Source organism: Streptomyces sp. 891-h, from assembly GCF_022760275.1.
GTDB lineage: Bacteria > Actinomycetota > Actinomycetes > Streptomycetales > Streptomycetaceae > Streptomyces > Streptomyces spirodelae.
In genome coordinates this window covers 3147501-3204640 of record NZ_CP050693.1, presented here as the reverse complement: position 1 = coordinate 3204640, position 57140 = coordinate 3147501, and the positions used below count along the sequence as shown (strand labels likewise).

The 57140-nt window shown below is 72.1% G+C and carries 51 protein-coding genes (2 of these 51 cut by a window edge); 32 read left to right on the top strand and 19 right to left on the bottom strand.

Annotated elements, in window-relative coordinates; translation table 11 throughout:
• The 3 genes from folP to HC362_RS13850 all read right to left on the bottom strand — a co-directional run.
• A protein-coding gene (folP, locus tag HC362_RS13860) for a dihydropteroate synthase (protein ID WP_243088569.1) crosses the window boundary here: on the bottom strand, positions 1–447 show its 5' portion. The gene continues 519 nt to the left of window position 1, outside the view; only the first 447 of its 966 coding nucleotides appear in the window; it begins with the start codon at positions 445–447; its stop codon lies off the left edge, out of view.
• A 117-nt stretch (positions 448–564) separates the two neighbouring features.
• Positions 565–1911, bottom strand: coding sequence for a PH domain-containing protein (locus HC362_RS13855; protein ID WP_243088568.1), 1347 nt, complete (start codon positions 1909–1911; stop codon positions 565–567).
• A gap of 71 nt (positions 1912–1982) precedes the next feature.
• The gene (locus tag HC362_RS13850) at positions 1983–2477 is read right to left on the bottom strand and encodes a PH domain-containing protein (RefSeq protein ID WP_243084219.1); all 495 of its coding nucleotides are present in this window, start codon (positions 2475–2477) and stop codon (positions 1983–1985) included.
• A 93-nt stretch (positions 2478–2570) separates the two neighbouring features.
• On the opposite strand from HC362_RS13850, the gene HC362_RS13845 reads away from it, so the two are divergent.
• Positions 2571–3719 (top strand): NADH-quinone oxidoreductase subunit D, encoded by a 1149-nt coding sequence (locus HC362_RS13845; protein WP_243084218.1) that lies wholly within the window; start codon positions 2571–2573, stop codon positions 3717–3719.
• A gap of 51 nt (positions 3720–3770) precedes the next feature.
• Here HC362_RS13845 and HC362_RS13840 read toward each other — a convergent pair whose 3' ends face one another.
• The 4 genes from HC362_RS13840 to HC362_RS13825 are packed head-to-tail and all read right to left on the bottom strand — an operon-like array spanning position 3771 to position 7235.
• Positions 3771–4643 (bottom strand): hypothetical protein, encoded by an 873-nt coding sequence (locus HC362_RS13840; RefSeq protein WP_243084217.1) that lies wholly within the window; start codon positions 4641–4643, stop codon positions 3771–3773.
• A gap of 51 nt (positions 4644–4694) precedes the next feature.
• Complete coding sequence (locus HC362_RS13835; protein ID WP_243084216.1) at positions 4695–5741, bottom strand: ABC transporter substrate-binding protein; 1047 nt, start codon at positions 5739–5741, stop codon at positions 4695–4697.
• A gap of 34 nt (positions 5742–5775) precedes the next feature.
• The gene (locus tag HC362_RS13830; protein ID WP_209268340.1) at positions 5776–6468 is read right to left on the bottom strand and encodes an ABC transporter permease subunit; all 693 of its coding nucleotides are present in this window, start codon (positions 6466–6468) and stop codon (positions 5776–5778) included.
• A 5-nt stretch (positions 6469–6473) separates the two neighbouring features.
• A complete protein-coding gene (locus tag HC362_RS13825) occupies positions 6474–7235 on the bottom strand; it encodes an ABC transporter permease (protein ID WP_243084215.1) in 762 nt (253 codons plus the stop codon).
• A gap of 281 nt (positions 7236–7516) precedes the next feature.
• Between HC362_RS13825 and HC362_RS13820 the strand changes: the two genes are divergently transcribed.
• Positions 7517–8695: a betaine/proline/choline family ABC transporter ATP-binding protein gene (locus HC362_RS13820; RefSeq protein ID WP_243084214.1), complete on the top strand. Its 1179-nt coding sequence runs from the start codon at positions 7517–7519 to the stop codon at positions 8693–8695.
• Between the two features lie 51 nt (positions 8696–8746).
• On the opposite strand, the gene HC362_RS13815 is transcribed toward HC362_RS13820, so the two are convergent.
• Positions 8747–9757: an SAM-dependent methyltransferase gene (locus HC362_RS13815; protein ID WP_243084213.1), complete on the bottom strand. Its 1011-nt coding sequence runs from the start codon at positions 9755–9757 to the stop codon at positions 8747–8749.
• Between the two features lie 145 nt (positions 9758–9902).
• Here HC362_RS13815 and HC362_RS13810 point away from each other — a divergent pair, with 145 nt between their 5' ends.
• Positions 9903–11144 carry a sensor histidine kinase gene (locus HC362_RS13810; protein ID WP_243084212.1) on the top strand — a complete coding sequence of 414 codons (1242 nt, stop codon included), beginning with the start codon at positions 9903–9905 and terminating at the stop codon, positions 11142–11144.
• Positions 11145–11200: 56 nt separating this feature from the next.
• On the top strand, positions 11201–11878 hold the full coding sequence (locus HC362_RS13805; RefSeq protein ID WP_209268335.1) for a response regulator transcription factor: 678 nt from the start codon (positions 11201–11203) through the stop codon (positions 11876–11878).
• Positions 11879–11881: 3 nt separating this feature from the next.
• Here HC362_RS13805 and HC362_RS13800 read toward each other — a convergent pair whose 3' ends face one another.
• Positions 11882–13006, bottom strand: coding sequence for a DUF5937 family protein (locus tag HC362_RS13800; protein WP_243084211.1), 1125 nt, complete (start codon positions 13004–13006; stop codon positions 11882–11884).
• Between the two features lie 480 nt (positions 13007–13486).
• Here HC362_RS13800 and HC362_RS13795 point away from each other — a divergent pair, with 480 nt between their 5' ends.
• From HC362_RS13795 to HC362_RS13745, 11 genes are all read left to right on the top strand, one after another.
• On the top strand, positions 13487–14497 hold the full coding sequence (locus HC362_RS13795) for a DUF2520 domain-containing protein (RefSeq protein ID WP_279240098.1): 1011 nt from the start codon (positions 13487–13489) through the stop codon (positions 14495–14497).
• Positions 14494–15384: a pantoate--beta-alanine ligase gene (panC, locus tag HC362_RS13790; protein WP_243084210.1), complete on the top strand. Its 891-nt coding sequence runs from the start codon at positions 14494–14496 to the stop codon at positions 15382–15384. The genes HC362_RS13795 and panC overlap by 4 nt, the downstream gene beginning before the upstream one ends.
• Positions 15381–17117: an L-aspartate oxidase gene (locus HC362_RS13785; protein ID WP_243084209.1), complete on the top strand. Its 1737-nt coding sequence runs from the start codon at positions 15381–15383 to the stop codon at positions 17115–17117. Before panC ends, HC362_RS13785 begins: the two co-directional genes overlap by 4 nt.
• Positions 17114–18142, top strand: a complete 1029-nt coding sequence (gene nadC, locus HC362_RS13780; protein ID WP_243084208.1) for a carboxylating nicotinate-nucleotide diphosphorylase — start codon at positions 17114–17116, stop codon at positions 18140–18142. Before HC362_RS13785 ends, nadC begins: the two co-directional genes overlap by 4 nt.
• Positions 18142–18939: a type III pantothenate kinase gene (locus HC362_RS13775; protein WP_209268329.1), complete on the top strand. Its 798-nt coding sequence runs from the start codon at positions 18142–18144 to the stop codon at positions 18937–18939. Before nadC ends, HC362_RS13775 begins: the two co-directional genes overlap by 1 nt.
• A 129-nt stretch (positions 18940–19068) precedes the next feature.
• On the top strand, positions 19069–20172 hold the full coding sequence (locus HC362_RS35045; protein WP_347568435.1) for a hypothetical protein: 1104 nt from the start codon (positions 19069–19071) through the stop codon (positions 20170–20172).
• A 128-nt stretch (positions 20173–20300) separates the two neighbouring features.
• The gene (locus HC362_RS13765; RefSeq protein ID WP_243084207.1) at positions 20301–20471 is read left to right on the top strand and encodes a hypothetical protein; all 171 of its coding nucleotides are present in this window, start codon (positions 20301–20303) and stop codon (positions 20469–20471) included.
• 127 nt (positions 20472–20598) lie between these two features.
• Positions 20599–21009, top strand: a complete 411-nt coding sequence (locus HC362_RS13760; RefSeq protein ID WP_243088563.1) for a BlaI/MecI/CopY family transcriptional regulator — start codon at positions 20599–20601, stop codon at positions 21007–21009.
• Positions 21010–21018: 9 nt separating this feature from the next.
• Positions 21019–21543 carry an amino-acid N-acetyltransferase gene (locus HC362_RS13755; protein WP_209268325.1) on the top strand — a complete coding sequence of 175 codons (525 nt, stop codon included), beginning with the start codon at positions 21019–21021 and terminating at the stop codon, positions 21541–21543.
• A 160-nt stretch (positions 21544–21703) separates the two neighbouring features.
• Positions 21704–22042, top strand: coding sequence for an Lsr2 family protein (locus HC362_RS13750; protein ID WP_243084206.1), 339 nt, complete (start codon positions 21704–21706; stop codon positions 22040–22042).
• A gap of 579 nt (positions 22043–22621) precedes the next feature.
• Complete coding sequence (locus tag HC362_RS13745; protein WP_243084205.1) at positions 22622–25147, top strand: ATP-dependent Clp protease ATP-binding subunit; 2526 nt, start codon at positions 22622–22624, stop codon at positions 25145–25147.
• A gap of 87 nt (positions 25148–25234) precedes the next feature.
• On the opposite strand, the gene HC362_RS13740 is transcribed toward HC362_RS13745, so the two are convergent.
• Positions 25235–27817, bottom strand: a complete 2583-nt coding sequence (locus HC362_RS13740; RefSeq protein ID WP_243084204.1) for an NACHT domain-containing protein — start codon at positions 27815–27817, stop codon at positions 25235–25237.
• Positions 27818–27912: 95 nt separating this feature from the next.
• Positions 27913–31107, bottom strand: coding sequence for an NACHT domain-containing protein (locus HC362_RS13735; RefSeq protein WP_243084203.1), 3195 nt, complete (start codon positions 31105–31107; stop codon positions 27913–27915).
• 408 nt (positions 31108–31515) lie between these two features.
• Here HC362_RS13735 and HC362_RS13730 point away from each other — a divergent pair, with 408 nt between their 5' ends.
• Positions 31516–32250: a M23 family metallopeptidase gene (locus tag HC362_RS13730; RefSeq protein ID WP_243084202.1), complete on the top strand. Its 735-nt coding sequence runs from the start codon at positions 31516–31518 to the stop codon at positions 32248–32250.
• 128 nt (positions 32251–32378) lie between these two features.
• Here the strand turns inward: HC362_RS13730 and HC362_RS13725 are convergent, their stop codons facing one another.
• The gene (locus tag HC362_RS13725) at positions 32379–32966 is read right to left on the bottom strand and encodes a TetR/AcrR family transcriptional regulator (protein ID WP_243084201.1); all 588 of its coding nucleotides are present in this window, start codon (positions 32964–32966) and stop codon (positions 32379–32381) included.
• Positions 32967–33282: 316 nt separating this feature from the next.
• Here HC362_RS13725 and HC362_RS13720 point away from each other — a divergent pair, with 316 nt between their 5' ends.
• A complete protein-coding gene (locus tag HC362_RS13720) occupies positions 33283–34884 on the top strand; it encodes an MDR family MFS transporter (RefSeq protein WP_243088561.1) in 1602 nt (533 codons plus the stop codon).
• A gap of 236 nt (positions 34885–35120) precedes the next feature.
• On the opposite strand, the gene HC362_RS13715 is transcribed toward HC362_RS13720, so the two are convergent.
• Positions 35121–36092, bottom strand: coding sequence for an A/G-specific adenine glycosylase (locus tag HC362_RS13715; protein ID WP_209268318.1), 972 nt, complete (start codon positions 36090–36092; stop codon positions 35121–35123).
• A gap of 301 nt (positions 36093–36393) precedes the next feature.
• On the opposite strand from HC362_RS13715, the gene HC362_RS13710 reads away from it, so the two are divergent.
• Positions 36394–37233, top strand: coding sequence for a hypothetical protein (locus tag HC362_RS13710; RefSeq protein WP_243084200.1), 840 nt, complete (start codon positions 36394–36396; stop codon positions 37231–37233).
• A gap of 22 nt (positions 37234–37255) precedes the next feature.
• Here HC362_RS13710 and disA read toward each other — a convergent pair whose 3' ends face one another.
• Positions 37256–38377 (bottom strand): DNA integrity scanning diadenylate cyclase DisA, encoded by a 1122-nt coding sequence (gene disA / locus HC362_RS13705; RefSeq protein WP_243084199.1) that lies wholly within the window; start codon positions 38375–38377, stop codon positions 37256–37258.
• 251 nt (positions 38378–38628) lie between these two features.
• Complete coding sequence (gene radA / locus HC362_RS13700; protein ID WP_243084198.1) at positions 38629–40026, bottom strand: DNA repair protein RadA; 1398 nt, start codon at positions 40024–40026, stop codon at positions 38629–38631.
• A 266-nt stretch (positions 40027–40292) separates the two neighbouring features.
• Here radA and HC362_RS13695 point away from each other — a divergent pair, with 266 nt between their 5' ends.
• The gene (locus HC362_RS13695; protein WP_243088559.1) at positions 40293–41963 is read left to right on the top strand and encodes a hypothetical protein; all 1671 of its coding nucleotides are present in this window, start codon (positions 40293–40295) and stop codon (positions 41961–41963) included.
• An 18-nt stretch (positions 41964–41981) separates the two neighbouring features.
• On the opposite strand, the gene HC362_RS13690 is transcribed toward HC362_RS13695, so the two are convergent.
• Positions 41982–42803 (bottom strand): hypothetical protein, encoded by an 822-nt coding sequence (locus tag HC362_RS13690; protein ID WP_243088558.1) that lies wholly within the window; start codon positions 42801–42803, stop codon positions 41982–41984.
• 252 nt (positions 42804–43055) lie between these two features.
• On the opposite strand from HC362_RS13690, the gene HC362_RS13685 reads away from it, so the two are divergent.
• From HC362_RS13685 to HC362_RS13650, 8 genes are all read left to right on the top strand, one after another.
• Entirely contained in the window at positions 43056–43988 is a 933-nt protein-coding gene (locus HC362_RS13685; protein ID WP_243088553.1) for a Ppx/GppA phosphatase family protein, read from the top strand.
• An 82-nt stretch (positions 43989–44070) separates the two neighbouring features.
• The gene (locus HC362_RS13680; protein ID WP_243084197.1) at positions 44071–44952 is read left to right on the top strand and encodes a sugar phosphate isomerase/epimerase; all 882 of its coding nucleotides are present in this window, start codon (positions 44071–44073) and stop codon (positions 44950–44952) included.
• On the top strand, positions 44949–45683 hold the full coding sequence (locus HC362_RS13675; RefSeq protein ID WP_243084196.1) for a TetR family transcriptional regulator: 735 nt from the start codon (positions 44949–44951) through the stop codon (positions 45681–45683). Before HC362_RS13680 ends, HC362_RS13675 begins: the two co-directional genes overlap by 4 nt.
• Positions 45684–45818: 135 nt before the next feature.
• Positions 45819–47672, top strand: a complete 1854-nt coding sequence (ilvD, locus tag HC362_RS13670) for a dihydroxy-acid dehydratase (RefSeq protein ID WP_243084195.1) — start codon at positions 45819–45821, stop codon at positions 47670–47672.
• A gap of 133 nt (positions 47673–47805) precedes the next feature.
• The gene (locus HC362_RS13665) at positions 47806–48306 is read left to right on the top strand and encodes a hypothetical protein (RefSeq protein WP_243084194.1); all 501 of its coding nucleotides are present in this window, start codon (positions 47806–47808) and stop codon (positions 48304–48306) included.
• A gap of 159 nt (positions 48307–48465) precedes the next feature.
• Positions 48466–48846 (top strand): winged helix-turn-helix domain-containing protein, encoded by a 381-nt coding sequence (locus HC362_RS13660; protein WP_243084193.1) that lies wholly within the window; start codon positions 48466–48468, stop codon positions 48844–48846.
• Complete coding sequence (locus tag HC362_RS13655; RefSeq protein WP_243084192.1) at positions 48843–49133, top strand: YwqI/YxiC family protein; 291 nt, start codon at positions 48843–48845, stop codon at positions 49131–49133. The genes HC362_RS13660 and HC362_RS13655 overlap by 4 nt, the downstream gene beginning before the upstream one ends.
• Before the next feature lie 122 nt (positions 49134–49255).
• A complete protein-coding gene (locus HC362_RS13650; protein WP_243084191.1) occupies positions 49256–51421 on the top strand; it encodes an MMPL family transporter in 2166 nt (721 codons plus the stop codon).
• A gap of 90 nt (positions 51422–51511) precedes the next feature.
• Here the strand turns inward: HC362_RS13650 and HC362_RS13645 are convergent, their stop codons facing one another.
• Both HC362_RS13645 and HC362_RS13640 read right to left on the bottom strand, forming a co-directional pair.
• Positions 51512–51745 (bottom strand): 4-oxalocrotonate tautomerase family protein, encoded by a 234-nt coding sequence (locus HC362_RS13645; RefSeq protein WP_243084190.1) that lies wholly within the window; start codon positions 51743–51745, stop codon positions 51512–51514.
• 62 nt (positions 51746–51807) lie between these two features.
• Positions 51808–52581, bottom strand: coding sequence for an SDR family oxidoreductase (locus HC362_RS13640; RefSeq protein ID WP_243084189.1), 774 nt, complete (start codon positions 52579–52581; stop codon positions 51808–51810).
• Positions 52582–52801: 220 nt separating this feature from the next.
• On the opposite strand from HC362_RS13640, the gene HC362_RS13635 reads away from it, so the two are divergent.
• From HC362_RS13635 to proC, 4 genes are all read left to right on the top strand, one after another.
• On the top strand, positions 52802–53683 hold the full coding sequence (locus HC362_RS13635; protein ID WP_243084188.1) for a helix-turn-helix transcriptional regulator: 882 nt from the start codon (positions 52802–52804) through the stop codon (positions 53681–53683).
• Between the two features lie 8 nt (positions 53684–53691).
• A complete protein-coding gene (locus tag HC362_RS13630) occupies positions 53692–54534 on the top strand; it encodes an ABC transporter ATP-binding protein (RefSeq protein WP_243084187.1) in 843 nt (280 codons plus the stop codon).
• Positions 54531–55268, top strand: coding sequence for an ABC transporter permease (locus HC362_RS13625; protein ID WP_243084186.1), 738 nt, complete (start codon positions 54531–54533; stop codon positions 55266–55268). Before HC362_RS13630 ends, HC362_RS13625 begins: the two co-directional genes overlap by 4 nt.
• 223 nt (positions 55269–55491) lie before the next feature.
• Positions 55492–56295, top strand: coding sequence for a pyrroline-5-carboxylate reductase (gene proC / locus HC362_RS13620; RefSeq protein ID WP_243084185.1), 804 nt, complete (start codon positions 55492–55494; stop codon positions 56293–56295).
• Between the two features lie 75 nt (positions 56296–56370).
• Here proC and HC362_RS13615 read toward each other — a convergent pair whose 3' ends face one another.
• Positions 56371–56970 (bottom strand): DedA family protein, encoded by a 600-nt coding sequence (locus HC362_RS13615; protein WP_243084184.1) that lies wholly within the window; start codon positions 56968–56970, stop codon positions 56371–56373.
• A 74-nt stretch (positions 56971–57044) separates the two neighbouring features.
• Between HC362_RS13615 and HC362_RS13610 the strand changes: the two genes are divergently transcribed.
• Positions 57045–57140 carry the beginning of a histidine kinase gene (locus HC362_RS13610; protein ID WP_243084183.1) on the top strand. It continues 1578 nt past the right edge of the window, so only the first 96 of its 1674 coding nucleotides appear in the window; its start codon is at positions 57045–57047; its stop codon lies off the right edge, out of view.

Genomic DNA, 57140 nt, shown 5'->3' with positions numbered 1-57140 from the left:
GTAGACGGCTCGGTTGTTCATGTCGATGCTCTGGCCGCGCCAGTGCATCACCACGAACGGGACGCCCGCTTCGGCGACGGCGGGCACCATCTGGGGGTCGGCCTGGCCGCCGCTGACGTCGTTGACCAGGACGGCGCCCGCAGCCACGGCCCGCGCGGCGACGGAGGCGCGCATCGTGTCGACGCTGACGACGACGCCCTCACCGGTCAGTCCGCGTACGACGGGCAGGACGCGGCGGAGCTCCTCCTCCTCGCTGACCCGGGCGGCGCCGGGGCGGGTGGACTCGCCGCCGACGTCCACGAGGTCGGCGCCCTGTGCCACCAGGTCGAGACCGTGCTTGATCGCGGCTTCGGTGTCGAACCACTGCCCCCCGTCCGAGAACGAGTCGGGGGTCACATTGACCACACCCATTACAGCGCAGCGGTCCCACTCGGGGAGGCCGTCCACGCGGCCACGCGTTCTCGCACCCATGCGCCCAGGGTAGGCGCCGCCCCTCCGCAGGGCGGGACCGCCACCTGCCGGCCGCCTCTCCCGGGGTGGGGGCTCCGCCCGCCCGGCCGCTTCTCACGGTGCGGGGGCGCCGCCGTCCCGGGCGGTCAGCCAGCGCTCCGGGAGCGCCGTGCGGCGGCCCGTGCGGGAGCGGTCGGCCTGGGCCCACAGGAGTGCGCGGGCTTCCTCCTCGTCGCGGAGGTGGGCGCGGACCTCGCCGTCCGCGCCGTGGTCGACGTACACATCGGCCAGCCGGTGCCGCCGCTCCCAGGGCCCCTGCTGCAGGCGCACGCTCTGCACCTTGGCGTGCGGGACGAGGGTGGTGCGGCGGGTGAGCAGCCCGTGCCGGGTGACGAAGGCGCCGGGGGTGACGCCGTGCAGGTAGCCGCGCCGGGCGACGGGGGCGCACCAGCGGGCGCGCCGGGGTACGGGCGTGAGCGCGGCGTGTGCGGCGTCCGGGTCCACTCCGGGGAGCGCCCGCGCCAGTACGCCGTCCGCCTGCCGGCGGGTGGCGACGGGCACGAGTACCCCGGCCCCGTCGTCGCTGCCGCCGGCGCCCGCGATCTCCAGCTCGACCCTTACCCAGCCGCGCCGCCGCCACAGCAGCGGTTCGACGATCCGTGCGGCCTGGACCCGTCCCGGCGGGACCGTCGCGTGCTGCCGGTCCAGCAGGCCGGAGTCGAGGCGCAGCCCGTCGGGGGACTCGGCCACGGTCCAGTCGAACTCGCGCACGATCCGCCCGGCGCTCGCGGCCCAGCAGCCGCCCGCCAGCGGTACGGCGGCCGCCAGCACCGTCCACACGTTCTCCGTGGCCAGCCACAGCGCCGTCGGGACGGCGAGCAGCGCGCCGAGCGTCCCCCAGCCGGCACCCAGCAGCAGCACACTGGTGATCAGGGTGCGCGGCCCGACCCGCAGCAGCTCCCGCGAGGGCGCCTCGCCCGCCTCGGGGGCCGCGTCGGGCGCGATGCCGGCCGCGCGGGCCAGCAGCTCGGCGCGCAGGGCGACGGCCTGCCGTTCGCCCAGGTAGGCCAGCTCGTCCTTGTCGTCGGTGCCGACGGCGTCCAGCTTCAGCTTGGCGACGCCGGCGATCCGGGCGAGCAGCGGCCGGGAGAGGTCGACCGCCTGGATACGGTCCAGCCGGATGTGCGCGGTGCGGCGGAAGAGCAGCCCGGTGTGGATGCGCAGCTCCGTGTCGGTGACCAGATAGCTGGTGCACCACCAGGACAGGAAGCCGTAGCCGGCCGCCAGCGGCAGCAGCACCAGCAGTCCCAGCCCGACCCAGGCCGCTGTGAGCTGCTCGGACCACTCGCGGGCCTGCCGGAAGTCGTGCGCGACGAAGGCCAGCAGCGCGGCGAGCGGCGCCCAGCCCCGCCGCCAGGGCGTGACAGGGTGCAGCCGGTTGCCCTCGGGACGGCGCGGCAGGAACCGGGGCCCGGATGCGGCGGCCCCGGCGCCGGTCTCCGCGCGGTTGTCGGTCTCCGCGCGGTCCTCGGTCACAACCCCGCCGAACGGGCCTCGCCCAGCTCGGTGAGCCGGTCGCGCAGCCGTTCGGCCTCCGTGGGGGCCAGCCCGGGAATGGTGGCGTCGGTGGTCGCGGCGGCCGTGTGCAGCTGGAGACTGGCGAGGCCGTAGCGCCGCTCCAGCGGCCCGGAGGTGACCTCCACGAGCTGCATCCGCCCGTACGGCACCACCGTCGTCTCGCGCCACAGCACGCCGCGCGAGACGAGCAGGTCGTCGGCCCGCTCCGCGTACCGCCACGAGCGCCAGTTGCGGGCCAGCGCGCCCCAGCCCCAGCCCGCCAGTGCGAGCGGGACCAGCGCGAACAGCGCCCATACCGGGCCCGCCGTCAGCCAGAGCAGCACCCCCAGCGCCACGGCGAGCGGCAGCAGCACACCCAGCAGGACGAGCCTGCGCAGCGGCAGCAGCGCCCGCTCGACGCCGCGCCACACGGGGCCCTCGGCGGGCTCTGCCGGAGTGGGGTCGGTCATGCGTTCAGCGTACGAGTGGGCGACAGGAGCCCTTGTCCGTCTGGAGGAGGAAGCTGACAGGATGAGCCTCATGACTCAGACGGAGACGAGGGCATGACCCGGACGGAGACGACCGTCGGTATCGGCGGGGCCGCCGAGAGCACCGACATGGTGCTCAACATCGGCCCGCAGCACCCCTCCACGCACGGGGTGCTGCGGCTGCGGCTGGTTCTGGACGGCGAACGGATCGAGCACGCCGAGCCGGTGGTCGGCTATATGCACCGCGGCGCGGAGAAGCTCTTCGAGGCGCGCGACTACCGCCAGATCATCGTGCTCGCCAACCGCCACGACTGGCTGTCGGCGTTCTCCAACGAGCTGGGCGTGGTCCTGGGCGTCGAGCGGATGCTGGGCATGGAGGTGCCGGAGCGCGCGGTGTGGACCCGCACCCTGCTGGCCGAGCTGAACCGGGTGCTCAACCATCTGATGTTCCTGGGCTCCTACCCGCTGGAGCTGGGCGGGATCACGCCGGTCTTCCACTCCTTCCGGGAGCGCGAGGAGCTCCAGAACGTGATGGAGGAGATCTCCGGCGGCCGGATGCACTACATGTTCAACCGCGTGGGCGGCCTCAAGGACGACCTCCCGGCCGGCTGGCGGGAGCGGGCACGGCAGTCGGTGGCCGCCGTACGCAGCCGGATGGACACCTTCGACAAGCTGGTGCTCGGCAACGAGATCTTCCGGGGCCGCACCCGGGACGTCGGCGTCCTCAGCCCTGAGCTGGTGCACGCCTACGGGGTCAGCGGGCCGATCGCCCGCGCCTCCGGGGTCGACTTCGACCTGCGCCGCGACGAGCCGTACCTCGCCTACGGGCAGCTGGCCGACGTGCTGAAGGTGGTCACCCGGCAGGAGGGCGACTGCCTGGCCCGCTTCGAGGTGCTGCTCGACCAGACGCACAACTCCCTGGACCTGGCCGACGCCTGCCTCGACGCCCTCGCCGAACTGCCGGCCGGGCCGGTCAACCAGCGGCTGCCCAAGGTGCTCAAGGCCCCGGAGGGCGCCACCTACACCTGGACCGAGAACCCGCTGGGTCTCAACGGCTACTACCTGGTCTCCAAGGGCGAGAAGACCCCGCACCGGCTCAAGCTGCGCTCCGCCTCGTTCAACAACATCCAGGCGCTGACGGAGCTGCTGCCGGGCACGCTGGTGGCGGACATGGTGGCGATCCTGGGCTCGTTCTTCTTCGTGGTGGGCGACATCGACAAGTAGCCGCCCAGTAGCCGGGTCCCGCCGGGCGGCCTCGCCGTCAGGGCGACGCCGTCAGGACGACGAGGGTGCCTTGCGCTTCTTCCGCCCGAAGAAGTCGAAGCCGCCCGCGCTGTCGTCCGCGTCGGCCGAGCCGCCGCTCGCGCCACCGCTCGTGCTGCCCTTGACGTCCTTGCCGTCGCCGCCGGCCGGCCCGGCGGGCTTGCCGTTCTCCGGCTCGGTGCTGTCGGATGCTTTCCCCGCGTTGCCCTGCCACGCCTCCGGAAGCCCCTGCGGCGGCACGACGGTGGCCGCCTTGCTCTCCCGCAGCCGCTCCTCGGCGCGCTGGCGCACCGCGCTGCGGGCGAGCGCGTCCAGGGCCTCGTTGGCCTGTCGGTAGGTCAGCGGCGTGGGCGCCCCCGAGCTGTGCCGGTGGTCGGTGGCCGTGCTGGCGAGGGCCTTGGCGGGGGTGCCCGCCTCCAGCTCCAGCTGCCTGCGGCCCTCCAGGGCGCTGGCCCGTTCTGTCTCGGCGTTGGCGTAGCGGCGCAGCAGGTCGGCGTGCTCGGAGCGGAGCCTGGCCAGCTCGGCGCGCTTCTCGCGGAGCTTGCCGTCCAGCTTGGTGCGGACCTCGCGCAGCTCCTCGGCCTCGCCCTCCAGCTCCGCCTGTTTCTCCTCGGCCCGCCACGCCGCGCTGGCCAGCTGCGCCTTGAGGTCGCCGACCTGTTTGCCGGCCGCGCGGTCCCAGGCGCGCAGCAGGACGGCGCCGGTGACGGCGGCGGCCGCAGCTGCCGCGGTGAGCGCTCGCAGCGTGACGGTCTCCCAGTCGGCGACGCCCGGCTCACCGATCAACCAGGCGCCACCGGCGCAGGCCAGTGCGGCCACCGCCACCGACACCGGAGGGAGGCGTCGGTGCAGCGGCGGGGAATGGCGATGACGTCCACGTGGCATGGCTGGGAATTTACCGTGTGCCGCTGTGGGGACGACACCGGACGAACCGTGTCACACGAGTCCCTTGCTCTTGAGGTACTCCTCGGCCACGTCCGCGGGCTTCTGGCGCTCCTGGTCGACCTTGCGGTTGAGCTCGGTCAGGTCCTTCGTGGTGAGGGTGCGGGTGAGCTTGCCGAGCGCCTCGGCGACCTTTTTGCCCCCGGCGTCCTTCGCGTTGACGACCGGCACGATGTTGTCCGCGTTCTGCAGCTTCTTGTCGTCCTCGAGCAGCACCAGGTCGAACTGGTCGAGGGTGGCGTCGGTGGTGGTCGTCAGCACCAGCTGGTCCTTGCCGTCCTTGACGGCCTGCTTGGACTGGCTGGTGCCCACGCCCTTGGGGTCGATGCCCTTGACGTCGATCCCGTAGGTCTTCTCCAGGCCCGGCCGGCAGAACGGGCGGGTCTCGCACTCGTCGCCCGCGGCGATGGTGACGCTCTGCTTGGACTTGCCCAGGTCGCTCAGGGTCTTGAGGTGGTGCTTCTTCGCGTACTCCTTCGAGACGGCGAACGCGTTCTGGTCCACCGCTTCGCCCGCCTCGAGCACCTCGAGCCCGCGCGGGTCGGCCAGCTTGCGCAGGGCCTCGACGGTCTTGTCCGCGTCGCTGGAGGCGACGGGCTTCGCCTTGGGGCCGTTCTTCTTCGCATTGAGGAACTCGGCCATCGTCGCCGCGTACTCCGGTACGACGTCGATGCGGCCCTTCTCCAGCTCGGGCTCGTACAGCTCGCGGTTCTTGACCTTTTTGACCGTGGTCTTGTAGCCGGCCTTGGAGAGCACTCCGGAGTAGAGCTCGGAGAGGATCTGCGACTCGGTGAAGCCCGCCGAGCCCACGACGAGGCTGCCCTTGCCGCCGCCCGAGCCGGAGGAGTCCTTCGCCTCCAGGTCCTTGCCGCCGCAGGCGGCCAGCGAGAGCGCCAGCGCCGTGACGGCCCCGCCGACGGCGAGGGCCCGCCGTCCGGGCGTTCCGCGCCCCGGGGTGCCGCGTCCGGGCGTTCTGCGCCCGGCGGGTGCCGTGTGGCGCGGGTGGCGGGCGGTCCGGGAGGCGTGCGAGTGGGTCATCATGCGTCCATTCGTTCGGATGTCTTCTGGTGTGCCGTCAGGCAGACGCCGGGCGGCGCGCGGGCCGGCGCCGCCGCATGGGGTCCAGGAGCCGCTCGACGAGGGTGAGGACGCGCTCGACCAGCAGCGCCAGCACGGCGACGAGCAGCGCCCCCGCGACCACCTGCGGTGTGTCGTAGTTGCCGAACCCGGCGGTGATCAGCCGGCCGAGTCCGCCGCCGCCCGGCAGCGCGGCGAGCGTCGCCGTGGCGACGAGCTGCACGGCGGCGGTCTGGACCCCGGTCATGATCAGTGGGAGGGCGAGCGGGAGTTCGACCTGGCGCAGCAGTTGTCCGCCCGTCATCCCCATGCCCCGGGCCGCCTCGACGGTCTCCCGGTCGGCCTCGCGTACGCCGGTGTACGCGTTGGTCAGCAGCGGCGGCAGCGCGAACAGCACCAGTGCCACGATCGTCGCCCAGTCGCCGTACCGGCCCAGCGGGCCCATCGACAGCAGTACCAGCACGGCGAAGGTGGGCACAGCGCGGCCCGCGTTGGACAGGTTCACCGCCAGTGCGCCGCCGCGCCCCACATGGCCGAGCCACAGCGCGAGCGGCAGCGCCAGCGCGCAGGACAGCAGCAGGCACACGCCCGTCAGATAGATGTGCTCGCCCAGCCGTTGGAGCACGCCCCCGTTGCCCGTCCAGTGGGAACCGGTCGTCAGCCAGGTCCATACGTCGGTGAGGATGCCCATGCCGCTCAGCCCGCCTTCTCCACCAGATCGTGCGTCGAGGCGGCGGACGGCACGGACGGGGTGCCCGCGGGCCGCTTGCGGGTGCGTGCGCGGGTCCACGGCGTGAGCGCCCGCTGGAGCCACAGCAGCAGCAGGTCGGCGACGATCGCCAGGACGACGCAGATGGCCGAGGCGGTCAGCACCTGGGCCTTGAAGAAGCTCTCCATGCCGTCGTAGATGAGGTTGCCCAGTCCGCCGTAACCGACGATCGCGCCGACCGTGGTCAGCGAGACCGCCGTGACCGTGGCGATCCGCACCCCCGCGAGCAGTGCGGGCAGCGCCAGGGGCAGTTCCACCTCCAGCAGCAGTCTGCCGGGCCCGTAGCCCATGCCCCGCGCGGCCTCCCGGGCCTCGCTCGGCACCGAGTCCAGGCCCGCCAGGATGTTGCGCACCAGCACCGTGAGGGAGTAGAGCACCAGGCCCGTCACCACGACGGCGGCCGACAGCCCGAAGACGGGCAGCAGCAGCGCGAACATCGCCAGCGAGGGGATCGTGTAGAGGATCGTCGTCACGGCCAGGGCCGGGGCGCGGGCGGCGCGCCAGCGCCGGGCCGCCACCGCCAGCGGCAGGGCGAGCAGCAGCGCGATCGCCACGGACAGCGCGGTGATCCAGATGTGCTCCACGGTCGCGTCGAGCAATTCGCTCTGCCGGGTGCGCAGATACTCACCGCACAGCCACGCGTTCTGTGCGAGGCAGCCCTGTGGGTCGCCTGCGGCTGTGCTGCTCATACCGGTCACCTCCCTGCCCCGTGTGGTCCTCGCGCTTCGTCGCGAGTGTCATGCCACGATGACGGCCGACCCTATCCCGGCGGACTGACAATCGGTCCGCAGTGCCGTACCCCGGAAACACACTGTTCATCCTTTGCGCCGAGGATTGCCGACGGGATTGCCGACGGGATTGCCTACGGCCGCCGCGCCGGGAATTGTCGGTGGCTCGTGTTTCGCTGTGTGGTGCGGCCGGAACATCCGCCGGACAGCAGGGACGGGCGGCCAAGGACGAGGATGGGCAGATGATTCGCTTCGAGAACGTGGCCAAGCGCTACCCGGACGGGACCGTCGCGGTCGAGGGCCTCTCCTTCGAGGTGGCCGAGGGGGAACTGGTCACCCTCGTCGGCCCTTCGGGGTGCGGGAAGACCACCACCATGAAGATGGTCAACCGGCTCATCGAGCCCACCGAGGGGCGCATCCTGGTCGACGGCGAGGACATCGCGCGCGTCGAACCGGTCGAGCTGCGCCGCCGGATGGGCTATGTCATCCAGCAGACCGGTCTCTTCCCGCACCGCACGGTGCTGGACAACACCGCGACCGTGCCGCACCTGCTGGGCTGGTCCAAGGCGCGCAGACGCGAACGTGCCAGGGAGCTGCTGGACCTGGTGGGCCTGGATCCCGACGTCTTCGGCGACCGCTACCCCGAGCAGCTCAGCGGCGGCCAGCGGCAGCGCGTCGGCGTCGCCCGGGCACTGGCCGCCGACCCGCCGGTGCTGCTGATGGACGAACCCTTCGGTGCCGTCGACCCGGTGGTGCGCGAGCACCTGCAGAACGAGTTCCTGCGGCTCCAGTCGCGGCTGCGCAAGACGGTGCTGTTCGTCACGCACGACATCGAGGAGGCCGTGCGCCTCGGCGACCGCATCGCCGTCTACGGAGAGGGCCGCATCGAGCAGTTCGACTCGCCCGCCACGGTGCTGGGCGCCCCAGCGTCCACCTATGTGGCCGACTTCGTCGGCGCCGACCGCGGTCTGAAGCGGCTGTCCGTCACCCCCATAGAGCCCGGTGACCTGGAGCAGCCGCCGACCCTCCACCTGAGCGACCGGCTGGACGACGCGGCCACCCGGATGGCGGCCGACGGCGCCCGCTGGGCCGTCGTCCTGGACGGCGCGGACGAACTGCACGGCTGGGTCTCGGCCGCCACCCTGGCCGAGGCGGCGGTGCGCAACGCGGACGGCGCCGGGACGGTCGGCGACCACGCGCGGCGCATGGAGGCGTGGCTGCCGCTGGGCTCTTCGCTCAAGCAGGCGTTCAGCACGATGCTCCAGCACGACGCCGGGTGGATCGCCGTCCTGGAAGGGGCGCGGTTCGTGGGGGTGCTCACCCCGGCCAAGCTGCACGAGGCACTGCGGCGCTCGGTGGACGCGGACGCCCGCGCGGTGGCCCGCCAGGACGTCGAGCTGGAGACGATCGAGAGCTCCTGAGACAGCCGGGCCCCGCCCCAGCGGCCCGTGAGCCCGCCCGCCCTCCCGCCGTCAGCCCGGTTCCAGTCCGCAGGCACACTCCACCTCGCACACCAGCCAGCCGAAGCCGCCCAGGCCGCCCGCATCCAGCAGCTCGGCCGCCTCACCGGCCGCGCTCAACTCGCGTACGTACGCCGCCGGGTCACCGGTGGCCAGGGAGAGCGCCGGGCGCCGCCCTCGTACCCCGAGCGCGTGCAGCGCGGCGCGCTGGGTCAGCCGGGTGGTGGCGCCGGGTGCGGCTGCGGCCACCGCGTCCAGGGCGACGTGCGCGGTCAGATCGCAGGAGCCGTCCGGTACGGGGCGGCACTCGTGGCCCTCGCGGAAGCCGGTGAGGGTGCCGAAGGGGGGCCGGTCGGCACGCTCGTGCGCGTAGTCGACGGCGACGGCCACCCCGCGCCGCAGCGCGCCCGCGGCGCGCGCCCACGCGGCGTCGCGGGGGTGCCCGATCTCCGCCCGTGCGCCCTCGCCCTCCAGCGGCCACCAGCGCGCCAGCCACGCGGCGTCCTCGCCCGTCACCTCGGGGCCGAGCTGCTCGGTGCCGTCCGGCTCCACCAGCACCAGCCGCGCGGTGCCTGCCGCGTCGTTCTCGGCGACGTCCACGGGGACGTTGTCCAGCCACTCGTTGGCCAGCAGCAGGCCCGTCAGCGTTCCGGGGGCCGGCAGCTCGCGCCGCCAGCCGATCGCCGCGTCCAGCCCCGCGGGCCGCTCCCGGTGCTCGACGGCGACCGGTCGCAGCCGGGCCACCACCTCGGCCCCGGCCGCCTCCCGCTCCCACAGCGCGGCCAGCACCCCCTTCAGCAGCTCGCCGTCGCCGGCGCCGACGTCCACCAGGTCGAGCGGGTCGGGGTGCCCCAGCGCCTCGTCCACCCGCAGCAGGAGGCGGGCGACCGCCTCGGCGAACAGCGTGGAGGCGTGCACCGAGGTACGGAAGTGCGCCGCTGGGGCGTGACGGGTGTAGAAGCCGCTCGGCCCGTACAGCGCGCGTTCGGTGGCCGTGCGCCACCCGGTCGGCTCGCAGATCATGGGCTCACCGTAGAGGCCCGGTCGCGGGGCGGTTCTCACCGTTGGTGCGGACCCCGGCCCTCCACCCTCCGGAGTATGTGCCCGGGCCAGTAATCGGCCGTCCGGTTGACCCCCGCACGTGTGCGCCCTGCATACGCTTGGTTACGTGAACCGGCTCTACGACTTCATCCGCAGGCACCCCACCTGGGTGGACAGCCTCTGGGCTGTTTTCCTGCTGATGTTCTCGTCGCTGTGGATCGTCGCCAGCGTCACCGCGCCCCCGACCCCCGAGGGCCCCAACCAGCTCCCGCAGGAGACCGGCCAGCAGATAGCCCTGGTGCCCATAGCGCTCGCGCTGAGCCTCGTGGTGGCGCTGCGGCGGCGGGCACCCGAGAAGATGCTGCTGCTGGCGACGGGCACCGGCCTCGCCCAGGTGATCACCGATGTCAGCCCGTTCCCCGGCGACTTCGCCTTCCTGGTCATCATCTTCACCGTCGCTTCCCGGCACACCCGCTGGGCCTCCCGCTTCGCGCTGGTGGGCGCTCTGCTGGCGCCGACGATCAACACGCTGCGTTGGCCCGACGATCTGTACGACGTGACCGCCGCGGTCGTCGGCACCCTGTTCATGACGCTCGCGTTCGTGATGGCCTGGGTGCTCGGTGACTCGCTGCGCACCCGGCGCGCCTACTACCTGCAGCTGGAGGAGCGCGCGAAGCGGCTGGAGAAGGAGCGCGAGGCGCAGGCCAAGGTGGCCGTCGCGGCCGAGCGCGCCCGGATAGCGCGCGAGCTGCACGACGTGGTGGCGCACAACGTCTCCGTGATGGTCGTCCAGGCCGACGGTGCCGCCTACGTACTGGACAGCTCGCCGGAGCAGACGCGGATGGCGCTGGAGACCATCTCAGGGACCGGCCGCCAGGCGCTCGCCGAGATGCGCCGTCTGCTCGGCGTGCTGCGCAGCGGCGACTCGGGCAAGCCGGACGGGGACGAGTACGTGCCGCAGCCGGGTGTCGAGCAGATCGCGGAGCTCGTCGAGCAGGTGCGCGGCGCCGGGCTGACCGTGGATTTCAAGGTGGAGGGCGATCCGCATCCGCTGCCCAGCAGCGTCGAGCTGACCGCGTACCGCATCGTGCAGGAGGCGCTGACCAACACACGCAAGCACGGCGGCCCGCACGTGGGTGCCACGGTGCAGCTGTGCTACCGCGACGACGAGCTGTGCGTGCTGGCCGAGGACGACGGCCGCGGCGCCCAGCGCGAGCTGTACGAGGAGGGGGGCGCGGACGGCCTCGGGCACGGTCTGATCGGGATGCGCGAGCGGGTCGGCATGGTCGGCGGCGCGCTGGAGGCCGGGCCCCGTTCCGGCGGCGGTTTCCGCGTCCGCGCGGACCTCCCCCTCAAGGGCGCAGACTGAGGCCCCGATTCTCTCTCCCGCTTTTCCGCTCTACCGAGAAGGACCCGAGGACCCAAATGACCATCCGTGTGATGCTCGTCGACGACCAGGCGCTGCTGCGCACCGGCTTCCGTATGGTGCTGACCGCCCAGCAGGACATGGAGGTCGCGGCGGAGGCGAGCGACGGCGCGGAGGCACTGGCGGTGCTGCGCGAGACCCCGGTGGACGTGGTGCTGATGGACGTACGGATGCCCAACGTCGACGGTGTGGAGGCCACCCGCCGGATCTGCGAGGGCGGCGAGGGCGGCCCCGGCAGCCCCAAGGTGCTGATACTGACCACCTTCGACCTGGACGAGTACGCCTTCTCCGCGCTCAAGGCCGGGGCGAGCGGCTTCATGCTCAAGGATGTGCCGCCCGGAGACCTGCTGGCCGCCATTCGCGCCGTGCACAGCGGTGACGCGGTGGTGGCGCCGAGCACCACGCGGCGGCTGATCGACCGCTTCTCCTCCGTGCTGCCCGCCACCTCCTCGGAGCCCGTCGCCAAGGAGCTGCAGCGCCTCACCGAGCGCGAGCGCGAGGTCCTGGTGCTGATCGCGCAGGGCCTCTCCAACGGCGAGATCGCCGCCCAGCTGGTGCTCTCGGAGGCGACGGTGAAGACCCATGTGGGCCGCATCCTCGCCAAGCTGGAGCTGCGCGACCGGGTGCAGGCGGTGGTGCTGGCGTACGAGACGGGGCTGGTGCGGGCGGGCAGCTAGCCCTCACCGCAGGACTGTCTCCAGGAAGTCGCTGCCCAGCCGAGCCACCACCTGTACGTCCAGCTGGTACTGCACATACCGTCCGCGCCGCCGCGAGGTGATCAGCCCGGCCTTCTTCAGCACGGCCAGATGGCGGGAGATCTCCGGCGAGCTGACCCCGTTGAGATCGGCCAGCTCCGAGGTGGTGTAGGGACCGCGCGCCAGGCTCCGGCACATGCGCATCCGCATGGGGTGCGACAGCGCCTCCATCCGCAGGGTGAACTGTTCCACCGACAGCGGCCCGGAGAGCACCTCGCGCCCCGCCACCGGATAGTGCACCACAGGGCGCCACCCGTACCGGTGCAGCACCGACAGGTGCGGCCACTGGTGGACGGACGGGATGAACGTCACCCCCGCGCCGACCGCCGGGGACACCGCCGTGGTCCAGGCGCTGGTGAGCTTGTCGACCTCGACGACCGAAGCCTGCTCGTCGGTGCTGAGCGCGGGCGAGACCGCCTCCAGCGTCGCGGCCAGTCCCCTGCGGCGCAGCAGGTCCGTCTTCGCCCTGGCGTCGGCCGCCAGTTGGCCCCGCACCCGGTGCCAGGTCTCGGCGAAGAACGCCTGCTCGCAGTCCTCGAACAGGCGGCGGACCCAGGCCCGCACGGTGGGCGGGTCCTCCAGCAGCCGCTCGGTGAACCGCCGCTGCTGCGGCCCTCGCGCCGCGGCCAGTTCGAGTGTGCGCTTTCGCACCACCGGGTCGGACAGTGGCGAGAGCGTCGCCTGCTCCGCATAGCCGGTGGCGCAGGTGAACTCCAGCGCGGCGGTGACGAACTGTTCGTCGTCCAGCTTGTCCAGCAGATCCAGGTCCTCGGCCAGCGTCGCGGCGGGCTGTACGGAGGCGTCCCGCAGCCCGGCGAAGCCCATCAGGATATCGGAGAACGTGGTGCGCCAGAGGAAGTCCGCCTCGCACAGCCGGTCGGCCAGATCCGGCTTCAGCGCGGCGTTGGTGGCCGTCGCCCAGCCGTGTGCTCCGGGATGGTGCCCGGGTTCGGCGAGCACGTGCAGTGTGGCGCCCAGCTCCGCCAGGGGCGAGGGGGCGAACACGATGCGCTCCGGCGGCAGCCCCGCTATGTCGATGGTGACGCTCATGGCCCCATCCTCCCTCCTGACCTCGCCTTTTCTTCCCCGATTGACGAGCGGCGTCAATCGTCGGGGCGCCGATTGACGACCCTCGTCAACTCGCGTGCTCTGGCGGGAGACGCGCAGCAGTGTCGGGGCCATGAGCATCAGTGAGCAGTACGCATTGGACATCTGGCGGCTCCGCTCCCAGGAGCAGCCGCCGCCACCGGCACCTGGCGCCCACGAGGCGAAGCTGCTGCGGGCGTGGTGGGTGGCCCGTAGGGAGGCTCGGAAGGCACTCGGCACAACCACGGAGGTAACGGTGGACGGAACCACTGGCCGGACCACGGACCGGACCACCGGCCGGACCACGGACCGGACCACCGGCCGGACCGTCCGGAGTACCGCACCCCGGTCCCTCCGGCGCCGCGCACGGAGGGCTTAGCATGGCCTGGTCTCGTCCGGTACCGACGGCTGAGCGGACCGGAACGCATACGGAAGGTCACTTTCGTGAACGCACACCACCCCCACCTCCCGGGCGGCACGGGAGGGCCCGATCCGTCGGGTCCGGCCCGGGCCGAGGACCGCCCGGCGCGGCTGTCCGTCGGCGTCGTCGGCGCCGGACGGGTCGGCCCGGCGCTTGCGGCGGCGCTGCGGCTGGCCGGGCACCGCCCCGTCGCGGCCTCCGGTGTCTCGGACGCCTCGCGCCGCCGCGCCGCCGAGCTGCTCCCCGGGGTGCCGCTGGTGGACCCGGCCGAGGTGCTGGCCCGCTCCGAGCTGGTCCTGCTGACGGTGCCCGACGACGCGCTGCCGGACCTGGTGTCAGGGCTGGCGCGGACCGGCGCCGTCCGTCCGGGGCAACTGCTGGTGCACACCTCCGGCCGGTTCGGCGTCTCGGTGCTGGAGCCCGCGCTGCGCGCCGGAGCGCTGCCGCTGGCGCTGCACCCGGTGATGACGTTCACCGGCACCGCGGTGGACGTGCAGCGGCTGGCCGGCTGCGCGTTCGGGGTGACGGCGCCCGAGGAGCTGCGGCTGGCGGCCGAGGCCCTGGTCATCGAGATGGGCGGCGAGCCGGAGTGGGTCGCCGAACAGGCGCGCCCGCTGTACCACGCGGCCCTCGCCATCGGGGCCAACCACCTGGTCACCCTCGTCAACCAGTCGATGGATCTGCTGCGCGCCACCGGTGTGCAGGCCCCCGACCGGATGCTGGGCCCGCTGCTGGGCGCCGCCCTGGACAACGCGCTGCGCTCCGGCGACGCCGCGCTGACCGGCCCTGTGGCGCGCGGCGACGCGGGCACTGTCGCCGCGCACATCGCCGAGCTGCGCCGCAGCGCGCCGGAGACGGTGGGCGGCTACCTCGCGATGGCCCGCGCGACCGCCGACCGGGCGCTCGCACACGGACTGCTCAAGGCGGAGCCCGCCGAGGCCCTGCTGGACGTCCTGGCGGCTTCCGGCAGCGAGGGCGAGGGGTCCGGCAGTGAGGGGCCCGGCGGTGACGGCGACGGGGAGGCGGACGAATGAGACCGCACCTCGTCGATACGGCGGCCGAATTGCGCTCCCTCGCCCGCGGAGCGGAACGCGCCGTCGTCATGACCATGGGAGCCCTGCACGAGGGCCATGCCGCGCTGGTGCGTGCCGCGCGCGAGCGGGTGGGTCCCGAGGGCCAGGTCGTGGTCACCGTCTTCGTCAACCCGCTCCAGTTCGGCGCGGGAGAGGACCTGGACCGCTATCCGCGCACCCTGGAAGCGGATCTGGAGGTCGCGGGCAAGGAGGGCGCGGATGTGGTCTTCGCACCGTCCACGGCCGAGGTCTACCCGGGCGGCGAGCCGCAGGTGCGGATCTCCGCGGGGCCCATGGGCGCCGTGCTGGAGGGAGCTTTCCGCCCCGGCCACTTCGACGGGGTGCTCACCGTCGTCGCCAAGCTGCTCCACCTCACGGCGCCCGATGTGGCCTTTTTCGGGCAGAAGGACGCCCAGCAGCTCGCCCTCGTCCGCCGGATGGTGCGGGATCTGAACTTCCCCGTGGAGATCGTCGCCGTCCCCACCGTCCGGGAGGCGGACGGACTCGCCCTCTCCAGCCGCAACCGCTACCTCGGCGACGCCGAGCGCACCAGCTCCCTCGCCCTCTCCCGGGCCCTGCGCGCGGGCGAGGAGGCCGTGCCGCGGGGTCCCGGTGCGGTTCTGGGTGCCGCCCGGCAGGTGCTGGAGGCCGCCGCTGGGCAGGGTCTGGACGTGGACTATGTGGCACTGGTCGACCCGGAGGGTTTCACCGAGATCACCGACGACGTGTGGCGGGGTGACGCCGTCCTCGCCGTCGCGGCCCGCGTCGGCACCACCCGGCTGATCGACAACGTCCCCCTGCACTTCGGCCCACCGCACCCCGCACAGCACCTCGGAGAGTCACGATGACCGCCCACAGCCGGCCACCCGGAACCGTCGGACCCGGCATAGCCGGCAGCGCACTGCCCGCGCCGCCGCCGGGCTGGAACCTGGACGCCGACGTGGTCGTCGTCGGCTCGGGGGTCGCCGGGCTGACCGCCGCGCTGCGCTGCGCGGCCGGCGGCGCCCGTACCGTCGTGGTCACCAAGGCCCGGCTGAACGCCGGATCGACCCGCTGGGCCCAGGGCGGCATCGCGGCCGCGCTGGGCGAGGGGGACAGCCCCGAGCAGCACCTGGACGACACCCTGGAGGCGGGCGTCGGGCTGTGCGACGAGAACGCGGTGCGCACCCTGGTCACCGAGGGCCCCGCGGCCGTACGGCGGCTCATCGAGGCGGGTGCCGACTTCGACCGCTCCACCGAGACCGGGCAGATCGCGCTGACCCGCGAGGGCGGCCACCACCGCAACCGCATCGTCCACGCGGGCGGTGACGCGACGGGCGCCGAGGTCTCCCGCGCCCTGGTGGACGCCGTGCGCGCACAGAACATCCGCACCATCGAGAACGCCCTCGTCCTGGACCTGCTCAAGGACGCGGACGGCCACACCGCGGGTGTCACCCTGCACGTCATGGGCGAGGGGCAGCACGACGGTGTCGGCGCGGTCCGCGCACCCGCCGTCGTCCTGGCCACCGGCGGCATGGGCCAGGTCTTCGCCGCGACGACCAACCCGGCGGTCTCCACCGGGGACGGGGTCGCCCTCGCGCTCCGCGCCGGCGCGGAGGTCTCCGACCTGGAGTTCGTCCAGTTCCACCCGACGGTGCTCTATCTGGGCCCCGAGGCGGAGGGACAGCAGCCGCTCATCTCCGAGGCCGTACGCGGCGAGGGCGCGCACCTGGTGGACGCCGACGGGGTGCGCTTCATGCAGGGCGCCCATCCGCTGGCCGAGCTGGCGCCGCGCGACATCGTGGCCAAGGGCATCATGCGGCACGCCGCCGAGCAGGGCACCGACCACATGTACCTGGACGCCCGGCACTTCGGCGCCGCCATGTGGGAGACCCGCTTCCCCACCATCTTCGCCGCCTGCCGGGACCACGGCATCGACCCCGTCACCGAGCCCATTCCGGTGGCACCGGCCGCGCACTACGCCAGCGGCGGCATCCGCACCGACCTGAGCGGCCGCACCACGGTGCCCGGCCTCTACGCCTGCGGGGAGGCCGCCTGCACCGGCGTACACGGCGCCAACCGTCTGGCCTCCAACAGCCTGCTGGAGGGCCTCGTCTTCGCCGAGCGGATCGCCGAGTCGGTGCTGGCCGCAGGGCACCGGGCGCCCGGTGCCGCGGTCGTCGCCGAGGGCGGGCCCGTCGCGCCGCTGCTGCCCGCCGCCGCCCGCACCCGTGTCCAGCACGTGATGACGGCCGGCGCCGGAGTCCTCCGCAGCGCCCGGTCCCTCTCCTCGGCGGCCGAGGAGCTGGCGGCCCTCACCGCCACAGCGGAAGGGAAGAGCCCCGAGCCGGGCGTCGACACCTGGGAGACGGCCAATCTCCATCTGGTGGCGCGGGTGCTGGTGGCCGCGGCCCTCCGCCGCGAGGAGACCCGCGGCTGCCACTGGCGCGAGGACTTCCCGGACCGCGACGACGAGCAGTGGCGCCGCCACATCGTCGTCGCCCTCGACAGCGCGGAGCGTCCCGGCGCCCGTTTCACCCTTCGTACGACCCGGACGGCCGCCTTCCCCGCGGTCGCCGCCCCGCCCAAGGAGCAACAGTGACCGACGACCTCCCCCTCCTCCAGATCGGCCAGGGCCCCTCGGGACCGTCCGAGCCGGGCGGCTGCGGCGACGGCTGCGGCTGCTCGTCGGAGCCGGACGAGCTGGACCCGCTGGAGTGCGGCCTGGACCCCGACCTGGCGCAGCTGCTGGCCGACGCGGGTCTCGACCCGGTGCAGGTCGAGGACATCGCCCACCTGGCCGTCGAGGAGGACCTCGACCGGGGCGTGGACGTCACCAGCGTCGCCACCATCCCGGAGGACGCCGTGGCGACGGGGGACTTCACCGCGCGCGAGGCGGGCACCGTCGCGGGGCTGCGGGTGGCCGAGGCGGTGCTGTCGGTGGTGTGCACCGACGAGTTCGAGGTGGAACGGCACGCACTGGACGGCGACCGGGTGGAGGCAGGGCAGCGGCTGCTGACCGTCCGTACCCGTACCCGTGACCTGCTCACCGCCGAGCGCAGCGCGCTCAACCTGCTGTGCCACCTCTCCGGTATCGCGACCGCGACCCGGGCCTGGGCGGACGCGCTGGAGGGCACCAAGGCGCGGGTGCGCGACACCCGCAAGACGACGCCGGGGCTGCGCGCGCTGGAGAAGTTCGCGGTGCGCTGCGGCGGCGGCGTCAACCACCGGATGTCGCTCTCGGACGCGGCGCTGATCAAGGACAACCACGTGATCGCGGCGGGCGGTGTCGCGGAGGCGTTCGCGCGAGTGCGTGCCGAGTTCCCCGACATCCCCATCGAGGTGGAGGTCGACCGCCTCGACCAGATCCCGCCGGTGCTCGACCAGGGCGCCGATCTGCTGCTGCTGGACAACTTCACACCGGGTATGACGGCGGAGGCGGTCACCCTGGTGGCGGGCCGGGCGCGGCTGGAGTCCTCCGGGCGGCTCACCCTGGCCAACGCCGCCGAGTACGCGGCCACCGGTGTGGACTTCCTCGCCGTCGGCTCGCTCACCCACTCGGCACCGATCCTGGACATCGGCCTGGACCTGCGGGACGGCGCGGACGTGCGAGAGGGGCAGCGCTGATGTTGCTCACCATCGACGTCGGCAACACCCATACCGTGCTCGGCCTGTTCGACGGCGAGGAGATCGTCGAGCACTGGCGGATCGCGACCGAGGCACGCCGTACGGCGGACGAACTGGCCGTACTGCTGCACGGTTTGATGGGGATGCACCCGCTGCTCGGCGAGGAACTGGGCGACAACATCGAGGGCATCGCCATCTGTTCGACCGTTCCGTCCGTGCTGCACGAGCTGCGCGAGGTGACCCGGCGCTACTACGGCGACATTCCGGCGGTGCTGGTCGAGCCCGGGGTCAAGACGGGCGTGCCGATCCTGATGGACAACCCGAAAGAGGTCGGCGCCGACCGGATCATCAACGCGCTGGCCGCTGTCGAGCTGTACGGCGGCCCCTGCGTGGTGGTCGACTTCGGTACGGCCACGACGTTCGACGCGGTCTCGGCCCGCGGTGAGTACGTCGGCGGGGTCATCGCCCCCGGTATCGAGATCTCCGTGGACGCGCTGGGCATGCGCGGCGCACAGCTGCGCAAGATCGAGATCGCCCGGCCGCGCAGCGTCATCGGGAAGAACACCGTCGAGGCGATGCAGGCGGGCATCGTCTACGGCTTCGCGGGCCAGGTGGACGGTGTCGTCAACCGGATGGCTGCCGAACTGGCGGACGACCCCGAGGACGTCACCGTGATCGCGACCGGTGGACTCGCCCCCATGGTGCTGGGCGAGTCGACGGTGATCGACGAGCACGAGCCGTGGCTGACGCTGATCGGACTGCGCCTGGTGTACGAGCGCAACGTCGACCGGAACTAGGCGCAGCCCCCGGACGGGGGCACCGTTTTCCGGGGCGGCCTTCCGGGGCGTCCTTCCGGCACGCAGGGTCGCCACGCCGTAAATCGGGCGATAAGCACATTTAGCTCTTACATCCCCTATCGTCGCCTCATGCCCACGCCATACGGTTCCCGAGGCGGCGTGGCGTTCGGCCCGCACGAGCTGCGTGTGCTCGGCGGCGCTCTCGCCATCGCCCTCCAGTCCGACCCCGCGCCCGAGCAGGCCCGGGAGTACCTGCGGCTCGCCCAGGCCGTGGACGAGACGATCCGTGAGGGCGCCCGGCTGCGCTCCTTCGTAAGGGCTGAGCTCGCCCGCTACCGCGCGGCCCTGCCGGGCGCCGCAGCGGGCTACCTGGACCAGCTGGAGGCGGCCCTCGACGCCGGGTACCTTCCCGTCCCCGCCGACCTCTCCGCGCTCCGCGCCCTGGCCGCCCGGCCGGTGGGCGGGCGCGAGAGGGCCCGCCGCAAGGCCCTGCTCCGGCGCGTCGAGGCGGCTCGCATCCCCCGGGTCCGCCACCCCCACGACGACCGCCCGACCACCCGCGCCCCCGCCGTCCGCACCTCCGCCGCTCGCGTCCCGGGCGTCCGCACCTCCGCTGCTCGCGTCCCCGGCGGCCGCTCCTCCGCCGCTCGCGCCGCCCGCGACGCCGCCCCCGGCATCCCCGGTGTCCCTGGCGACTCCGGTGTCCCCGGCAGCCCTGGTGTTCCGAGCGACTCCGGCTTCCCCAGCGGCTCCGGCCTCCCCGGCCTCCCCGGCCTCCCCGGCATCCCCGACGTCCCCGGTGGCTCCGGCATCTCCGGTGCCCCCGGCGGCTCCGGCGCCCCCCGCGTCCGCGACTCCGGCGATCACGGCGGCCGCGACGATCACAGCAATCACGCCATCCGTATCCCCGCCGTCCGCGCTTCCGAGGAGGGTGAGCAGGGTGACGACGGGCCCGAGCCGTCACCGCAGCGGCAGGGGAAGCCCTCGCCCGGTCCGGCGAAGCCCGGTCCCGCCAAGCGCCCCGGTTCGCCGCAGCCCGCCGCGCCGTCCCGGCCGGTGCCCACGCCCGCCGAGGTCTTCCCGCCCCGCCGTCGGCAGTCACCCTCCACGCCCTCGCCCACGCCGCCGTCCGAGCCGTCCCCGGCGGAGCCGCCCGCTGAGACGGAGCCGGAGCAGTCCGGGCCCGGCGGGCGGCCGGGGCCCGCGGCGCGGGGTCTCGCCGTTCCGGCCTGACCCGGCGCTCGGCCCGCCCGGCCCGGCATATGCCGATGCGCATATGCCGGGCGGTCCGTTCAGGGGGGCCCGTCCGGGCCTGAGGCCTGGCGTTACCCTGGGGGTCGGTTCACCGAGGAGGCCCAGTCATGGACTACGTCGCCGCACTCACCCCGCCGCTCGTGATGGCGGTGGCATTCACGGCGCTCATCGTGACGATCGTCAGGACCCAGGGCGGTGCCAACAAGGCCAAGGAGGACGGCCTCGTGGACGCCGCCGTCTCGCGGGCCGAGGCGGCCCGGCAGAAGCGCCGGAACTGAACTTCGCAAGCCCCGGCCGCTACCGCCCATGCGACCCGGGGTGCTCCTGATCCGTCCCGCCCTGATCCACCCCGCCCGCCTTCCGGGTAATTCCCTCGATTCGGACATTTTCCACTATTATTCTTCTGTGCCGAGGCCATTGGGAGAGCTGGAAGACGCCGTGATGACCCGGGTATGGCGCTGGAACCGCCCGGTCACCGTGCGGGAAGTCCTTGAGGATCTCCAGAAGGAACGCACCGTCGCCTACACGACGGTGATGACCGTAATGGACAACCTGCGTCAGAAGGGCTGGCTGAGGCGGGACCAAGAAGGCCGCGCCTATCGATATGCGGCCGTCTCCACCCGGGCCGCATACTCCGCGGCTCTCATGCACGAGGCATGGTCGGCCAGCGACAACCCCGCCGCGGCTCTTGTCGACTTCTTCGGGATGATGTCGCCGGAACAGACCGAAGTGCTGCGGACCGCCTTGCGTGTCGCACATCTGAACGGAGTCCATCTCGATCCCCCCGCTGCGGGCGGCGAGGGCGAGGGCCGATAGCGTCCGTTCATGGCAGAACGCGCACCGCTATCCCAGGTCACCATCCGCAGGGCACGTACGGCCGATGTCCCGGCGGTGCGTCGGCTGATCGACGCCTACTCGCGCGACCGCATCCTCCTCGACAAAGCAACCGTGACCCTTTACGAGGACATCCAGGAGTTCTGGGTCGCGGAACGGGACGCGGACGCGGAAGTCGTCGGATGCGGCGCGCTGCACGTCATGTGGGAAGATCTCGCGGAGGTCAGGACCCTGGCCGTCGACCCCTCCCAGCGCGGAACGGGCGTCGGTCATCTGCTGCTGGAGAAGCTGCTGCGCACGGCCCGGTGGATCGGGGTGCGGCGTATTTTCTGTCTCACCTTCGAAGTGGACTTCTTCGCCAAGCACGGCTTCACGGAGATCGGCGAGACCCCGGTGGACGGCGATGTCTACAGCGAGCTGTTGCGTTCCCCCGACGAGGGCGTGGCCGAGTTCCTCGGTCTCGAACGGGTGAAGCCCAACACCTTGGGCAACAGCCGCATGCTGCTGTATCTGTGAAGCGACCGGCGGGACGCCGCCACTATGTCCGAAAGATCCCGCCAATCCCAGCGCAGCAGCGGGGCAAACTCAGCACAGGGTTTGTGTTTCTCCCAAAAAAGCGGTTTGCTTTCCACGTCGGTATCTGTAATCCGTTATCCAGGACGAATGGGAGTAGCAGGTGGCACAGAAGGTTCAGGTTCTTCTTGTCGACGACCTCGACGGTGGCGAGGCGGACGAGACGGTGACGTTCGCGCTGGACGGTAAGGCCTACGAGATCGACCTCACCACAGCTAATGCGGACAAGCTCCGTTCCGCTCTGGAGCCCTATCTGAAGAACGGCCGGCGTACCGGTGGCCGTTCCTCGCGCGGAAAGGGGAGCCGCTCCGGCTCCGGTTCCGGCAGCAGCCAGGACACCGCGAAGATCCGCGCGTGGGCCAAGGAGCAGGGTTACGAGGTCAATGACCGCGGTCGGGTTCCGGCCAGCATTCGCGAGGCGTACGAGAAGGCCAACGGCTGACGCATTCCGGCTCACAGGCCGACCCTGACCCCGATGGTCGTCCCGGTCCGGGAGGCCCCCGCGCGGCGGCCTCCCCAGGGGCCCCGGTCCACCGGGGCCAACCAGCGCCACCCTTGTCACACACTGTTGATCCCCGTCACCCGGCGTGCTCGCATTACGGCGCCTACGGGAGGGCCGCCCGCGTGTTCGCCCTCAGCGGATGTCGGGTGCGGCTTCCGGTCAATGCCGCATGGATTGTCACCGCGAGCGGGTAAGAAGGCTCTATCAGCCGAGAAGCCCCAGGTGGCAGGGGCGGAGCGGGGGTGCTCTGTGACAGGTGCCGCCGCAAGGCAAACGCGTCGGTGCGGGGGTGTTCGCCTTCGGCGTAGTGGATCCAGGTGAATACGCCTGGCCTGCGGGAACATCGTCTCGCACCATCGGGTTGGAACTGTTGTCGGCTGTCCGGGGCAGGAGGCGCATGATCGACTGGGCTGGCGTCGGCAGTTGGAATGAGCGGTCCCCCGTTGCGGGACTAAGCTGCGGAAGGACAGCGAGGGGAGCGTCCCCTCACTGCCTGACCGCTCTGAGGAGCGATTAACGATGTTCGAGAGGTTCACCGACCGCGCGCGGCGGGTTGTCGTCCTGGCTCAGGAAGAAGCCCGGATGCTCAACCACAACTACATCGGCACCGAGCACATCCTTCTGGGCCTGATCCACGAGGGTGAGGGTGTCGCCGCTAAGGCACTGGAGAGCCTCGGGATCTCGCTTGAGGCTGTCCGCCAGCAGGTGGAGGAGATCATCGGACAGGGCCAGCAGGCGCCGTCCGGCCACATCCCCTTCACTCCTCGTGCCAAGAAGGTGCTGGAGCTGTCGCTCCGCGAGGCCCTTCAGCTCGGCCACAACTACATCGGTACCGAGCACATCCTGCTGGGGCTGATCCGCGAGGGCGAGGGCGTGGCCGCCCAGGTCCTCGTCAAGCTCGGCGCTGACCTGAACCGGGTGCGCCAGCAGGTGATCCAGCTCCTGTCCGGTTACTCCGGTGGCAAGGAAGCCGCCACGGCCGGCGGACCCGCCGAGGGCACGCCGTCCACCTCGCTCGTGCTGGACCAGTTCGGCCGCAACCTCACGCAGGCTGCCCGCGAGTCCAAGCTCGACCCGGTCATCGGGCGCGAGAAGGAGATCGAGCGGGTCATGCAGGTCCTGTCCCGCCGTACGAAGAACAACCCCGTGCTCATCGGTGAGCCCGGCGTCGGCAAGACCGCCGTCGTCGAGGGGCTGGCGCAGGCCATCGTCAAGGGCGAGGTGCCCGAGACCCTCAAGGACAAGCACCTCTACACCCTCGACCTGGGCGCGCTGGTCGCCGGCTCCCGCTACCGCGGTGACTTCGAGGAGCGCCTGAAGAAGGTGCTCAAGGAGATCCGTACGCGCGGCGACATCATCCTGTTCATCGACGAGCTGCACACCCTGGTCGGCGCGGGCGCCGCCGAGGGCGCCATCGACGCGGCGAGCATCCTCAAGCCGATGCTGGCCCGCGGCGAGCTGCAGACCATCGGTGCCACGACGCTGGACGAGTACCGCAAGTACCTGGAGAAGGACGCGGCCCTGGAGCGCCGCTTCCAGCCCATCCAGGTCGCGGAGCCGTCCCTGCCGCACACGATCGAGATCCTCAAGGGTCTGCGCGACCGGTACGAGGCGCACCACCGCGTCTCCATCACCGACGCGGCCCTGGTCGGCGCGGCCACCCTGGCCGACCGCTACATCTCGGACCGCTACCTGCCCGACAAGGCCATCGACCTGATCGACGAGGCGGGCTCGCGGATGCGCATCCGCCGGATGACCGCTCCGCCGGACCTGCGCGAGTTCGACGAGAAGATCGCGAACGTGCGCCGGGACAAGGAGTCCGCGATCGACTCGCAGGACTTCGAGAAGGCCGCCTCCCTCCGTGACACAGAGAAGCAGCTGCTGGCCGAGAAGGCCAAGCGGGAGAAGGAGTGGAAGGCCGGCGACATGGACGTCGTCGCCGAGGTGGACGAGGAGCTGATCGCCGAGGTCCTGGCGACCGCCACCGGCATCCCGGTCTTCAAGCTCACCGAGGAGGAGTCCAGCAGGCTCCTGCGCATGGAGGACGAGCTGCACAAGCGCGTCATCGGCCAGGAGGACGCCATCAAGGCGCTCTCCCAGGCGATCCGGCGCACCCGTGCGGGTCTGAAGGACCCCAAGCGCCCCGGTGGCTCGTTCATCTTCGCCGGCCCGTCCGGCGTGGGTAAGACGGAGCTGTCCAAGACGCTGGCCGAGTTCCTGTTCGGGGACGAGGAAGCGCTGATCTCCCTCGACATGTCGGAGTTCGGCGAGAAGCACACCGTCTCGCGGCTCTTCGGCTCGCCGCCCGGCTACGTCGGCTACGAGGAGGGCGGCCAGCTCACCGAGAAGGTGCGCCGCAAGCCGTTCTCCGTGGTCCTCTTCGACGAGGTCGAGAAGGCACACCCGGACATCTTCAACTCGCTGCTGCAGATCCTGGAGGACGGTCGGCTGACCGACTCCCAGGGCCGGGTCGTGGACTTCAAGAACACGGTCATCATCATGACGACCAACCTCGGCACCCGGGACATCTCCAAGGGCTTCAACCTCGGCTTCACCGCCCAGGGCGATGTGAAGGCCGGGTACGAGCGGATGAAGGCGAAGGTCAACGACGAGCTCAAGCAGCACTTCCGGCCCGAGTTCCTCAACCGTGTCGACGACACGGTCGTCTTCCACCAGCTCACCCAGGACGACATCATCCGCATCGTGGACCTGATGATCACGCAGGTCGACGAGCGGCTGAAGGACCGCGACATGGGCATCGAGCTGAGCCAGGACGCCAAGGAGCTGCTGGCCAAGAAGGGCTACGACCCGGTGATGGGCGCCCGGCCACTGCGCCGGACGATCCAGCGCCAGATCGAGGACGTGCTGTCGGAGAAGATCCTCTTCGGCGATCTGCGCCCCGGTCACATCGTGGTCGTGGACACCGAGGGCGAGGGCGAGGCCAAGAGCTTCACCTTCCGCGGTGAGGAGAAGTCCGCCCTTCCGGACGCTCCCCCGGTGGAGTCCGCCGCAGGCGGCGGCCCCAACCTGAGCAAGGAAGCCTGAGCAAGGAAGCGTGACCGGCCTGACGGCCTGAGCGCTGCACCGCGTGAGAGGGACCGGCCCGTTCGGGTCGGTCCCTCTCACGCTTTCCTACGACAGGATCCGTATCCCGTCCGGCACTCCGCTCACCCTCGGCAGCCGGGGATTCACCCGCAGCGTCGTCAAATTGGGAAAAGCGGCCAGCCATCCCATCGGCACGCCGAGATCGTAGGCGAGCCACAGATGGGTGAGCTGTTCGTTGACCAGCCCCTCCAGCAGTTCGTCGGGGGTGAAGGGCCCGACGATCTGCACGCGTGCCCGGCCGCCCAGCTTCCGCAGCGCGGCCAGCTCGAACCGGTCGGAGACGGGAAAGTACAGCCCCTCCGGGTCGAGGTGGGCGATGATCTCCTCGGCGTACCGGTCGGTGTCGAAATTGCGCCATCCCCGCGCCAGCTCGGCGCGCAGCTCCAGCGAGGCCCGGTTCCGCAGCTGGGCGAGGTAGTGGATGGCCGCGTCGTCGTTGATCCGGGTGACGGTCACCGCCAGCCGGTGGGCCTCCTTGTCCGAGACGGCGCCGGCCTCGGGCAGCATCTCCAGCACGATGGGCCCCACCCAGCCCAGGCTGCGGGCACCCTCCAGACTGGTGGGCCGCACCATATGGCGGGTCTCGCGCCGGATACGGGCGAGGGTGTCCGGGTCCAGCTCGGTGACATGCTCCAGGCAGGCGGCCGCCAGCAGCCGCCGCCGGTTGCGCTGCAGACCCTTGCGGCCGGGCGCCAGCAGACCGCCCAGCAGGCGGGCGCATTCGGCGGGCCGTGCGTGGGCGACGGCCATCCGGATGACCTCTTCCCACTCGGTCTCGTGGGCGTGGTCGAGCAGCATGTCGAAGGCGCCCTGCTCGACGGCTTCCTTGGCGGCGAGGTAGTCCTGCACGGTGCGGTGGACGAACTCCACGGACCGGTCCGACTGTTCCCGCAGCAGCCCGGTACGCAGCAGCAGATGGTTGAAGATGTCCTCAGGGCCGCCCTGTCCCGCGGTGGACGGGATGGCGGGCAGGTTGCGGGATATCTCCTCCAGCGCCTCCTCCATCGTCAGCTCGGTCCGCCGGTCGACCAGGATCCGGTAGGCGAGCTTCCGCAGCAGCCGCTCCCTCGCACCGCGCCGCAGCTTGACCGCGTCCGCGTACAGCACACGGCGCTCCGGGTCCCGGCGCTGGAGGAGCATCTCCATGGCGGCCTCGTACAGCTCCTTGCGGCCCTGCGGCAGTGAGCCCGACCGGTCGCGGTTGAGCGCGCAGATCAGCCCGCACATCAGCGGATTGGTCGCCAGGCCGCGCAGCTCGCGGTAGAGGGGGATGGAGGACAGCAGCTGGTCGCGGTAGTCGGCCAGCCGCTGGTGGTCCTTGCCCTCGTCGTCGGCGGCGGCCGCGTGCCAGGCGGTGATGAAGGCGGCCACCTGGTCGCGGCTCATGGGGGCCAGTGAGAGTTCGTCGAAGCCCTCGTCGGCCAGCCAGTTCGGCTCGACGGCCGAGGGGCGCGCGGTGACCAGGCAGAAGTTGCCCGAGTAGATCCGCATCAGCCGGCGCAACTGGTCGCGCAGCGCCGCCCGCTCGGACTCGGGCACCTCGTCGATGCCGTCCACCAGCAGCAGCCCGCGCTCCTCGGTGAGCACCCGAGCCACCCAGCCGTCGGGCGCCTCGTCGGCCAGCGGGTGGCGTACGGCCCGCAGGAAGTCGTCCGGCGGGGGAAAGCCCTCCCGCGCGAAGCGGCGTACGGGCAGGACGAGGGGGATGCGGCCGCGCAGCGACTCCAGCTCGGGCGGCAGCACATCGCGCGCCGTGGAGACGGCGAGCCACTGCACCAGCGTCGTCTTGCCGGACCCCGCGACACCGCGCAGCAGCACCCGTTCGTGGCCGCCCAGCGCCCGGTCGGCTGCCAGTACGGGCTCGCCGCTGTCGTCGCCGTCGCCCTCGCGCCGGTCCGGGTTGTCGAACTCGGCGCTGAGGCTGAGGTAGGTGGCGTCCAGCGACCAGTTGTCGGGGGTGTTGGGGTTCGGCAGATCGATGCCGTAGATGGTCACGCGGTTGTACTGCTCGGCAATGGAACGGGCGTACCTGGCCTCGAACTCGGCGTCCACGGCGGACGGCTCAGGACGACCCCGGACCGCCTCCACATCGTTGAGGTCGATCAATTGCCGTATCCGGTGGGCGCGTTCCGGCATGTGGTCGGCGAGGACCGGGGAGCGGCGGATCAGGTGGTGCAGCAGATGCAGACAGACGGTGACCAGCAGCCGGTCGTGGAACCAGGCGGCGTCCGCGCTCAGCTCCCGGTCCGCGCCGGGAACGGCGGAGCGCAGCTTGCGCGCGAAGTCCTGCGGCCCCAGCCGGACGGCCTGTACGTCCGTGGTGTCCAGCTCACCGATGATCCACAGCGTCCGGGAGAGCACGCCGGCCACGGGCTGCTCGTCCTCGGACGGCAGCCGGTAGGCGGGCGCGGTCAGCCCCACCAGCTCCTGGGCCAGCGACAGCAGTGACTCGTACGACAGCGGCGGGTTCTCCCCGCGGAAGGTGACGAGCCGCGCCAGCAGTTCCTCCGCGTCGGCCCGCGCCCTGTCGGGCGTGGCCTCGACGGGCAGCAACAGCTGGCAGACGAGCGGATCGGCGACGGACGAGGCGAGCCGGACGGCGGGGTCCATACGTGGGGACTCCCTGGCGGGGGCGACGGTGGGCTGTTGACTGGTCGATGACCAGCGTAGGCCGTACGTATGGCTTTGGTCACCCTGCGTTCGCGTCAGCCTCGGCGGGGTGGAGAGAGGACGGACACGTTCAGGTGAGAGGGGTGTCGGGTGGTGTCGATGGGTCTCTCGGGACGAGCGATCAGTACGGTACGAAGGTTCGGAAGGTCAGCCAGCGCCGCCAGGTCGAACGAGGCCGGAGGCTGTGTGAGGAAGAGTGTTTCGAGCGTGGGGAAGGCCGCCCTCAGCAGTCGGGCGTCGAAGCCGGTCTGATTCATCACTACGTGCAGTTCCTGCAGCGCCGGGAAGCGCGCCCGGGCCGACTCCAGGTCGGCCAGATGAGCGGGCTCGCAGGTGAGCAGTGCGAGCCTGGGCAGCAGGCTCAGCTCCTCCCAGTCCCGCGCGGTGAACCGGGTCCGCACATGGAAGAGGTTGAGCGTCTCCAGCGCGCGCAAAGCGGCGATTCCCGTGATGCTCCCTACGTACTCGGGGAGCGCGAGGTACGTCAGTTCGGAGAGGTGTTCCAGCCACGCCGGCCCCGGCCAGGGCGTGCCCTGCCGCAGAGCGAGATGCCGCAGTGAGGCAAGCGCCTCGCTGCCTCTGAGATCCGAGAGAAGTCGCACGTCCCACAGGCGCAGCGAGGTGACGGGTAGCGCACCCAGGGGCGACAGGTCCCGCACGGTACACTCCCGAAGCTCCAGCTCGTCCAGGCTGGGGAACGCCTGGACGAAGTCCAGCCGTTCCACGGCGGGGTTGCGCGAGAACGCCAGCTCCTCCAGTTCGGTGGGCGTGGGCTGGGAATCAAGAATCTCGCGCTCATCGAACGCGCCCCTGATGCGTACGGCCGAGCGCTGCCCCAGCCTGCGCAGCCACGCCAGATGCTCCGCTGTACTCGCGGTGACGCGCACCCCGCGCCGGTCCGGCAGGTGCGCGAGGATCTCCTTCGCGTACGCGTCCGTGTCGAACCGGTCCCAGTGGCCTGCCAGTTGCTGGAGCACAGCCGATGACGGATGGTCCACGAACCGCTTCAGCAGGACGAGGGCCGCATCCGTGCCCATTTGCGCCGCAGTATGGGCAACGGCCACTGCCCCATCGTCGTCCAACTCCTCCAGCCCCGAGAACAGATCCAGCACCACGCCACCCAGCGGCACCAGCGCCTTCGCCTCATCGACGCTCCGGGGCGGAATGAGAGCGCCCGCCCGCGCCTCCACCTCCTCCCGCACCGCCGGGTCCAGCTTCGTCGCGTGCTCCAGGCAGGCCATGGCCAGCAGATGCAGCCGAGCCCGGCACTCGGGCTCGGCGTCCCCTCGCTGCACCAGCCCGCGCAGCAGCCGCGCCCGCTCATCGGGCCGGGCGTGGGCGACGGCCATCCGTACGACGTCCTCCCACTGGTCAAGGTGCGCGCTGTGCACCAGTACGCCGAAATCGCGCTCTTCCACCGCCGCCTTGGCGCCCAGATAGTCCTGGAAGGTGCGGTGCACGAAATCGACGGCCCCGTGCCCCGGCTCGCGCAGCAGCCCGGACCGCACCAGCAGGAAGCGGAAGATCTCCGTCGCGGAGCCCTGCTCCGCGACGTACGGCATGGCGGGCAGCATCCGTTCCACCAGGTCCACGGCGTCGGACTGCGCCATCTCGGAGCGGCCGTTGCGGATCAGCCAGTAGGCGAGTTTCTGCAACAGTTCGACCTGCGAGTCCTCGTCCAGTTCGACGCTCGCCGGATGCGCCGCGTACACGGCCCGCTCCCGGTCGCGTCGCTCCAGCAGCATCGACAGGGCCGCGTCGTACAGCGCCTTGCGGCCGCGCGGCAGGAAGCCGTGCCGTTCCCTGTGCAGGGCGCACAGCAGCCCGCACATCAGCGGATTGGTGGCCAGCAGGGACAGGTCGGGGCGGGCCCGTACGGCGGTACGCAGCGCGTCGGCCAGCTCCTCGTCCGCCTCCGCCGCCGCGTGCCAGCGGTCGATGAACAGGTCGACGTCGGCGGGGCGCATGGGGGAGAGGGACAGCTCGGTGAAGTCGTCGCCGACCAGCCAGTTCTCGCGTACGGCGGAGGGGCGGCAGGTCGCCAGGAGGAGGTTGTCCGGGTAGGCCAGCGTCAGATCGTGCAGCCAGGCGCGGACACGCGTGCGCTCCTCCTCGGGCACCTCGTCGATACCGTCGACAAGAAGCACCCCGCGTCCGGCCGCCAGCACCCGGTCCGCCCAGCCGCCGGGCTGCGCACCGGCCAGCGGACAGCCGACGGCGGCCAGGAAGTCGGCGGGGGGCGGCAGCGCCGCGCCGCCCCGGGTGAGGGTGCGCAGCGGCAGGACGAATGGCACCCGGCCGATCAGATGGGCGAGCTGTCCGGTCAGCTCGGACTGCCGCGCGGTGGTGACGGCGAGCCACTGGACGAGCGTGGTCTTCCCGGAGCCCGCGATGCCGCGCAGCAGTACTCGCCGATGGCCGGAGAGCGCCTGCTCGACGGGCTGGGGGTCCGCCGTGCCGTCGCCGCCCGTGCCTTTCCAGTCCGCTTCCTGGTGCGGCCCGCCATGGCCGGCTGTGGACGTGGCGTGAAGGCTCAGATACGCGGTGTCCAGCGGCCACTCGCTGGCCTGCTGTACGTCGATGCCGTAGATGGTGAGGGTGCGGTGCTTGTTGGCGATGTAGCGCGCGTACTGCTGCTCGAATCCGGCGTCCTGCGCGGACTGGGAGGGGACGCGCTCGATCAGTACGTCGACGAGGGTGACCAGGTCGCCGAGCTTGCGGCTCTGCTCGACCAGGGTGCGGGCGACGAAGGTGGAGCGCCGGGTGAGGAAGTGCAGGATGTGCAGGCAGGCGGTCTCCAGCAGCCGGTGGTAGAGCGCGTCCTCGGCGGGCGAGGCGCCCGGCTGCGCGTCGTGCATGGTGGCCTGCGCGTGCAGGGCGCGGGCGAAGTCGGTGTGGCCCAGGCTGACGGCCTCCACGTCGCTGAGGCCGATGTCCCCCAGCGCGTGCAGGGTGTCGGCCAGCCGGGCGGCCACCTGCTCCGCCTCCTCGGGGGGCAGCGCCTCCTGCGGGCCGAGGTCCCGCACGGCGCGGCGGACCAGTTCCCCGGCGAGTTTCTCCAGCTCGGGCCGGCCCAGCTCGCGCTTCTCGCCGCTGAAGCAGACGAGCGCACTGAGGCGTACCGGCCGGTCCACCAGCCCGGCGCCCGCGCCCTCCGCCACGAACAGGCGTTTGACCAGTGGCGCCAGCACGCTGGAGGCGATGCGCAGTCCGGCGACGCCCGCGTCCATCCGTAACCCCCGTTCGGCATCGACTCCCCGCAGTACGGGGTCGCGTACGGCGAGCAAGCGTAGAGGTGCCCGCGCGCCGCGTCGATGAGGGCCCCCTCCCGCTCCCCGGGACCTTGGGGGTGAGCGGGGTCATATGGCCCGGACCACTTCCGAGGCGCGCGGGCCGTGAGGTGCGGCACAGGGATTTCGGGGGGTACGAAGCGCGATCGGAGACCCGGGGGCGCAGCGGGCTCGGACTGCTGTGGGCGGGGCTTGAGCCGGGAGCGCCGAGTGACCTGGGTCTCTCGTGCCACTACGTGGCTCTTTAGTAATAACGGTCCTTGATGTCCGATTTCTGGGCGGCTACCAAGGGGGTCGCGTCCACATCGAGGCGCACTCCACGAACCCCCTCCCGGAGGTAGCACCCCTATGACGATGTCTAGGACCACCAAGCGCGCCAAGACCTACACCACGGCGCTGGCCGCCGGTCTCGGCGCGTCGATGGCCCTGGGGGCCGGCACCGCGATCGCCGCCGCGAAGGCCGAGGCCCAGCACGACATCTTCCGGACCAGCACGGCAACCAGCCTCGCCAAGTCCACGAAGGCCCAGGCAGAGGCGGACCGCGAGGCCGCCGAGGCCGCCAAGAAGGCGAAGCAGCGCGCGGCTGAGGCGAAGAAGCGCGCCGCCGAGGCGAAGAAGCGCGCGGCCCAGAAGGCGGCACGCGACGCCAAGCGACTGCAGGCCTCCTGGATCAAGCCGGTCACGGGCAAGTACGAGCTGAGCGCCTCCTACGGCAAGGCGGGCGGCCGCTGGGCCCACAACCACTCCGGGCAGGACTTCGCGGTCAAGGTCGGCACCCCGGTGGTGTCCGTGCACAAGGGCACGGTCGTCAAGGCCGGCCCGAACGGCGCGGGCGACGGACCGGCCTACGGCAACGCGATCGTGATCCGGCACGACAACGGTGCGTACTCGCAGTACGCGCACCTGTCGGAGGTCGACGTCAAGCCCGGCCAGCAGGTCAAGACCGGCCAGACCATAGCCAAGTCCGGCAACACCGGTAACTCCTCGGGTCCGCACCTGCACTTCGAGATCCGCAAGGGTCCGAACTACGGCACGGCCGTCGACCCGCAGGCCGCCATGCGCGCCGTCGGCGTCACCTTCTGAGCCGAGCCCACAAGAGGGCCGCGGCCCCCTGAGGCCGCTCGGCCCGCCCCACAGATCGCTCCGGTTCAGGGGACGTACCGGAGTCGGCAGCAGCGCCCGTCACTCACGTGGCGGGCGCTGCCCGTTTCTCAGGGACGTGCGCCCGACGGGGACCCCGCGCCGTGGTGGGCGGCCGTGACCAGGTCCTGGGCGACCTCCAGGGCCGCCTTGCGCTTCTCCTCCTGGTCGGCGTTCGTGCCCTGCAGGGTGAAGAAGGTCGAGTGCATGGTGAACAGTGCGGAGGCGCAGCGGACCTGGTCGGAGAGCGCGGCGTCCTGGTCCTTGATCAGCTCCAGCAGCGTGAGGATGCGCTGCTTCATCAGCTCGCCGATGGACAGCTCGCGCAGCGCGGCCTGGTTCTCGTGCATGAAGCGGACCAGAGGGAAAGCGTTGCTGATGCACTCGCTGTAGCGGTTGAGGATCTCCAGCTTCGTCTCCAGCGAGGTCGGCTGGTGTGCCTCGGCCCAGGCGATCACGTCGTCGGCCGGGCCCAGCACCAGATCCTCGAAGAGGCTGGTGACCAGGTCTTCCTTCGTCTTGAAGTGGTAGTAGAGCGCCGCTTTGGTGACGCCGAGATGCTCGGCGATCTCCCTGAGCGAGGTCTTCTCGTAACCGCGCTCAGCGAACAGCTCCAGTGCCACGTCCTGGATGCGCTGACGGGTGTTTCCCCTGCTCATGCCGACCCCTTCAAAACTTACTTGACGCCCGGCTAGGAGCGCCCTACTTTATCCATCGTACTGAACTAGCCGTGCGGCAAGTAAGTGGCAAGCAAAAGGGGAGTGGCCGCGCATGGGTGCGAGTGGCGCGACAAACGGGGTGGAGCAGGGCATGGAGGGCGCGAAAGCCAAGGAAAGGTCGAGCCCAGGTCAAGGGAAACCCAAGGTGGAGGCCGCCGAGGCGGTCGAGGGCCCCGAGGCCGCCGCGCCCGGCAAGGCAGCCGAAGGAGGCAAGGCCGCCGAAGGCACCACCGACGGCGGGCCGAAGCCGCGGAGCATGTACCTGGTCATGTTCTCGCTGATGATCGCCGTCCTGCTCGCGATGCTGGACAACATGATCGTGGGCACCGCCATGCCCACCATCGTCGGAGAGCTCGGCGGCCTGGAGCACCTCTCCTGGGTCGTCACCGCCTACACCCTCACCACAGCCGCCTCCACGCCCATCTGGGGCAAGCTCGGCGACATGTTCGGGCGCAAGGGGGTCTTCCTCACCTCCATCGTCCTCTTCCTCGCCGGCTCGATGACCTCGGGCGCGGCCCAGACCATGGGACAGCTCATCGGCTTCCGCGCCCTCCAGGGCCTGGGCGCGGGCGGGCTGATGGTCGGCGCCATGGCGATCATGGGCGACCTGGTGCCGCCTCGTGAGCGCGGCAAGTACATGGGCATGATGGCCGGAGTGATGTCGCTGGCCATGATCGGCGGTCCGCTCGTCGGCGGCACTCTCACCGACCACCTCGGCTGGCGCTGGGCGTTCTACATCAACCTGCCGCTGGGCGCCGTCGCGCTCGCGATGGTCGGCACCGTCCTGCACCTGCCGAAGAAGCGCACCCAGGGCCGTATCGACTACACGGGCGCCGTGCTGCTGACCCTCGGCATCACCGCCGCCGTACTCGTCACCAGCTGGGGCGGCACCGAGTACGACTGGGGCTCGGCCACCATCGTCGGCCTCGGGGCGCTGGCCGTGATCGCGCTGATCGCCTTCCCCTTCGTCGAGCGCCGGGTGGCCGAGCCGATCCTGCCGCTGCGGGTCTTCCGCAGCAGCAACTTCTCGCTGGTCGCCTTCATCGGCTTCCTGCTCGGATTCGTGATGTTCGGCTCGATGACCTTCCTGCCGCTCTACCAGCAGAGCGTCCAGGGCGCCTCGGCCACCAACTCCGGGCTGCTCCTGCTGCCCGTGCTGCTGCCGATGATGGTCGTCTCCGTGGTCACCGGCCGTGCCACCACCAAGACGGGGAAGTACCGCATCTACCCCATCGTGGGCGGCGCGCTGATACCCGTCGGCCTCTTCCTGCTGGCGCAGATGGACGTCGGCACCAGCAGGGTGACCTCAGCCCTCTACATGGCCGTGCTCGGCGCGGGCATGGGCTTCCTGATGCAGCTGACCATGCTCATCGCGCAGAACAGCGTGGAGCTGAAGGACATGGGCGTCGCCTCGTCGACGACCACCCTCTTCCGCACCATCGGCGGCTCCTTCGGCGTCGCCCTGATGGGCACCATCTTCGCCCGCCGAGTGGAGGACGCCATGCGGGAAAGCGCGGCGGCAGCCGGCAACGGGGGCGGCGGATCGGCCGCCAAGCTCACCGAGGGCGGCGCCCAGCTCGACGCCGCATCCCTGGAGAAGCTGCCCGAGCAGATCCGGGCGGCGTATGAGCACGCGGTGGTCAACGGCACCCATGCGGTCTTCCTGCTCGCGGCGGGGGTCACGGTGCTCGCCTTCGTCGCCGCGTGGTTCATCAAGGAGGTCCCCCTCAAGGACGCCGCAGCGCAGCGGCCGGAACCGCAGGACGGTGCCCCCGCCGGGGAGACCGGCGAACCGGGCCCCGACACCACGGAGGGCGAGTCCGCCCGGGTCGACGGGCGAGCCGGCGTAGGAGCCTGAGCGAGGCGGCTCCCTCCCGCCCTGCGGTCCGCCACTGCCCAGCAGGGGTTGCCCCTTCCCCTGCCGCGGCGGGCGGGCCGGTGGGGGCACGCCGGGCGGTTGTGCCGCGACGGGCGCGCGCACCGCTGTGCCGGGAGGGGTGCGCTCACCGCGTGGAGCCCGGCGGTTGCCGAGTGGTCGGCAGCCGCCGGGCTCCCTCGCGTCCCTGGGCTCCCCGGCAGGGGCCGGCGAATGGTTCAGGTCAGCGGCAGGCGGTACCGCTTGCCGTCCAGGGGCTCGACCAGCCCGTCGGCCACCAGCCCGTCCAGCGCCCGTGCGCGCTGGACGGGCTCGTGCCAGACGCGGTCGAGGTCGGACTGGGGGACCGGCTCCTTGGCGGCGCGCAGCACGGCCAGCAGCCGTCCGCGCACCTGCCGGTCGGTGCCCGCATACGCCTGGGTACGCCGCGCCGGCCCCTGGTGCTCGGGGGCGCCCGCCCGCTGCCAGGCGCACTGCGCCGCGATCGGGCACCGTCCGCACTGGGGGTTGCGCGCGGTGCACACCAGTGCGCCCAGCTCCATGGTGGCCGCCGCCCACCGAGAGGCGGTCTGGTCGTCCTCGGGCAACAGCGCGCGGGCGAGCTTGCGTTCGGCTGCCGTGGTGGCGTTGGGCGGGTACTGCCGGCCGCTGACGGCGCGCGCGAAGACCCGCCGCACATTGGTGTCGAGCACCGCGTGCCGCCTGCCGTAGGCGAACGACACCACGGCGGCGGCGGTGTACTCGCCGACGCCCGGCAGCGCCAGCAACTGGGCGTGCTCGACGGGTACCTCGCCGCCGTGCCGTTCCGCTATGGCCTTGGCGGCTCCGTGCAGCCGCAGGGCGCGGCGCGGATAGCCGAGCCGGCCCCAGGCGCGTACTGCTTCGCCGGGCGCCTCGGCAGCCAGGTCGGCGGGGCGCGGCCAGCGCTTCATCCACTCCTCGTACACCGGCAGCACCCGGTTGACGGGGGTCTGTTGGAGCATGAACTCGCTGACCATGACGCCCCACGCGCCCGCTTCCGGGCGGCGCCAGGGAAGGTCGCGGGCGTGTGTGGCGAACCAGTCGACGACGGGAGCATGGAGGGCGCGCGCCGTCTCGCGCAGGGCGGGGTCGACGGCTTCGGTTTCCGCGGCGCGCGCATGCGGGGCGCCGGCCGAAGCGGCTTGGGGAGTCTCGGTGGTCGCAGTCATGGCACGACCGATCCTGGCACGGCGCTCCTCATCCGAAAAACGCACACGCGGTACGAAAGCCTGTCCGCTGCTTCCGCCCCGCATTCGTGAGGTATTTCTCGTGTAGCGACAGACACCGTGGACAGCATGTTTGCCGCGTAAGGCGGTCAACCCCAGGAATCTCCGAAGATGTCACCAAAGCGGTACGGAACGGGACCGATCACTCCCGCGCGCTCCGCACTTTGCCGCTCATCACAACAATTGGTGCTCCGAGCGGTGGGTGCGGTCCTGTGGTGTGGCTGATGTCTCGTAAGGTTTCCGCGTGGGATCTCTGCGCAATCCGATCGGGCCGCTTCCCTCCTCCATCTACTGGCGCCGGAGGGCAGTTGCCCTTGCTGTCCTCGCGCTGCTGGTCCTGATCGTCGTCTGGGCAGTGACCTCGCTCGGCGGCGGCGACGGATCCCGCAATGAGGGCAAGGGCGGCGAGGGGGGCAACGGGCCCGCCAGCACGATCACTCCGGGCCCCACCGGCTCCGGCCCGGCCATCAGCGAACGTCCGGGCGGCCGTGACGAGGAGAACGGCGGCTCCGACGGCTCGGGCGGCACCGGGGGCTCCGACGAGAAGGACCAGTCCTCGGCGGGCGGCACGGGCTGGGGCCCCGGGGCCGGCGCAGGGGCCGGCAACGGCGGTGCGGGCTCCCAGGGTTCGGGCTCGGGCGGCACCGGCGGCGGGGGAGCGGCCGGCGTACCGGCCTCGGCCGACCTGGCCGACTGCCGCCCCGGCGAGGTGAAGGTGGCGCTGCGCAGCGTCGAGAAGGAGTACGGGCCGGGCGAGCGGCCGCAGTTCGAGCTGAGGGTCACCAACGAGACGGGCGGCGCCTGCAAGATCGACCTCGGCCGCACCGCGACGATCGTGACGATCAAGAACCCGGAGGACGCCAAGTTCTGGCGCTCCGACGACTGCCCGCCCACCGAGAAGCCGATGCTGCGTCTGGTGCCGGGCCACGGCAGCTCGACCCACACCCTCACCTGGCTCCGCAAGGCCAGCGCGGCCAACTGCGGTACGCCCACCTTCGAGGCGCCCAAGCCGGGCACCTACGAGGTGGAGGTGAAGGTGAAGGGCCTCAAGACGGTCCGCACGTCCTTCAAATTGGTGAAGTAGTAGCCGTCGGGCCCGGCAGCCGTCACACGTAGCGTTCGAGGATCGAGGACTCGGCGAGCCGGGAGAGGCCCTCGCGGACCGAGCGGGCCCGGGCCTCGCCGACGCCGTCCACCGCCTGGAGGTCGTCCACGCTTGCCGCGAGCAGCTTCTGCAGGCCGCCGAAGTGGTCGACCAGCCGGTCGATGACGGTGCCCGGCAGCCGCGGCACCTTGGCCAGCAGCCGGAAGCCGCGCGGCGAGACGGCCGAGTCGAGGGTCTCCGGGGCGCCGCTGTAGCCCAGCGCCCGCGCCACGGTGGCCAGTTCGAGCAGCTCGGTGTGGGTGAGCCGGTCGAGGTCGTTGAGCGCGTCGGGTACGGAACGCACCCGGCGCCCTGCGCCGACCGTCTGCGGCGCGTAGTCGCGGACGACCAGCTCGCGCTCCGGCTCCACGCCCGCGATCAGCTCGTCGAGCTGGAGGGAGAGCAGCCGGCCGTCGGTGCCCAGTTCCACCACGTACTGCTCGATCTCCGTGGCGATCCGGCGCACCATCTCCAGGCGCTGGGCCACGGCCGTCACATCCCGGACGGTGACCAGGTCCTCGATCTCCAGCGCGGAGAGCGTGCCGGCGACCTCGTCCAGGCGCAGCTTGTAGCGCTCCAGCGTCGCCAGTGCCTGGTTGGCCCGGGAGAGGATCGCCGCGGAGTCCTCCAGTACGCGCCGCTGCCCGTCGACGTAGAGGGCGATCAGCCGCATGGACTGGCTGACGGAGACGACCGGATAGCCCGTCTGGATCGAGACCCGCTGTGCTGTGCGGTGCCGGGTGCCGGTCTCCTCCGTCTCGATCGAGGCGTCGGGTACCAGCTGCACACCCGCCCGGACGATCTTGGAGATGTCCTTGTCGAGGATGAGGGCGCCGTCCAGCTTGCACAGCTCGCGCAGCCGGGTGGCGCTGAAGTCCACATCGAGCACGAAGCCGCCGGTGCACAGCTGCTCGACGCTCTTGTCCATGCCGAGGACGATGAGCCCGCCGGTGTTGCCGCGCAGGACGCGCTCCAGCCCGTCGCGCAGCGCCGTTCCGGGCGCGACCGCGCTCAGTGAGGCGCGCATCAGGCCGGACGCCCCCTCGGCCCTGCCGGGGACCGCTGCCCGGTCGTTGGCTGCCACTGCACTCCTTCGGTCGTGCGGGTGCCTGTCGGCATTTCCTCGGCCGCCGGATTCCACCGCACCTTCGCCGAGGCCGTGCCGGTCCCCCCTCGCGGTGCCGCGCACAGCCCCCCGTGATGCTCGTGGTCGGTCGAGACCGGGGCAAAGTCTACCGGCGCACCGAACGGACCCCTCGCCGCGTCGGCCGGGGCCGGCCCGGCGGACGCGGCGGTCCGTCGGCGCGGCGGCGGCAGTGGGGGCCGGGGGCGGCGCTATGCGGTGGCTGCCGTACGGGCGGGGCGTGCGGGCAGGACGCGCAGGGCCTCGCCGATGTCGGCGACCTCCAGCACCCGCATTCCGTCGGGGACGCGGCCCGGGTCGCCGGGCACCAGCGCGTGGGTGAAGCCCAGCCGCGCGGCCTCCGCCAGCCGGCGCTGGACGCCCGTCACCCGGCGCACCTCGCCGGCCAGGCCGACCTCGCCGATCGCCACCAGATTCTTCGGCAGCGGGGTGTCGCTGGCGGCGCTGGCCAGCGCGAGTGCCACCGCCAGATCGGCGGCGGGCTCGGAGAGCCGTACGCCGCCGACCGTGGCGCTGTAGATGTCCCGCTTGCCCAGGGCGCTGATCCGGCCGCGCTGCTCCAGCACCGCCAGCATCATCGAGACCCGCGAGTTCTCCAGCCCTGAGGTGGTTCTGCGGGGGGAGGGGATCTGGCTGTCGACGGTGAGCGCCTGCACCTCGGCGACCAGCGGCCGCCGCCCCTCCAGCGTCACCGTCAGACAGGTGCCGGGAACGGGCTCGGCGCGGCGGGTCAGAAACAGCCCCGAGGGGTCGGCCAGCCCCGTGATGCCCTCGTCGTGCAGCTCGAAGCAGCCGACCTCGTCCGTGGTCCCGTACCGGTTCTTCACGCCGCGCACCAGGCGCAGCCGCGCGTGCCGGTCGCCCTCGAAGTGCAGCACCACGTCGACCAGGTGCTCCAGCAGCCGCGGCCCGGCGATGGCGCCGTCCTTGGTGACGTGGCCCACCAGCAGTGTGGACATGCCGCGCTCCTTGGAGGCCCGGATCAGCGCGCCGGCCACCTCCCGCACCTGGGCGACGCCGCCGGGCGCCCCGTCGATCTCGGGGGAGGCGACCGTCTGCACCGAGTCCAGCACCAGCAGCGAGGGTTTGACCTCGTCCAGGTGCCCCAGGACGGCCGAAAGGTCGGTCTCTGCGGTCAGATACAGGTGGTCGTCGATCGCGCCGATGCGGTCGGCCCGCAGCCGCACCTGCCCCGCGGACTCCTCGCCGGTGACGTACAGCGTGCGGTGGTCGTCGGAGGCCGCCTTGGCCGCGACGTCCAGCAGCAGTGTCGACTTGCCGACGCCGGGCTCACCGGCCAGCAGCACCACGGCGCCGGGCACCAGGCCGCCGCCCAGCACCCGGTCCAGCTCGGGCACGCCGGTGGCGCGGGCCGTGGCCTGCTTGCCGTCGACCTGACCGATGGGCAGTGCGGAGACCGAGACCCGGCCGGGCGACGTGGTACGGACAGCGGGGGCGCCGCCCGCCTCCTCCACGGTGCCCCAGGCGTGGCACTCGGGGCACCGCCCGAGCCACTTGGCGGTCTGCCAGCCGCATTCGGTGCAGCGGTAGGTGGGACGGTCCTTGGCGGACGACTTACGGGCAGCCATGGCGTCACCGTATAGGCGGCCACTGACAGCCGGCCCGTCCCGTCCAGGGCCGTTCGGCCCTGACGGCCGCTGTCAGCCGGTGACAGCCGGTCCGCGCGCGGTCGGCCGGGGGTCATATGCGCGCCCTTGGCGCGCCCCTTTGTGCCCTTGGTGTCGCCAAACCCATCGGACGTGTCCTGTTTTGACGACCCCCGTCACCCGAAGGAAGTAATCCCGCGTCGGCGGCCCCGGCAAAGCGCCATCATCCGCCTACCGTCGCCGGGGTGATGACGAGCAGGCGCGAGCACCCGACGAACGCCCCCGGCGCACCCCCAGCGCACCGGGCGGGCAGGACGACGCACCACCACCCCGCGAGCACGGGCGCGCGGTGCGACGACGCGTACCTGGACGGCCTGTTCACCTACTGCCTTTCCGTGATGTGCGAGCACGAATCCGCTCTCGCCGCACTGGGTGAGGCTCTTGCCCTCGCGGACCGCCAACGCGCGCGCGGCCGCGCCCCCGAGGACGAACAGGCCCACCGGCCCTGGCTGTACGCGCTGGCCCGGTGGGCCTGTTCGCGTCGCCTCGCCGACCAGAAGGCCGCACAGTCGGCGCTGGTCGCGCAAGGCGCGTGGGGTACGCCGACCGGCCGGGGTGCGGGATCCGGGCAGGTGGAGCAGGCCGGCCGGCCCCCGGCCGGTACGTGGTCCACGACGTCCTCGACCGGCACGTGGCCCCCGCACGCCCCCGCACCCCCGGCTGCCCCCGCCTCCCCGACCGCCTCCCGGTCCCCGGCCGTCCCCGCAACCTCGGCCGCCTCTCCACCCCCGGCCGTCCCCGCCTCCCCGGCGGCCCAGGGGATGGAGCCGCTGGGCCCCGGCGCCCGTGCCCAGCGGCGCCGGGAGTTGGCCGCGCTCGCCTGGCCGGAGGCCGCCGGGATCTCGCCGGAGCAGCGCGAGGCCCTGGAGCTGTCCGTCCGGCACGGGCTGTCCCCCGAGCAGATCGCGGCCGTGCTCTCCCTGACGACCGCAGCGGCGGAGGACCTGCTGCTGAACGCCTCCTGCGAGGTCGAGCGCACCAGGGCGGCGCTGCGCGTCGTCGAGTCGGGCGGCTGCGCCGCCGTCGCCAGGCTCGCCGGTGACGAGCGGCTGCTGCTGGGCACCGCGCTGCGCCGGGAACTGGTGCGGCACGTGGACGAGTGCGCGCAGTGCCGCCGGGCCGCCGAGCACGCCATGGCCGAGGTCTCCTGGCCCGGCACGGCGCCCGCCTCGGCCGCGCTCGCGGTCCTGTCGGCCCCGCGCCCCGCTGTCGAGGCCGCCGTCGCACTGGCGCGCCGGGCGAGAGCCCAGCGCACGCCCCGCTTCGACCGCGCGGGCTTCCCGGTGTGCGAGAACGAGCGGGGGGCCCGCCGGGACCGGCTGCGCGCGCGTGCGCTGACCTCGACGGTCGTCGCGGCCGTGCTGGCAGCGCCGGTGGTCGCGCTGTGGGCTGCCTATCGCGGGGCGCCCGTCACGGGCGAGCCTCAGGCGGACCGTTCCGCCACAGCGCCGGACACGCAGGACGGCGAGGGGTACGGCGGCGCGGGCGGCCCCGGCGGTATGGGCTCGCCGCCGGGGTCCGGGGCGCGCGGCGCCGCTCCGGGCGACGACGCGAAGGGCGGGGCGGGGAAGGCGGACGGCGAGGCACGGGAGAAACCCTCCCGCGACCACAAACAGAAACCCCGCGCGCCCCGGCGCGACCCCGCGGCACCGCCGTCGGTGGACCGGCCGTCGGTGCCGGTGTCCACGCCCGATCCCTCGGCGCCGGCGTCCTCCCCGTCGTCACCGGCCTCCGGCGGGACGCCGACCGGCAGCCCGGACCCCAGCGGCTCCCCGTCGCCGTCCCCCACGCCGACCCAGGGCTCGGACCCGCCCCAGGACTCGGACCCGCCCCAGGACACGGGCGATTCCCCGTCCTGAGGGGCGCCGCCGCCTCCGCTACTGCGGCGTGTCCGGCTCGCCAGAGCCACAGCCACAGCCGCCACCGCTGCAGCCGCCACCGCCGCCGCTGCCGCTGCCGACCCCGGCCTCTGCCCGGGCGGCGGCGGCGCGGGCCGTCGCCGGATGTTCGGCCACCAGGGGCAGTCGGCTCGCCATGCGCTGGGCGCACAGCTCGGCGAGCTGGTCGTAGCCGGGCTTGCCCATCAGTTCGATCAGCTCGGCGCGGTACGACTCGTAGACCGGCCGTCCGGCGCCGTGCGCCGACGGCGCCGCGGTGCACCACCAGTGCAGGTCGTGCCCCCCTGAGCCCCAGGCCCGGCGGTCGTACTCGCCGATGGTGACGTACAGCACCTCTTCGCCGTCCGGCAGCTCCACCCACTCGTAGCTGCGCCGGATCGGCACCTGCCAGCACACGTCCGGCTTGGTCTCCAGCGGCTCGCGGTCCTCGCGCAGCGCGAGGGTGTGCAGCGCGCACCCGGCGCCGCCCGCGAAACCGGCCCGGTTGTTGAAGATGCAGGCGCCCTGCCAGCGTCGCGTCTGGCGCTCGCCCTCCTCGTTGACCTCGGTCCAGCCCAGCGCGCCGGTGCCGATGTCGTGGAACTGCCAGATCTCGGGTGTCAGCCGGGCCACGTGTGAGGCCACGCGCTGCTCGTCGTCCTCATCGGCGAAGTGGGCACCCAGCGTGCAGCAGCCGTCGGAGGCGCGGCCTGCCGTGATGCCCTGGCAGCCGTTGCCGAACAGGCAGTTCCAGCGGGACGTCAGCCAGGTCAGGTCGCAGCGGAAGACCTGCTCGTCGTCGGCCGGGTCGGGGAACTCCACCCAGGCGCGGGCGAAGTCGAGGCCGACCTCCTCGTCGCGCGCCCGGGGCGCCGGAAGCGCGTCGTGCGCGCCGTCCTGCTTCTTGTGCTTCGCCGCTTCGCTCTCACCCACGCCTCCAGCGTACGGGCCGGGCGGTGCGCTGCCCGGACGGCGCTCCATGGGCCGTCTTCCCGTATCGTCGCGGGGAGGTACCCGCTCGTCGCCGGGAGGTACCCGCAGCGTCGGGCCCGGGAGGAGGCTAGCGTGCTGGGTATGAGACTCGGTGTCCTCGATGTGGGCTCGAACACGGTCCACCTGCTCGTGGTGGACGCGCACCCCGGTGCCCGGCCCCTGCCCGCGTACTCCCACAAGACGACGCTGCGGCTCGCCGAACTGCTGGAGGCGGACGGGTCGATCAGCGCGGAGGGCGTCGAGCGGATCTGCACCACCCTCACCGAGGCGCTGGAGGTCTCCGAGGACAAGGGGGTCGAGGCGCTGCTGCCCTTCGCGACCTCCGCCGTCCGCGAGGCCACCAACGCGGAGCACGTACTGGACCGCATCGCCACCCGGACCGGCGTCAAGCTGGAGGTGCTCTCCGGCGCCGACGAGGCGCGGCTGACGTTCCTGGCCGTACGGCGCTGGTTCGGCTGGTCGGCGGGGCGGCTGCTGGTGCTGGACATCGGCGGCGGCTCGCTGGAGATCGCCTACGGACTGGACGAGGACCCCGACGCCGCGGTCTCGCTGCCGCTGGGCGCCGGACGGCTCACCTCCGGGTGGCTGCCGGGCGACCCGCCCGACCAGGCCGACGTCCGCGCCCTGCGGCGGCATGTGCGGGCCGAGATCGCCCGCACGGTGGGCGAGTTCAACCGGTTCAGCCCGCCGGATCATGTGGTCGCGACCTCCAAGACGTTCAAGCAGCTCGCGCGGATGGCGGGCGCCCCCCGGAGCGCGGACGGCCTCTACACCCGCCGGGTGCTGAGCCGGACCTCCCTGGAGGGGTGGGTGCCCAAGCTCGCGGCGATGCCCGTCGAGGAGCGCGCGGCCCTGCCCGGCGTCTCGGAGGGGCGGGCACACCAGCTCCTCGCCGGGGCGCTGGTGGCGGAGGCCGCCATGGATCTGCTCTCCGTCACCGATGTGGAGATCTGCCCCTGGGCGCTCCGCGAGGGCATAATCCTGCGCCGCCTGGACCGGATGCGCACGGCGTAGACCGCTCCGAAGGGCTCAGGAGAGCGCCCGCTCACAGGGGGGCAACCCCTCGCGGCGAGCGAACCGCGCTTAGGGTGGCTGGGTGGGCATCGAAAGCGTGCGGGTCCCCCAGGCGAAGGTCGCGCTGTCGACGGCCTCGGTGTACCCGGAGTCGACGGCCGCGGCCTTCGAGATCGCCGCGCGCCTCGGTTACGACGGCGTCGAGGTCATGGTGTGGACGGACCCGGTCAGCCAGGACGTGGACGCGCTGCGTCGGCTCTCGGACTTCCACGGGGTACCGATCCTCGCCGTACACGCCCCGTGTCTGCTCATCACGCAGCGCGTATGGTCCACCGATCCGTGGGCGAAGCTGGTGCGCGCCCGCGCCGCCGCCGAGGCGCTGGGTGCCTCCACCGTCGTCGTCCACCCGCCGTTCCGCTGGCAGCGTTCCTACGCGCGCGAGTTCGAGCGCGGCGTGTGGCGGATGGCGGACGAGACCGACGTCCGGTTCGCCGTCGAGAACATGTACCCCTGGCGCTACCGGGACCGCGAGATGCTGGCCTACGCCCCGGACTGGGACCCCACCCAGAACGACTACCGGCACTTCACGATCGACCTCTCGCACACGGCGACGGCCCGTAACGACGCGCTGGCCATGGTCGACCGGATGGGGGAGCGGCTGGGGCATGTGCACATCGCGGACGGCAACGGCTCGGCCAAGGACGAGCACCTGGTGCCGGGGCGCGGCTCGCAGCCGTGCGCCCAGGTGCTGGAGCGGCTGGCCGCGCTCGGGTTCGACGGGCACGTGGTCGTCGAGGTGAACACGCGGCGTGCCATGTCGGCCGCCGAGCGCGAGGAGGATCTGGCCGAGGCCCTCGCCTACACCCGGCTCCACCTCGCCGCCCCGGGCGGCACCGGAGAGGAGCCAGGCGGCTCCGGGGACGGGACGGCGACCGGCCACCCCGCCGGCCGGGGGAAAGCATGACCGACACCCCTTCGCACGATCCGGAGCCGAAGCCGGAGCCTGAGTCCGAGCCGGGGCCGGAGCCCGAGGCGGCTCCCGCGCCGCGCAGGCGTGGGCGTCCCGCGCGCAGTGCCGCCGGAGCAGGCCCCGGGGCGCGCGAGCGGATTCTGGCCTCGGCCCGCGGGGAGTTCGCCGAGCACGGCTACGACAAGGTGTCCGTGCGTGCCATCGCTCGCGGCGCCGGGGTGGACGCGGCGCTCGTCCACCACTACTTCGGCACCAAGGAACAGGTGTTCGTCGCGGCGATCGAGGGCGCGATGGCGCCCGTGCTCGACGTCCCCGCCATGGTCGGGACCGTTCCCGAGGGCGCCGTGGGCGAGGCACTCACCCGGCGGTTCCTGGGGTTCTGGGAGGAGCCGGCCACGCGCGAGCCGGTGCTGGCGATCCTCCGCTCGGCGGTCAGCAACGAGCGGGCGGCGGCCGTCTTCCGCGGGCTGCTGACCCGCAATCTGCTGACCCGGGTGGCCGCGCGGATCGAGGGCCCCGACGCCGAGCTGCGGGTGAGCCTGGCCGCGGCCCAGCTGGTGGGCGCGGCCATGCTGCGGCATGTGATCCGGCTGGAGCCGCTGGCCTCGGAGCCGCTGGAGGGCGCCATCGCCCGGCTGGCGCCGGTGGTCCAGCACCACCTCACGGGGTCGGCGGGCGCACGGAACGGTTCCGTCCATCATCCGGACCCCCTGTCCGGATCCTGAGCCCGAGGCGTACCCTCGGTTCTTCTACGTACCGCACGATTCCCCCGTACGGCACGATTCTTCTACGGATACGTACCGCAGCGGCCGCAGGGCCCCGACGCCATGGCGGCCGCCCGCACCAAGGGAGGGGCAGCCATGCCCGAGCTGAGGTCCCGCACCGTCACACACGGCCGCAACATGGCAGGGGCACGTGCCCTTATGCAGGCTTCCGGTGTAGCGCGCGAGGACTTCGGCAAGCCGGTGATCGCGGTGGCCAACAGCTTCACCGAGTTCGTGCCGGGCCACACCCACCTCCAGCCGGTGGGCCGGATCGTGTCCGAGGCGGTCAAGGCGGCGGGCGGCATCCCGCGCGAGTTCAACTCGATCGCGGTGGACGACGGCATCGCCATGGGCCACGGCGGCATGCTCTACTCGCTGCCCTCCCGGGACCTGATCGCCGACTCGGTCGAGTACATGGTCGAGGCGCACTGCGCGGACGCGCTGATCTGCATCTCCAACTGCGACAAGATCACGCCCGGGATGCTGATGGCCGCGATGCGGCTCGACATCCCCACCGTGTTCGTCTCCGGCGGCCCCATGGAGGCCGGCCGCGCGACGCTGGTGAACGGCACCGTCCGCAAGCTGGACCTGGTCGACGCGATGTCCGAGGCCGTCAACGACAAGGTCTCCGACGAGGACATCCTCCGTATCGAGGAGAACGCCTGTCCGACCTGCGGCTCCTGCTCGGGCATGTTCACCGCGAACTCCATGAACTGCCTCACCGAGGCCATCGGCCTGGCGCTGCCCGGCAACGGCTCCGTGCTGGCCACCCACACGGCGCGCAAGGCGCTGTACGAGACGGCGGGCCGTACGGTCGTCGAGATCGCCCAGCGCTACTACGACCAGGACGACGCCACCGTCCTGCCGCGCAGCGTCGGCTCCCGCGCCGCCTTCGAGAACGCCATGGCCCTCGACATCGCCATGGGCGGCTCCACCAACACGATCCTGCACCTGCTGGCGGCGGCCCAGGAGGCCGAGCTGGACTTCACGATGGCCGACATCGACCGGCTCTCCCGCAAGCTGCCCTGCCTGGCCAAGGTCGCCCCGAACGTGGCACCCGGCGGCACGTACTACATGGAGGACGTGCACCGCGCCGGCGGCATCCCCGCCATCCTGGGCGAGCTCTACCGCGGCGGGCTGCTCAACGAGGACGTGCACACCGTGCACGCCGACTCGCTGGACGAGTGGCTCAAGACCTGGGACATCCGCGGCGGCTCCCCGTCCCCCGAGGCCGTCGAGCTCTTCCACGCCGCACCGGGCTGCAAGCGCTCCGCCGAGGCTTTCTCGCAGTCCGAGCGCTGGGAGACGCTGGATGTCGACGCGGCGGGCGGCTGCATCCGCGACGTCGAGCACGCCTACTCCGCCGAGGGCGGACTGGCGGTGCTGTACGGCAACCTCGCCGAGAACGGCTGCGTGGTGAAGACCGCGGGTGTGGACGAGTCGATCCTGACCTTCACCGGGCCCGCAGTCGTCTGCGAGTCCCAGGAGGACGCCGTCCAGAAGATCCTCGACAAGACGGTCAAGGAGGGCGACGTCGTCGTCATCCGCTACGAGGGCCCCAAGGGCGGCCCTGGAATGCAGGAGATGCTCTACCCCACCTCCTTCCTCAAGGGCCGGGGCCTGGGCAAGACCTGCGCACTGATCACCGACGGCCGGTTCTCCGGCGGTACGTCGGGGCTGTCCATCGGCCACATCTCGCCGGAGGCGGCGGGCGGCGGCACGATCGCGCTGGTGGAGGACGGCGACCCGGTCGTCATCGACATCCCCAACCGGCAACTTCGCCTCGACGTCCCCGACGAGACGCTGGCAGCGCGCCGCGAGGCACTGGCCGGCCGGTACGCGCCCGCAGCGCGCGAACGCAAGGTCTCCACAGCGCTGCGCGCCTACGCGGCAATGGCCACCAGCGCCGACCGCGGCGCGGTGCGCGACGTGACGCTGCTGGAACGCTGACAACCGCGCCCCGTCAGGGACGCGCCCCGAAGGGGCGCGGGGAACTGCGCGACCAGCCACGACGAACCGCAACCCCGCCGACAACAGCCAGGGGCAGACGCTGCCCGAAACCCCGCACGGCCATAATCGAACCGTGCCCCAGCAACCGAAGATCCCCGACGCCCCGACCCCGGAACCGCTCCGTTTCTACGGCACCACCTGGGTCGACCACTCCCAGGGCTACGCACTGCGCCGCGCAGCCCTGGGCATCGGCGCGGTACTGGCGGCGATCGCCGGGGCCTTCGTACTGCGCTTCGCCTACCAGGGCGTCGTACTGGCCGACATCGGCAAATGGGCCAGCATCCTCCTGGTCGCCGCGTTCGCGGTCTGCAGCGCACTGGCGTTCTCCCGCACCCTCACCCACTACGGACGCCGCCCCACCGAGCGTGAGGAGGCGGCCGAGTCCTCCATGCGCAGCGTCCGCGTCGTCGGCTTCATCGGCGTGCTGCTCGCCTACGCGGTGCGCTCCTGCGTCGAGGCGCCCGGCGAGAAGCTGCACCGCGCCGAGTACGAGGAGGCGCTGGCCCGGCACGAGCGTCAGCGCTCGGCCCGTACCGGCAACCCGGCGGCTCGCAAACGGAAGCGCAAGCGCTGATCCCGCAACCCCCCCACCCCCTCCGGGAGGGCCCCTCGGGGCCCTCCCGCAGTCGTCTCAGGGTGAACCCTGAACTGTCCCCGACTAGGGGCTTCTTGGCTCGACACCCCGCTCCGTCACATGTCAGATTCTTCTTACACCCAAGAGAGAGGGGTCGCGGTGAGCGCGATCGAGACCCCGACAGGAGACGAGCTGCTGAAGATCCTGACGGCGCTCGGCAATCCGCACCGGATGCGGATCGTCGCGGCGCTGGCCCAGGGCCGCAACTACGTCAGCAGACTCGCCCGCGAGATCGGCGTGAGCCGTCCCCTGCTGCATATGCACCTCCAGCGGCTGGAGGCGGCCGGCCTCGTCGTCGGGTCGCTGGAGCTGTCGGACAGCGGCAAGGCGATGAAGTTCTTCGAGCTGGCCCCGTTCGCCTACGCGCTGACCCCGCAGGTCGTCGCGGAGGCGGCGGAAACCCTCACCGACCAGGACCAGAACGAGAACCAGAACGAGCACCAGGACGAGACCCGGCACAGGAAAGCGAGAACGCAGTGAACGAGCAGCTGACGAACACGGCAGCCGCCGACCCGGCCGGTGTGTGGGCGGCGGCACTCGGTACCGGCGGGCTCTTCGTCCTGCTGATCGTCATCGTCTGGCAGATCGCCGCCACCTGGCGGTCCCGCATGCTGGCCGCCCGCGAGCAGCAGTACAAGGCCCTGACCGAGAAGTACGCCCAGCTCTTGGAAGACAACGTCGAAATGCACCGCCGCACCCTGGACGAACTCACCCAGGCCCGGCAGTCCATCGCGTCGATGGAAAAGATGATGCGCGAGATCGAGTAACCGGCCCGCCATCCCGCACCACGGCGCTCGTACGGCCGGGAGCGGCAACTCCCGGCCGTACACATGAGCGTGAGCACCTCGCGAACCCCTCGCGTCCCACACCCACACCATGGAGGTTACCCATGCCTGCTGGCAGCACGCTGCGCAGCCTGGCCACGGCCCCCGGCGGGAAACGCACCAAATGGCTGGTGCTCGCCGCCTGGCTGATCATCGTCGTCGCGCTCGGACCGCTGGCCGGGAAGCTCGGCGAGGTGGAGGACAGCAGCGCCAACGCCTTCCTGCCCGGCAACGCCGAGTCCGCGAAGGTCAATACGGAGCTGGAGAAGTTCCGCGGCAAGGACGAGATCATTCCGGCCGTCGCCGTCTACTCCCGCAGCGACTCCGCCACCACCAAGGCCGACGCCGCCAAGGCACGCGCCGACCGCGCCGACTTCGCGCCCCTGGTGGCCAAGGGGGAGAAGATCAGCGGTCCGGTCCCCTCCCGGGACGGCAAGGCGCTGATGCTGGTGGTGCCGCTGACCACCGGCGACGACGACATGACCGACGACGTGGAGAAGATCCGCTCGGTCGCGGCGGCCAACGCGCCTCCCGGGCTCGACGTGGAGGTCGGCGGCCCGGCCGGCTCGCTGATCGACAACATCAAGGTCTTCGACAACCTCGACTCCAGGCTGATGCTGGCCACCGGAGCCGTCGTCACGCTGCTGCTCCTGATCACCTACCGCAGCCCGCTGCTGTGGCTCTTCCCCGTGCTGTCGGTCGGCTTCGCCGCCGTCCTCACCCAGGTCACCACCTATGTGCTGGCCAAGTACGCCTCGCTGCCCGTCGATCCGCAGAGCGCGGGCATCCTGATGGTGCTCGTCTTCGGCGTCGGCACCGACTACGCGCTGCTGCTCATCGCCCGCTACCGCGAGGAGCTCCACCGCCACCAGGACCGGCACGCGGCCATGCGGCTCGCGCTGCGCCGCTCCGGGCCCGCGATCGTCGCCTCGGCCGGCACCATCGCCATCGGACTCGCCTGCCTCGCCTTCGCCGACATCAACTCCTCGCGCTCGCTGGGCCTGGTCGGTGCCGTCGGTGTCGTCTGCGCCCTGCTGGCGATGATCACCGTGCTGCCCGCGCTGCTGGTGGTGGCCGGACGCTGGGTCTTCTGGCCGTTCGTGCCCCGCTACGACGAGGCAGCGGTGGCCGCCGCCGAGGGGCAGCCGCGCGCGGCCCGCACCGTCTGGTCCCGTATCGGCGCCCTGATCGCCCGCCGCCCGCGCTGGTCGTGGCTGATGTCCATCGCCGTCACGGCCGTACTGGCGCTGAGCGCGACCGGCATCACCATGGGGCTGACGAACGCGGAGATGTTCCAGGACAAGCCGGAGTCCGTCGTCGCCCAGGAGAAGCTCTCCGCGCACTACCCGTCCGGCTCCTCCGACCCGGCCACGGTCGTCGTACGGACCGAGGCGAGCGCCGCGGCACAGCGCGCAGCGGCGGGCGTCGACGGAGTGGAGTCCGTACGGGCCGACGACCGCACCGCCGACGGGTCCCTGACCTCCCTGTCCGTCGTCCTGGAGGACGCGCCGGACAGCGACGCGGCCAAGCACACCATCGACCGGCTGCGCACCGCCGTGCACAAGGTCGACGGCGCCGACGCGCTGGTGGGCGGTACGACAGCGGAGTCGCTGGACACCCGGCGCGCGGCGGAGAGCGACCTGAAGGTCGTCATCCCGATCGTGCTCGCCGTCGTCCTGCTGGTCCTGGTGGCGCTGCTGCGCTCGCTGATCGCCCCGCTGCTGCTGCTCGCGACGGTGGTGCTGTCCTACTTCGGCGCGCTGGGAGCCTCGCACCTGGTCTTCGTACACGTGCTGGACTTCGCCGCGATGGACAACTCCCTCCCGCTGATGGGATTCGTCTTCCTGGTGGCGCTGGGCATCGACTACAACATCTTCCTGATGACCCGGGTCCGCGAGGAGGTCGCCCTGCAGGGCCACAACAAGGGAGTGCTGGCCGGCCTCAGCTCCACCGGCGGTGTGATCACCTCAGCGGGCATCGTGCTGGCCGCCACCTTCGCGGTGATCGCCTCGATGCCGCTGGTCTCGATGGCACAGCTCGGCGTGCTGGTCGGCATCGGGGTCGTGCTGGACACCTTCCTGGTCCGCACCGTCCTGGTCCCCTCACTGGCCCTGGACCTCGGCGCCCGCATCTGGTGGCCGAGCCGCCTGGGCCGCGACGGCACGCAGCCGCGGCCCCAGGAGAAAACGAACGAGTCGGCCCCGAAGACCATGGAGATGGAACGCGTCTGACCCACCGCAGTTCCCCGCTCCCCGTCAGGGGCGCGGGGAACTGCGCGACCAGCCCCAAGGCACCCGCAGTCTGCAACGCGCGGTCAGGGGCTACCCGTGAGCAGCCGGCTCACCACCGGAGGGCTGCCCCAGGGCAGCCAGCGTCAGCACGTTGCCCCCGATGCCCCAGCCGCCGTCGGTGACCTCCTCGACCAGCACCATGGTGTTGGCGCGGGCTCGTTCGCCGTAGATCTCGACATACAGCTCGGTGGTGCGGGTGACGAGCTCCTCCTTCTGCTGCTCGTCGAGCGTTCCGGCAGGGACCTTGAAGTTCGCGAAAGGCATGAGACGTCTCTTTCAGATCGGTTGTGGTGGTGACAGAAGCAGAAACGTGCTGGCGGCGGCTGTCAGACGATGCCGCCGTTGGCGCGGATGACCTGGCCGTTGACCCAGTGCCCGCCCGGTGAGGCGAGGAAAGCCACGAGCTCGGCCATGTCGGCAGGCGTGCCGAGGCGTTCCAGCGGCGGCTGCGCGGCCAGCCGGGCGACGGTCTCCTCGTCCTTGCCGTCGAGGAACAGATCGGTGGCGGTGGGACCGGGCGCGACGGCGTTGACGGTGACGTCCCGCCCGCGCAGCTCCCGCGCGAGGATCAACGTGAGGGCTTCGACCGCGCCCTTGCCGCCCGCGTAGGCGCCGTATCCGGGGAAGGCCAGGCCCACCACGGACGAGGAGAAGGTGACCAGCGCCCCGCCTGGGCGCGTCCTGCGGGCCGCCTGCTGGGCGACGACGAAGGTGCCCCGGACGTTGGTGCGGAGCACCGCGTCCAGCTCGGACAGGTCCATCTCGGCGACCGGGGCCAGATACCCCCGGCCGGCCGCGTGTACCACCGCGTCGACGCCGCCGAACGCCGACTCGGCGGCGTCGAACAGCGCTGCGACCTGCTGCTCGTCGCCGACGTCGGCCTGTACGGCGAGCGCCCGGCCGCCGTCCGCGGTGATCTCCTTCGCCGCGGTCTCGGCGAGCTCCTGGTTCCCGGCGTAGCCGACCACGACGGCATAGCCGTCGGCGGCCAGTCGGCGCACCGTCTCGCGGCCGATACCGCGTGAGCCGCCGGTCACGACGGCGACGCGGCCGGCCGCGCCGGGTCGGGAGTCGGGCTGGGACTGCTGCTGGGTGGACATGGCGTCTCCTGCGAACGGTGCTGGGTCGGAAAGTGAGAAGGACCGTGCTGGACGGCAAACGGGAAGCGGGCGGGAAGCGGGAAGGGACCGGCGCCGGCCCGGCGCCGCCTCCTGCTCGCCTCTCCAGCCTGGGCCCGGGGACGGGGGCCTGCCAGGGCGCCGGTTACCCAGGGGTCGGCGACCCCTGGCTCGGTACGTCGGTCCGCGTGACGATGGCAGCGTGAATCAATCCGAACTCGCCGCATTCCTCAGATCCCGGCGCGACCGCGTCCGCCCGGCAGATGTGGGCCTGCCCATCGGCCCCCGGCGCAGGGTGCCCGGCCTGCGGCGTGAGGAGGTCGCGCAGCTGGCCGGGCTGTCCGCCGACTACTACACCGAGCTGGAGCGCGGCCGTGGTGTCCGGCCCTCGGCCCAGGTGCTGGCGGCGCTCGCCCGGGCACTGCGGTTGCGGGGTGACGAGCGCGACCATCTGTTCCACCTGGCGGAGCGGCCGCTGCCGGCGGCCGCTCACGGCACGGCGGCGCACGTCGAGCCGGCTCTGCTCGGCCTGCTGGACCAGCTCACCACCACTCCCGCCCAGATCATCACCGATCTGCACGAGACCCTGGTCCAGAACCACCTGGCCCGCGCGCTCGTCGGCCGGGCTCCGGCGGCTCGCGGACCCGCGGCGAGCCTTGTCCACCGATGGTTCACCGACCCCGACGCGCGGGCGCTCTACCCCGCGGAGGACCACCCGCACCACTCGCGGGTGTTCGTCGCCGATCTGCGCGCCGTGGCGGCCCGGCGCGGCCGCGACGCCGAGGTGGCCCGGCTGGTGGCCGGGCTGCGCAGGCGCAGTCCGGAGTTCGCCGCGCTGTGGGACGCACACGACGTGGGCCTGCGGCGGGCCGACCACAAGCGGATCGTGCATCCGGCGCTCGGCGTGATCGAGCTGGACTGTCACAGCCTGTTCAGCGAGGACGGGCGGCAGCGCCTGCTGTGGTTCTCCGCGCCGCCCGGCAGCGAAGGCGCTGCCCAACTGGAACTTCTCTCGGTCATCGGCACCCAGGAGCTGACGGCGGGCGCCGATGCGCTTGACGGCCCGGGAGACGCCGGACAATAATTCATCACATGATGAATAAGTCGCCGCGCGCCCCCGCGCGCACCCATACCGCAGCGGACGCCGCCCCGGCCGCCGCCCCGGCCGCCGCCGTCCACGCCCGCGACCTCACCGTCGTACGCGGCAGCCGCCGGGTGCTCGACAACCTCTCCTTCGACGTCCGACCCGGCACCGTCACCGGTCTCCTCGGCCCCTCGGGCAGCGGCAAATCCACCCTCATCCGCGCCATCGTCGGCACCCAGGCCAAGGTCACCGGCACCCTCGATGTGCTGGGCAGGCCCGCAGGCACCGCACCGCTGCGCTCCCGGGTCGGCTACGTCACCCAGTCCCCGTCCGTCTACGCCGACCTGACGGCACGGCAGAACCTCGACTACTACGCGGCGGTCCTCGGCATCCCGCACGCAGACCGCGCCGCCGCCGTCGAACAGGCCCTCACCGACGTCGACCTCACCTCGCACGCGGACGACCTGGCCGACAACCTCTCCGGCGGCCAGTCGTCCCGCGTCTCCCTCGCCGTCGCACTGCTGGGCACCCCCGAACTGCTCGTCCTCGACGAGCCCACCGTCGGCCTCGACCCGGTGCTCCGCCGCGACCTGTGGAACCTCTTCCACCGCCTCGCCGCACGCGGCACCACCCTGCTGATCTCCTCGCACGTCATGGACGAGGCCGACCGATGTGAACACCTGCTCCTGATCAGGGACGGCACCCTGCTGGCCGCCGACACCCCGCAGGCCCTCCGCGAGAACACCGGCAGCGACACCGTCGAGGACGCCTTCCTCAAGCTCGTCGAGTCCGCGCGCGGCGACTCGGACCGCGCCGAGTCCGCCGCCAAGTCCTCCGGAGCCACCTCATGAACGCCGCCCGCACGCTCGCCACCGCACGCCGCGTCCTGCGCCAGCTCGCCCACGACCCCCGGACGATCGCACTGCTGCTGCTCGTCCCCGTACTGCTGCTGGTGCTGCTCTACTACGTCTTCGACGTGGACCGGCGCTCCTTCGACAGCATCGGCGCCTCGCTGCTGGGCATCTTCCCGCTGGTGACGATGTTCCTGGTCACCTCCATCGCCACGCTGCGCGAACGCACCTCGGGCACGCTGGAGCGGCTGCTGTCCATGCCGCTGGGCAAGGCCGACCTGATCGTCGGCTACGCACTGGCGTTCGGGGTGCTCGCCGTCGTCCAGGCCTCCGTCGCCACCGGCGTCGCCGTCTGGTTCCTCGACCTCGACATCGCGGGCTCGCCCTGGCTGCTGCTGTTCATCGCGCTGCTCGACGCCCTGCTGGGCACGGCATTGGGGCTGTTCGTCTCCGCGTTCGCCGCCTCCGAGTTCCAGGTGGTCCAGTTCATGCCCGCAGTCGTCTTCCCGCAGATCCTGCTGTGCGGCCTGTTCGCCCCGCGCGGCAGCATGCAGCCGGCGCTCGAGGCGGTCTCCAATGTGCTGCCCATGTCCTACGCGGTCGACGGCATGACGGAGGTCCTCAAGCACCCGGACGCCACCGGGGACTTCGTCCGGGACGCGGCGATCGTCGCGGGCAGCGCCCTCCTCGTCCTCTTCCTCGGAGCCGCCACCCTCCGCCGCCGTACGGCCTGAGCGCGTCAGCGCTGCGGGCTCGGCTCCGCGCTGCGACTCGCGTCAGCGCTGGGGACTCGCGTCCGCGCTGCAACCCGCGTCAGCGCTGCGGGCTCGCCGTCCGCGCTGTGGACGAAGCGCGGTCCGGCGGCGGTCCGGTGCGAGGATGGATGCGGTGTCCGCGATCGCGGGCAGGCGGCCACACGGCGTCCGACGCGCAACAACGCACGAGGTGAAGCACCCCATGACCACCCAGAAAGTCGCGGTCCTCGGCACCGGCAAGATCGGGGAGGCGCTGCTCTCCGGCATGCTGCGAGGCGGCTGGTCGCCCTCCCGCCTCCTGGCCACCAGCCGCCGCCCCGAGCGCGCCGCCGAACTGCGCGAGCGCTACGGCGTGGAGACCGTCGGCAACGCGGAGGCCGCCAAGACCGCCGACACCCTCATCCTCACCCCCAAGCCGCAGGACATGGGCGCGCTGCTGGACGAGCTCGCCCCGCACGTGCCCACCGACCGCCTGGTGATCAGCGGCGCCGCCGGCATCACCACCCGCCACCTCGAACAGCGCCTCGCCCAGGGCACCCCCGTCATCCGCGTCATGACCAACACCCCGGCGCTGGTGGACGAGGCGATGTCCGTGATCTCGCCGGGCACCCACGCCACCGAGGACCACCTGAAACTCGCGGACGAGATCTTCGGCGGCGTCGGCAAGACCCTCCGCCTCCCCGAGGGCCAGCAGGACGCAGCCACCGCGCTCTCCGGCTCCGGTCCCGCCTACTTCTTCTTCCTGGTCGAGGCCATGACCGACGCGGGGATCCAGCTCGGCCTCCCGCGCGACAAGGCCCACGAACTGATCGTCCAGGCCGCCGTCGGCGCCGCCACCATGCTCCGCGACAGCGGCGAACACCCCGTCACCCTTCGCGAGAACGTCACCTCGCCAGGCGGTACGACGATCAACGCCATCCGCGAACTGGAGAACCACCGCGTCCGGGCCGCCTTCATCGACGCCATCGAGGCTGCACGCGACCGCAGCCGCGAACTGGGGAGCTGACGGCGAGCCGGGGGAGGGGCGCTCGGGTGCCACTGGGCGCCCGTGGGTGCCGCTGAGCGCCTCTGGCGCAACCCCTCATTTCCGGGCCCGCAGCCCCCGTACGCCCTCGTGCACCAGCGTGATCGTGAACGCCAGGGCCAGCCCGAGCGCCACCCCGTACAGCGGCGTCTCCTCGAACGCCGCGCCGCCGACATACCCCAGACAGGCCGAATAGACCGCCCAGCTCGCCACGGCCACGGCGTCGAACCGGGTGAACGACCGGCGCGGAAAGCCGGTCGCCCCGGTGGTGAGCGTGGCCGCCGTCCGGCCGCCGGGGATGTAGCGCGCCGCCACCAGCACCAGCCCGCCCCGCTCGGCCAGCATCCGCCCCACCCGCTCATAGACCCGCCGCCCCCGGCTCCCCTCCCGCAGCCGCGCCTGGATACCCGCCCCGGAGCGCCGTCCGATCGCGTACGAGACGTGGTCCCCGACGAAAGCACCGAGCGCCGCCACCACGATCACCAGTGGCAACGCGGGCTCGCCCTGCGCGGCGGCGAACACTCCCAGCGTGATCACCAGCGTCTCGCTCGGCACCACGGGGAAGAACCCATCCAGCATCGCGATCGCGAACAGCGCCACGTACACCCATGGCGTACTGACGAATCCCTCGACCGCGTGCACTATCGCCTCGTTCATTCTCCGGAACGTACGGAGCGCACCAGCCGCCCAGCAGCCCACGATCGTCGTCGGCCACCCTCCACTTTCGACAGATGTCCGGCTCGGCCCTGCCGCGTACGGTGACCAGCGTGAACTCCCTCGCACCCGCTCGCCGACTCCCGGCCCGGCTCCGCGAGCACCTGCGCCGT

Coding starts and splice junctions, on each gene's coding strand:
- HC362_RS13850 (WP_243084219.1), bottom strand. CDS start 2,477: ATGACCGACCCCACTCCGGCAGAGCCCGCCGAGGGCCCCGTGTGGCGC.
- HC362_RS13845 (WP_243084218.1), top strand. CDS start 2,571: ATGACCCGGACGGAGACGACCGTCGGTATCGGCGGGGCCGCCGAGAGC.
- HC362_RS13840 (WP_243084217.1), bottom strand. CDS start 4,643: ATGCCACGTGGACGTCATCGCCATTCCCCGCCGCTGCACCGACGCCTC.
- HC362_RS13835 (WP_243084216.1), bottom strand. CDS start 5,741: ATGATGACCCACTCGCACGCCTCCCGGACCGCCCGCCACCCGCGCCAC.
- HC362_RS13830 (WP_209268340.1), bottom strand. CDS start 6,468: ATGGGCATCCTCACCGACGTATGGACCTGGCTGACGACCGGTTCCCAC.
- HC362_RS13825 (WP_243084215.1), bottom strand. CDS start 7,235: ATGAGCAGCACAGCCGCAGGCGACCCACAGGGCTGCCTCGCACAGAAC.
- HC362_RS13820 (WP_243084214.1), top strand. CDS start 7,517: ATGATTCGCTTCGAGAACGTGGCCAAGCGCTACCCGGACGGGACCGTC.
- HC362_RS13815 (WP_243084213.1), bottom strand. CDS start 9,757: ATGATCTGCGAGCCGACCGGGTGGCGCACGGCCACCGAACGCGCGCTG.
- HC362_RS13805 (WP_209268335.1), top strand. CDS start 11,201: ATGACCATCCGTGTGATGCTCGTCGACGACCAGGCGCTGCTGCGCACC.
- HC362_RS13800 (WP_243084211.1), bottom strand. CDS start 13,006: ATGAGCGTCACCATCGACATAGCGGGGCTGCCGCCGGAGCGCATCGTG.
- panC (WP_243084210.1), top strand. CDS start 14,494: ATGAGACCGCACCTCGTCGATACGGCGGCCGAATTGCGCTCCCTCGCC.
- HC362_RS13785 (WP_243084209.1), top strand. CDS start 15,381: ATGACCGCCCACAGCCGGCCACCCGGAACCGTCGGACCCGGCATAGCC.
- HC362_RS13775 (WP_209268329.1), top strand. CDS start 18,142: ATGTTGCTCACCATCGACGTCGGCAACACCCATACCGTGCTCGGCCTG.
- HC362_RS35045 (WP_347568435.1), top strand. CDS start 19,069: ATGCCCACGCCATACGGTTCCCGAGGCGGCGTGGCGTTCGGCCCGCAC.
- HC362_RS13765 (WP_243084207.1), top strand. CDS start 20,301: ATGGACTACGTCGCCGCACTCACCCCGCCGCTCGTGATGGCGGTGGCA.
- HC362_RS13755 (WP_209268325.1), top strand. CDS start 21,019: ATGGCAGAACGCGCACCGCTATCCCAGGTCACCATCCGCAGGGCACGT.
- HC362_RS13745 (WP_243084205.1), top strand. CDS start 22,622: ATGTTCGAGAGGTTCACCGACCGCGCGCGGCGGGTTGTCGTCCTGGCT.
- HC362_RS13740 (WP_243084204.1), bottom strand. CDS start 27,817: ATGGACCCCGCCGTCCGGCTCGCCTCGTCCGTCGCCGATCCGCTCGTC.
- HC362_RS13735 (WP_243084203.1), bottom strand. CDS start 31,107: ATGGACGCGGGCGTCGCCGGACTGCGCATCGCCTCCAGCGTGCTGGCG.
- HC362_RS13730 (WP_243084202.1), top strand. CDS start 31,516: ATGACGATGTCTAGGACCACCAAGCGCGCCAAGACCTACACCACGGCG.
- HC362_RS13725 (WP_243084201.1), bottom strand. CDS start 32,966: ATGAGCAGGGGAAACACCCGTCAGCGCATCCAGGACGTGGCACTGGAG.
- HC362_RS13720 (WP_243088561.1), top strand. CDS start 33,283: ATGTACCTGGTCATGTTCTCGCTGATGATCGCCGTCCTGCTCGCGATG.
- HC362_RS13715 (WP_209268318.1), bottom strand. CDS start 36,092: ATGACTGCGACCACCGAGACTCCCCAAGCCGCTTCGGCCGGCGCCCCG.
- radA (WP_243084198.1), bottom strand. CDS start 40,026: ATGGCTGCCCGTAAGTCGTCCGCCAAGGACCGTCCCACCTACCGCTGC.
- HC362_RS13695 (WP_243088559.1), top strand. CDS start 40,293: ATGACGAGCAGGCGCGAGCACCCGACGAACGCCCCCGGCGCACCCCCA.
- HC362_RS13685 (WP_243088553.1), top strand. CDS start 43,056: ATGAGACTCGGTGTCCTCGATGTGGGCTCGAACACGGTCCACCTGCTC.
- HC362_RS13675 (WP_243084196.1), top strand. CDS start 44,949: ATGACCGACACCCCTTCGCACGATCCGGAGCCGAAGCCGGAGCCTGAG.
- ilvD (WP_243084195.1), top strand. CDS start 45,819: ATGCCCGAGCTGAGGTCCCGCACCGTCACACACGGCCGCAACATGGCA.
- HC362_RS13650 (WP_243084191.1), top strand. CDS start 49,256: ATGCCTGCTGGCAGCACGCTGCGCAGCCTGGCCACGGCCCCCGGCGGG.
- HC362_RS13645 (WP_243084190.1), bottom strand. CDS start 51,745: ATGCCTTTCGCGAACTTCAAGGTCCCTGCCGGAACGCTCGACGAGCAG.
- HC362_RS13640 (WP_243084189.1), bottom strand. CDS start 52,581: ATGTCCACCCAGCAGCAGTCCCAGCCCGACTCCCGACCCGGCGCGGCC.
- HC362_RS13630 (WP_243084187.1), top strand. CDS start 53,692: ATGATGAATAAGTCGCCGCGCGCCCCCGCGCGCACCCATACCGCAGCG.
- HC362_RS13625 (WP_243084186.1), top strand. CDS start 54,531: ATGAACGCCGCCCGCACGCTCGCCACCGCACGCCGCGTCCTGCGCCAG.
- proC (WP_243084185.1), top strand. CDS start 55,492: ATGACCACCCAGAAAGTCGCGGTCCTCGGCACCGGCAAGATCGGGGAG.
- HC362_RS13615 (WP_243084184.1), bottom strand. CDS start 56,970: ATGAACGAGGCGATAGTGCACGCGGTCGAGGGATTCGTCAGTACGCCA.